This is a genomic window from Curtobacterium sp. PhB142 (assembly GCF_004341255.1).
GTDB lineage: Bacteria > Actinomycetota > Actinomycetes > Actinomycetales > Microbacteriaceae > Curtobacterium.
Genome location: NZ_SLUT01000003.1, coordinates 205491 through 262981 on the forward strand (window position 1 = coordinate 205491; position 57491 = coordinate 262981).

Annotated in this window: 51 protein-coding genes and 5 tRNA genes; 16 read left to right on the forward strand and 40 right to left on the reverse strand. The window is 70.8% G+C overall.

What is annotated here, in order from left to right:
- Window positions 1–562: 562 nt before the first annotated feature.
- Window positions 563–1759, reverse strand: coding sequence for an acetate kinase (locus tag EDF31_RS07190; RefSeq protein ID WP_131845679.1), 1197 nt, complete (start codon window positions 1757–1759; stop codon window positions 563–565).
- A gap of 66 nt (window positions 1760–1825) precedes the next feature.
- The gene (pta, locus tag EDF31_RS07195; RefSeq protein ID WP_123292134.1) at window positions 1826–3934 is read right to left on the reverse strand and encodes a phosphate acetyltransferase; all 2109 of its coding nucleotides are present in this window, start codon (window positions 3932–3934) and stop codon (window positions 1826–1828) included.
- Window positions 3935–4055: 121 nt separating this feature from the next.
- Here pta and EDF31_RS07200 point away from each other — a divergent pair.
- A tRNA-Ser gene (locus tag EDF31_RS07200) sits at window positions 4056–4140 on the forward strand.
- A 284-nt stretch (window positions 4141–4424) separates the two neighbouring features.
- Window positions 4425–5069 (forward strand): hypothetical protein, encoded by a 645-nt coding sequence (locus EDF31_RS07205; RefSeq protein ID WP_131845680.1) that lies wholly within the window; start codon window positions 4425–4427, stop codon window positions 5067–5069.
- Window positions 5070–5088: 19 nt separating this feature from the next.
- On the opposite strand, the gene EDF31_RS07210 is transcribed toward EDF31_RS07205, so the two are convergent.
- Complete coding sequence (locus EDF31_RS07210; protein ID WP_131845681.1) at window positions 5089–7107, reverse strand: helicase HerA-like domain-containing protein; 2019 nt, start codon at window positions 7105–7107, stop codon at window positions 5089–5091.
- A 64-nt stretch (window positions 7108–7171) separates the two neighbouring features.
- The gene (locus EDF31_RS07215) at window positions 7172–8428 is read right to left on the reverse strand and encodes a multidrug effflux MFS transporter (protein ID WP_131845682.1); all 1257 of its coding nucleotides are present in this window, start codon (window positions 8426–8428) and stop codon (window positions 7172–7174) included.
- A gap of 225 nt (window positions 8429–8653) precedes the next feature.
- On the opposite strand from EDF31_RS07215, the gene EDF31_RS07220 reads away from it, so the two are divergent.
- Window positions 8654–9235 (forward strand): TetR/AcrR family transcriptional regulator, encoded by a 582-nt coding sequence (locus EDF31_RS07220; RefSeq protein ID WP_159573139.1) that lies wholly within the window; start codon window positions 8654–8656, stop codon window positions 9233–9235.
- A gap of 56 nt (window positions 9236–9291) precedes the next feature.
- Here the strand turns inward: EDF31_RS07220 and EDF31_RS07225 are convergent, their stop codons facing one another.
- From EDF31_RS07225 to EDF31_RS07245, 5 genes are all read right to left on the reverse strand, one after another.
- Window positions 9292–9864 (reverse strand): substrate-binding domain-containing protein, encoded by a 573-nt coding sequence (locus EDF31_RS07225; RefSeq protein WP_165901358.1) that lies wholly within the window; start codon window positions 9862–9864, stop codon window positions 9292–9294.
- Between the two features lie 31 nt (window positions 9865–9895).
- Window positions 9896–11296, reverse strand: coding sequence for an MFS transporter (locus EDF31_RS07230; protein WP_131845684.1), 1401 nt, complete (start codon window positions 11294–11296; stop codon window positions 9896–9898).
- A 90-nt stretch (window positions 11297–11386) separates the two neighbouring features.
- The gene (locus EDF31_RS07235; protein ID WP_131845685.1) at window positions 11387–12532 is read right to left on the reverse strand and encodes a cystathionine gamma-synthase; all 1146 of its coding nucleotides are present in this window, start codon (window positions 12530–12532) and stop codon (window positions 11387–11389) included.
- Between the two features lie 14 nt (window positions 12533–12546).
- Window positions 12547–13911 (reverse strand): cystathionine beta-synthase, encoded by a 1365-nt coding sequence (locus tag EDF31_RS07240; RefSeq protein ID WP_123938636.1) that lies wholly within the window; start codon window positions 13909–13911, stop codon window positions 12547–12549.
- A 181-nt stretch (window positions 13912–14092) separates the two neighbouring features.
- A complete protein-coding gene (locus tag EDF31_RS07245) occupies window positions 14093–15985 on the reverse strand; it encodes an ABC transporter ATP-binding protein (RefSeq protein ID WP_243649921.1) in 1893 nt (630 codons plus the stop codon).
- A 141-nt stretch (window positions 15986–16126) separates the two neighbouring features.
- Between EDF31_RS07245 and EDF31_RS07250 the strand changes: the two genes are divergently transcribed.
- Window positions 16127–17551, forward strand: a complete 1425-nt coding sequence (locus tag EDF31_RS07250) for an amino acid permease (protein ID WP_131845686.1) — start codon at window positions 16127–16129, stop codon at window positions 17549–17551.
- Window positions 17552–17721: 170 nt separating this feature from the next.
- Here EDF31_RS07250 and EDF31_RS07255 read toward each other — a convergent pair whose 3' ends face one another.
- The 5 genes from EDF31_RS07255 to EDF31_RS07275 form a co-directional block, all read right to left on the reverse strand.
- Window positions 17722–18639, reverse strand: coding sequence for a type IV toxin-antitoxin system AbiEi family antitoxin domain-containing protein (locus EDF31_RS07255; RefSeq protein ID WP_131845687.1), 918 nt, complete (start codon window positions 18637–18639; stop codon window positions 17722–17724).
- 290 nt (window positions 18640–18929) lie between these two features.
- Complete coding sequence (gene rplL, locus EDF31_RS07260; protein ID WP_017888664.1) at window positions 18930–19310, reverse strand: 50S ribosomal protein L7/L12; 381 nt, start codon at window positions 19308–19310, stop codon at window positions 18930–18932.
- Window positions 19311–19361: 51 nt separating this feature from the next.
- Complete coding sequence (rplJ, locus tag EDF31_RS07265; RefSeq protein WP_123292121.1) at window positions 19362–19877, reverse strand: 50S ribosomal protein L10; 516 nt, start codon at window positions 19875–19877, stop codon at window positions 19362–19364.
- A 281-nt stretch (window positions 19878–20158) separates the two neighbouring features.
- Window positions 20159–21670 carry a HAMP domain-containing sensor histidine kinase gene (locus tag EDF31_RS07270; protein ID WP_123292120.1) on the reverse strand — a complete coding sequence of 504 codons (1512 nt, stop codon included), beginning with the start codon at window positions 21668–21670 and terminating at the stop codon, window positions 20159–20161.
- Window positions 21667–22401 (reverse strand): response regulator transcription factor, encoded by a 735-nt coding sequence (locus EDF31_RS07275; protein ID WP_197068690.1) that lies wholly within the window; start codon window positions 22399–22401, stop codon window positions 21667–21669. The genes EDF31_RS07270 and EDF31_RS07275 overlap by 4 nt, the downstream gene beginning before the upstream one ends.
- Before the next feature lie 110 nt (window positions 22402–22511).
- On the opposite strand from EDF31_RS07275, the gene EDF31_RS07280 reads away from it, so the two are divergent.
- The 5 genes from EDF31_RS07280 to EDF31_RS07300 all read left to right on the forward strand — a co-directional run bounded on the left by EDF31_RS07280 (window position 22512) and on the right by EDF31_RS07300 (window position 28109).
- Window positions 22512–23549, forward strand: coding sequence for an acyl-CoA/acyl-ACP dehydrogenase (locus tag EDF31_RS07280; protein ID WP_131845688.1), 1038 nt, complete (start codon window positions 22512–22514; stop codon window positions 23547–23549).
- Window positions 23546–24901: a bifunctional PIG-L family deacetylase/class I SAM-dependent methyltransferase gene (locus tag EDF31_RS07285; RefSeq protein ID WP_243649923.1), complete on the forward strand. Its 1356-nt coding sequence runs from the start codon at window positions 23546–23548 to the stop codon at window positions 24899–24901. Before EDF31_RS07280 ends, EDF31_RS07285 begins: the two co-directional genes overlap by 4 nt.
- On the forward strand, window positions 24898–25608 hold the full coding sequence (locus tag EDF31_RS07290; protein WP_165901359.1) for a glycosyltransferase: 711 nt from the start codon (window positions 24898–24900) through the stop codon (window positions 25606–25608). The genes EDF31_RS07285 and EDF31_RS07290 overlap by 4 nt, the downstream gene beginning before the upstream one ends.
- 129 nt (window positions 25609–25737) lie before the next feature.
- Window positions 25738–27297, forward strand: a complete 1560-nt coding sequence (locus EDF31_RS07295) for an ABC transporter permease (protein ID WP_131845691.1) — start codon at window positions 25738–25740, stop codon at window positions 27295–27297.
- Window positions 27298–27431: 134 nt separating this feature from the next.
- Window positions 27432–28109 carry an ABC transporter ATP-binding protein gene (locus EDF31_RS07300; protein ID WP_131845849.1) on the forward strand — a complete coding sequence of 226 codons (678 nt, stop codon included), beginning with the start codon at window positions 27432–27434 and terminating at the stop codon, window positions 28107–28109.
- Window positions 28110–28169: 60 nt separating this feature from the next.
- On the opposite strand, the gene EDF31_RS07305 is transcribed toward EDF31_RS07300, so the two are convergent.
- The 6 genes from EDF31_RS07305 to EDF31_RS07330 form a co-directional block, all read right to left on the reverse strand.
- Entirely contained in the window at window positions 28170–29111 is a 942-nt protein-coding gene (locus EDF31_RS07305) for a hypothetical protein (protein WP_131845692.1), read from the reverse strand.
- 134 nt (window positions 29112–29245) lie between these two features.
- Window positions 29246–30085 carry a carbohydrate ABC transporter permease gene (locus tag EDF31_RS07310; protein WP_131845693.1) on the reverse strand — a complete coding sequence of 280 codons (840 nt, stop codon included), beginning with the start codon at window positions 30083–30085 and terminating at the stop codon, window positions 29246–29248.
- Window positions 30078–31073: a sugar ABC transporter permease gene (locus EDF31_RS07315; RefSeq protein WP_111084254.1), complete on the reverse strand. Its 996-nt coding sequence runs from the start codon at window positions 31071–31073 to the stop codon at window positions 30078–30080. Before EDF31_RS07315 ends, EDF31_RS07310 begins: the two co-directional genes overlap by 8 nt.
- Window positions 31074–31297: 224 nt before the next feature.
- Window positions 31298–32599, reverse strand: coding sequence for a sugar ABC transporter substrate-binding protein (locus EDF31_RS07320; protein WP_131845694.1), 1302 nt, complete (start codon window positions 32597–32599; stop codon window positions 31298–31300).
- A gap of 94 nt (window positions 32600–32693) precedes the next feature.
- Window positions 32694–33839 carry a Gfo/Idh/MocA family oxidoreductase gene (locus tag EDF31_RS07325; RefSeq protein WP_131845695.1) on the reverse strand — a complete coding sequence of 382 codons (1146 nt, stop codon included), beginning with the start codon at window positions 33837–33839 and terminating at the stop codon, window positions 32694–32696.
- Window positions 33836–34582 (reverse strand): sugar phosphate isomerase/epimerase, encoded by a 747-nt coding sequence (locus EDF31_RS07330; RefSeq protein ID WP_123292112.1) that lies wholly within the window; start codon window positions 34580–34582, stop codon window positions 33836–33838. Before EDF31_RS07330 ends, EDF31_RS07325 begins: the two co-directional genes overlap by 4 nt.
- Window positions 34583–34726: 144 nt before the next feature.
- Here EDF31_RS07330 and EDF31_RS07335 point away from each other — a divergent pair, with 144 nt between their 5' ends.
- Window positions 34727–35938: an ROK family protein gene (locus EDF31_RS07335; protein ID WP_185002799.1), complete on the forward strand. Its 1212-nt coding sequence runs from the start codon at window positions 34727–34729 to the stop codon at window positions 35936–35938.
- A 67-nt stretch (window positions 35939–36005) separates the two neighbouring features.
- Window positions 36006–36689: a YqaJ viral recombinase family protein gene (locus EDF31_RS07340; RefSeq protein ID WP_131845696.1), complete on the forward strand. Its 684-nt coding sequence runs from the start codon at window positions 36006–36008 to the stop codon at window positions 36687–36689.
- A 9-nt stretch (window positions 36690–36698) separates the two neighbouring features.
- Here EDF31_RS07340 and EDF31_RS07345 read toward each other — a convergent pair whose 3' ends face one another.
- From EDF31_RS07345 to EDF31_RS07370, 6 genes are all read right to left on the reverse strand, one after another.
- Window positions 36699–37307 (reverse strand): Pr6Pr family membrane protein, encoded by a 609-nt coding sequence (locus EDF31_RS07345; protein WP_131845697.1) that lies wholly within the window; start codon window positions 37305–37307, stop codon window positions 36699–36701.
- 100 nt (window positions 37308–37407) lie between these two features.
- The gene (gene rplA / locus EDF31_RS07350) at window positions 37408–38097 is read right to left on the reverse strand and encodes a 50S ribosomal protein L1 (RefSeq protein WP_123292110.1); all 690 of its coding nucleotides are present in this window, start codon (window positions 38095–38097) and stop codon (window positions 37408–37410) included.
- Between the two features lie 90 nt (window positions 38098–38187).
- Window positions 38188–38619, reverse strand: coding sequence for a 50S ribosomal protein L11 (gene rplK, locus EDF31_RS07355; protein ID WP_022906459.1), 432 nt, complete (start codon window positions 38617–38619; stop codon window positions 38188–38190).
- A gap of 144 nt (window positions 38620–38763) precedes the next feature.
- On the reverse strand, window positions 38764–39777 hold the full coding sequence (gene nusG / locus EDF31_RS07360) for a transcription termination/antitermination protein NusG (RefSeq protein ID WP_111084261.1): 1014 nt from the start codon (window positions 39775–39777) through the stop codon (window positions 38764–38766).
- Between the two features lie 119 nt (window positions 39778–39896).
- Entirely contained in the window at window positions 39897–40175 is a 279-nt protein-coding gene (gene secE / locus EDF31_RS07365; protein WP_111084262.1) for a preprotein translocase subunit SecE, read from the reverse strand.
- Between the two features lie 20 nt (window positions 40176–40195).
- Window positions 40196–40268, reverse strand: a tRNA-Trp gene (locus EDF31_RS07370).
- 180 nt (window positions 40269–40448) lie between these two features.
- On the opposite strand from EDF31_RS07370, the gene EDF31_RS07375 reads away from it, so the two are divergent.
- The gene (locus EDF31_RS07375) at window positions 40449–41630 is read left to right on the forward strand and encodes a pyridoxal phosphate-dependent aminotransferase (RefSeq protein ID WP_131845850.1); all 1182 of its coding nucleotides are present in this window, start codon (window positions 40449–40451) and stop codon (window positions 41628–41630) included.
- An 85-nt stretch (window positions 41631–41715) separates the two neighbouring features.
- On the opposite strand, the gene EDF31_RS07380 is transcribed toward EDF31_RS07375, so the two are convergent.
- The 3 genes from EDF31_RS07380 to EDF31_RS07390 are packed head-to-tail and all read right to left on the reverse strand — an operon-like array spanning window position 41716 to window position 43618.
- Entirely contained in the window at window positions 41716–42732 is a 1017-nt protein-coding gene (locus EDF31_RS07380) for a UDP-N-acetylmuramate dehydrogenase (RefSeq protein WP_243649924.1), read from the reverse strand.
- A 14-nt stretch (window positions 42733–42746) separates the two neighbouring features.
- The gene (locus EDF31_RS07385; RefSeq protein ID WP_123938619.1) at window positions 42747–43172 is read right to left on the reverse strand and encodes a MaoC/PaaZ C-terminal domain-containing protein; all 426 of its coding nucleotides are present in this window, start codon (window positions 43170–43172) and stop codon (window positions 42747–42749) included.
- Window positions 43169–43618, reverse strand: coding sequence for a MaoC family dehydratase N-terminal domain-containing protein (locus EDF31_RS07390; RefSeq protein WP_111084265.1), 450 nt, complete (start codon window positions 43616–43618; stop codon window positions 43169–43171). Before EDF31_RS07390 ends, EDF31_RS07385 begins: the two co-directional genes overlap by 4 nt.
- A 128-nt stretch (window positions 43619–43746) precedes the next feature.
- Here EDF31_RS07390 and EDF31_RS07395 point away from each other — a divergent pair, with 128 nt between their 5' ends.
- Window positions 43747–44145: a hypothetical protein gene (locus EDF31_RS07395; protein WP_131845699.1), complete on the forward strand. Its 399-nt coding sequence runs from the start codon at window positions 43747–43749 to the stop codon at window positions 44143–44145.
- 170 nt (window positions 44146–44315) lie between these two features.
- Here EDF31_RS07395 and EDF31_RS07400 read toward each other — a convergent pair.
- The 5 genes from EDF31_RS07400 to EDF31_RS07420 form a co-directional block, all read right to left on the reverse strand.
- Window positions 44316–44389, reverse strand: a tRNA-Met gene (locus EDF31_RS07400).
- A gap of 32 nt (window positions 44390–44421) precedes the next feature.
- Window positions 44422–44493, reverse strand: a tRNA-Thr gene (locus tag EDF31_RS07405).
- Window positions 44494–44586: 93 nt separating this feature from the next.
- Window positions 44587–45810, reverse strand: a complete 1224-nt coding sequence (locus EDF31_RS07410; RefSeq protein WP_131845700.1) for a M23 family metallopeptidase — start codon at window positions 45808–45810, stop codon at window positions 44587–44589.
- A gap of 148 nt (window positions 45811–45958) precedes the next feature.
- The gene (locus tag EDF31_RS07415; RefSeq protein WP_131845701.1) at window positions 45959–46780 is read right to left on the reverse strand and encodes an inositol monophosphatase family protein; all 822 of its coding nucleotides are present in this window, start codon (window positions 46778–46780) and stop codon (window positions 45959–45961) included.
- 57 nt (window positions 46781–46837) lie between these two features.
- A tRNA-Tyr gene (locus EDF31_RS07420) sits at window positions 46838–46922 on the reverse strand.
- A 136-nt stretch (window positions 46923–47058) separates the two neighbouring features.
- Here EDF31_RS07420 and EDF31_RS07425 point away from each other — a divergent pair.
- Both EDF31_RS07425 and cls read left to right on the forward strand, forming a co-directional pair.
- Window positions 47059–47547 (forward strand): YajQ family cyclic di-GMP-binding protein, encoded by a 489-nt coding sequence (locus tag EDF31_RS07425; RefSeq protein ID WP_111084269.1) that lies wholly within the window; start codon window positions 47059–47061, stop codon window positions 47545–47547.
- A gap of 5 nt (window positions 47548–47552) precedes the next feature.
- Entirely contained in the window at window positions 47553–49013 is a 1461-nt protein-coding gene (cls, locus tag EDF31_RS07430) for a cardiolipin synthase (protein WP_123338849.1), read from the forward strand.
- Between the two features lie 419 nt (window positions 49014–49432).
- Here cls and EDF31_RS07435 read toward each other — a convergent pair whose 3' ends face one another.
- The 4 genes from EDF31_RS07435 to EDF31_RS07450 form a co-directional block, all read right to left on the reverse strand.
- Window positions 49433–50548, reverse strand: a complete 1116-nt coding sequence (locus tag EDF31_RS07435; RefSeq protein WP_131845702.1) for a heparan-alpha-glucosaminide N-acetyltransferase domain-containing protein — start codon at window positions 50546–50548, stop codon at window positions 49433–49435.
- 5 nt (window positions 50549–50553) lie between these two features.
- Complete coding sequence (locus EDF31_RS07440; RefSeq protein WP_131845703.1) at window positions 50554–51927, reverse strand: FAD-dependent oxidoreductase; 1374 nt, start codon at window positions 51925–51927, stop codon at window positions 50554–50556.
- 86 nt (window positions 51928–52013) lie between these two features.
- On the reverse strand, window positions 52014–53090 hold the full coding sequence (locus EDF31_RS07445; protein WP_131845704.1) for a polyprenyl synthetase family protein: 1077 nt from the start codon (window positions 53088–53090) through the stop codon (window positions 52014–52016).
- 32 nt (window positions 53091–53122) lie between these two features.
- The gene (locus EDF31_RS07450; protein WP_111084274.1) at window positions 53123–53914 is read right to left on the reverse strand and encodes a demethylmenaquinone methyltransferase; all 792 of its coding nucleotides are present in this window, start codon (window positions 53912–53914) and stop codon (window positions 53123–53125) included.
- Window positions 53915–54022: 108 nt separating this feature from the next.
- Between EDF31_RS07450 and EDF31_RS07455 the strand changes: the two genes are divergently transcribed.
- Window positions 54023–55282, forward strand: a complete 1260-nt coding sequence (locus EDF31_RS07455) for an isochorismate synthase (protein ID WP_131845705.1) — start codon at window positions 54023–54025, stop codon at window positions 55280–55282.
- Window positions 55283–55290: 8 nt separating this feature from the next.
- Here EDF31_RS07455 and menD read toward each other — a convergent pair whose 3' ends face one another.
- Together menD and EDF31_RS07465 are read right to left on the reverse strand one after the other, a co-directional pair.
- Window positions 55291–57096: a 2-succinyl-5-enolpyruvyl-6-hydroxy-3-cyclohexene-1-carboxylic-acid synthase gene (gene menD / locus EDF31_RS07460; protein WP_131845851.1), complete on the reverse strand. Its 1806-nt coding sequence runs from the start codon at window positions 57094–57096 to the stop codon at window positions 55291–55293.
- Window positions 57089–57445, reverse strand: a complete 357-nt coding sequence (locus EDF31_RS07465; RefSeq protein WP_131921755.1) for a PLD nuclease N-terminal domain-containing protein — start codon at window positions 57443–57445, stop codon at window positions 57089–57091. The genes menD and EDF31_RS07465 overlap by 8 nt, the downstream gene beginning before the upstream one ends.
- Between the last annotated feature and the right edge of the window lie 46 nt (window positions 57446–57491).

Below are 57491 nucleotides of genomic sequence, written 5' to 3' on the forward strand. Positions count from 1 at the left end.
ACCCAGGCCGCACCGTGCCGTGACCGCGACACAGCGCCGGACGGGAGGCACGGCGCCAGCCCGCCCCGCGCCTCCCGTCCGCACCGTGCGCACCTCGTCACCCCGTGCGAGCTTGCACGCTCCGTGCCGCGCCACAAGCGCGCACCCAGCCACCAACCCCGCACCAGCCCACCCAGGCCGCACCGTGCCGTGACCGCGACACAGCGCCGGACGGGAGGCACGGCGCCAGCCCGCCCCGCGCCTCCCGTCCGCACCGTGCGCACCTCCTCACCCCGTGCGAGCTTGCACGCTCCGTGCCGCGCCACAAGCGCGCACCCAGCCACCAACCCCGCACCAGCCCACCCAGGCCGCACCGTGCGGTGACCGCGAACCAGCGCCGGACGGGAGGCACGGCGCCAGCCCGCCCCGCGCCTCCCGTCCGCACCTCCTCACCCCGTGCGAGCCTGCACGCTCCGTGCCGCGCTACAAGCGCGCACCCAGCCACCAACCCCGCACCAGCCCAGCCAGGCCGCACCGTGCTGGCGCCAGGCAGCGCAGCGCGCACCGCGCAGCGCGCTCCGCGTCAGAGCGCGACCGCAGCCGACTGCCGGGCGATCTCCAGTTCCTCGTTCGTCGGGATCACGAGCACCGCGACACGTGAGGTGTCCGTGGAGATGACCCGGGCCTCCCGGGATCCCAGCTCGTTGCGGTCCGCGTCGATCTCGATGCCCAGGTGCTCGAGCCCGGCGAGCACGCGCCGGCGTAGCAGCGCGTTGTTCTCGCCGACGCCGGCGGTGAAGACCACCGCGTCGAGCCCGCCGAGCTGCGCCGTGTAGGCGCCGACGTAGCGACGGATGCGGTGGCGGTACACGGCGAGCGCCGCTTCGGCGACCTCGTCACCGTTCAAGGCGGCGTCCTGGACGTCGCGCATGTCGCCGTTGCCGGTCAGGCCGAGCAGCCCGGACTGCTTGTTGAGCATGGTGTCGAGCTCGTCGAAGGACAGCCCGGCCTCGCGGTGCAGGTGCAGCAGGACGGCGGGGTCGAGGTCGCCGGAGCGGGTGCCCATGACGAGACCTTCGAGCGGCGTGAGGCCCATCGACGTCTCGATCGACTTCCCGCCGTCGATCGCTGCGGCCGAGGCACCGTTGCCCAGGTGCAGCACGATGGTCTTCAGCTCGGACAGCGGGCGGTCGAGGAAGACCGCGGCCTGCTCGGAGACGTACTTGTGGCTCGTGCCGTGCATGCCGTAGCGGCGGATGGAGTACTTCGACGCCAGGTCGGCCGGGATCGCGTAGGTGTACGCGTGCGGCGGCATGGTCTGGTGGAACGCGGTGTCGAACACGGCGACGTGCGGCACGTCGGAGAACACCTGCTTCGCGGCCCGGATCCCCTCGAGGTTCGCCGGGTTGTGCAGCGGCGCGAGGCTGTTGAGCGCCTCGATCTGTCGTTCGACGTCGTCCGTCACCACGGTCGCGCGGTCGAAGGTGGTGCCGCCGTGCACGACGCGGTGGCCGACGACGGCCGGCGGGTGCTCGTCGAACGACGGGCCGACCTTGGCGAACGCGTCGATCATCGCCTGGAACCCGGCGGCGTGGTCCGGCACGGACGCGGCGTCGTTCGACGACGACTCCCCGGTCAGCGCGTTGGTGTGCTTCCACGCGCCGGCCGACTCGCCGATGCGCTCCACGAGCCCGGAGGCGAGCGTGCGCTCCCCCTCGAGTTCGATGAGCTGGTACTTGAACGAACTCGATCCGGAGTTCACGACGAGGGCTGCGGTCACGGGTGGTGTCGCTTTCTGCTCATGGCCTGGTCGGCCGGACGGGAGGCGCGGTGTGCGTCGCGCAGGTCAGGCCGCGTCGGACGCGGTGCCGGCCTGGATCGCGGTGATCGCGACGGTGTTCACGATGTCGCTGACGAGAGCGCCGCGGGACAGGTCGTTGATCGGCTTGCGCAGTCCCTGCAGGACCGGCCCGATAGCGACCGCGCCGGCGGAGCGCTGCACGGCCTTGTAGGTGTTGTTGCCCGTGTTGAGGTCCGGGAAGATGAAGACGGTCGCCTTGCCGGCCACCGGTGAGTCCGGCATCTTCGTGCTCGCGACCGTCGGGTCGGCAGCGGCGTCGTACTGGATCGGGCCCTCGACGAGCAGGTCGGGACGGCGTTCGCGGACGAACGCGGTGCCGGCGCGGACCTTGTCGACGTCGGCGCCGGTGCCGCTGTCGCCGGTCGAGTAGCTGAGCATCGCGACGCGCGGGTCGATGCCGAACTGGGTCGCCGTCTCGGCGGACGAGATCGCGATGTCGGCGAGCTGCTCGCTCGTCGGGTCCGGGATCACCGCGCAGTCGCCGTAGACCAGGACGCGGTCGGCGAGCGCCATCAGGAACACGCTCGACACGATCGAGGTGTCGGGACGGGTCTTGATGATCTCGAAGGACGGCCGGATGGTGTGCGCCGTGGTGTGCTTCGCACCGGAGACCATGCCGTCGGCGAGCCCGAGCTGCACCATCATCGTGCCGAAGTACGAGACGTCGGTCACGGTGTCGCGCGCGAGCTCGATCGACATGCCCTTGTGCGCCCGGAGGCGGGTGTACTCCTCGGCGAAGCGTTCGCGGAGCTCGGGGTCGAACGGCGACACGAGCTGGGCGGCGTCGAGGTCGAGTCCGAGCTCGGTCGCGCGGGTGCGGATCGCAGCGGGGTCGCCGAGGATCGTCAGCTCGCAGACCTGGCGGGCGAGCAGCGTCGACGCCGCGCGGAGGATGCGGTCGTCCTCGCCCTCGGGCAGCACGATGTGCTTGCCGTACCCCCGTGCCCGGTCGAGCAGGCCGTGCTCGAACATGAGCGGCGTGACGACGCCGGACGGCGTGAGCTGCAGGCGGTCGCGCAGGGACTCGGCGTCGACGTGCTGCTCGAACAGGGCCAGCGCGAGGTCGGCCTTGCGGGGCGAGTCCGCCGCCAGGCGCCCGCGGGTCTGCGTGATGCGGAGGGCGGTGTCGTACGTGCCCAGGTCGTTCTGCGCGATCGGCAGCGAGCTCGACAGGCCCTCGAGCAGCCGGGAGATCTGCGGTGCGGTCTCGAACCCGCCGTTCAGGATGACGCCGGCCAGGCTCGGGAACGTGTCCGACTGGTTCGCCAGCAGGGTCGCGATGAGGACGTCGCTGCGGTCGCCCGGGACCACGACGATGCCGCCCTCGATCAGGCGGGGCAGGACGTTCTCCATGCTCATGCCGGCGACGACGGTGCCGAGTGCCTCGCGGTCGAGCAGGGCGTCGTCCCCGCGCACCAGGGTCGCGTCGGTCGCCTGCAGCAGCGCGCGGACGGTCGGGGCGACGAGGACGCGGTCCTCCGGGATCGCCCACACGGGCACGTCCGGGTGGTCGTCGTGCACGGCCCGCTCGACACTCGCCACGATCGCGGCGAGGGCCTCCGGGTCGGCGCGGTTCACGACGACGCCGAACAGCTGCGCGTGTGCCGCCCGCAGTTCGCTCGTCGTGACGTCTGCGACCTGCGCCATCCCTTCGGGCGTGCGGGCACCGCGCTCGGCGGCGTCACGACCACCGAGGACGAGGAGTACCGGGGCACCGAGGTTCGCGGCGACCTTCGCGTTGAACGACAGCTCGGTGGGGCTGCCGACGTCGGTGTAGTCGGAACCGAGCACGACCACCGCGTCGCACTGCCGCTCCACCTGGGCGAAGCGGTTCACGATGGTGCCGAGCGCGGCGTCCGGATCCGCGTGGACGTCGTCGTAGGTGACCCCCACGGCGTCGTCGTACGAGATCCCGACCGCGGTGTGCTGCAGCAGCAGTTCGAGCACGTAGTCGGGTTCGGCGACCGAGCGGGCGACGGGGCGGAACACGCCGACGCGGCCGACGGAGCGAGCGAGGGTCTCGAGGACGCCGAGGGCGACGGTGCTCTTGCCCGTGTGCCCTTCTGCTGACGTGATGTAGATGCGGGTCGACACGCGCTCCAGGGTAGTCGCCGGACATGTCACGACAACTGGGAGCACTGCCCTCGACGACACACGGTCGTGAGCACCCCGCAGAACCTGTACCATTGGGTGTCGCCGTCGCGAGACAGCACAAGGAGAATTCGCCTAGTGGCCTATGGCGCACGCTTGGAAAGCGTGTTGGGTGCAAGCCCTCGGGGGTTCGAATCCCCCATTCTCCGCCGAGCAAGCCCCGCACTCCGGTGCGGGGCTTTCTTCGTTCGCGGCATTCCTCATCACTGGTCCCCCACGCGGCGGACCCACCTGTCCCCTGTTCGCCAAGGACTGGCCGTCAAACGCCGATCCGGGGTGGAACGGGCTGTCCGCGGCCCCTGTCGTTCACCTATGCTTGCCGGAGCGGACGACTCCGGGACGAGTCGACCGCGGTGCATCGAGCGGCAGGGGCGTCGCTCGCAGGGCGGCCGATTCGGCGTGCCCGGGAGACCCGAGGGTTCAGGAGACGCGCATGGGGGACATGACGGTGCCAGCGACGCCACACCTGCGCGCCACCGTGTACGACCTCGTCCTCCGCCCCCGCCGGTCCCTCGTCCGTTCGACGGCGCTGAGCATCGTGTTCTCGGCCGTGCCGCTCGCTGTCGCCCTGGTCTGGGTGTCGTTCCCGTTCCGGACGTGGGCGACGGTCGCGACCGTGGTCGTCGCGCTGGCGGTCCTCGTGGGCGTCGTCTTCGTCCGACTGAGCACGGCGTACATCGGCATCGACCCCGACGTCCTGACGATCCGGGGCGTGGTCACCGCGCACCGTCGGATCCCCCGCGACCGCGTGCACAGTCTGGTGCTCGCCACCACCTACGGCAGCTCGGTCGACCGCACCATGCGCGAGCTCGTGGCGTTCGACGCGACGGGTGCGCACCTGTTCCGCATCCGTGCCGACGTGTGGGGCGACGACGGGCTCGCCCAGGTCGTCGACGCCCTGGGCGTCCAGGTGACGGAAGAGGCACGTCCGGTCTCGGCCCGGGTCTTCGCGAAGCGCTACCCCTCGAGCCGCGCCTGGTACGAACAGCGGCCGGCCTACCTGCTCGTCGGCGGCGTGGCAGCACTCGTCGTCCTGGGTCTGCTCGTCGTCGAGTTCACCGGCCTGCTCGGGCGCTGACGCTCGGAGCTGCTGGACGTCACCGACGTCGGCGCAGCGTCGAGAAGATCCCCTGCACGACCTCCTTCGCGATCGTGCCGCCGAGCCGTGACCCGAGCAGGTCCGACAGCGGGTCGTCCGCCTTCCGTGAGGTCGTCGTCCGCGTGCTCCGCCCCGACCGGCCCGAACGCCGCGACGCCGCAGCCCGCTCGGCCTTCTCGAACTCGCGCTGCGTCCGCTCGTACTCCTTCTGCGCAGCAGCCCGCTCGCGTTCCTCCTGCTTGGCCTGCGCCGCGGCCTCCTTGGCCGCGGTCGCCGCAGCACGCGCGGCTTCCTTCTCGGCCTCGGCCGCCGCGAGGGCTGCGTCCTTCTGCGCGTCCGCCGCCGCGGCCTCGGCAGCAGCTGCCTCCATCCGGCGCGCGAGCATCTCGTGCGCCGAGTCCGGATCCACCCGGGTGCCGTACGTCGCGAGCAACGGCGATGCCTGCACCCGCGACTGCATCTCGGCGGCGGGCATCGGGTCCATCGACCCCTGCGGCGCACGCAACCGGGTCCACGCGACCGGCGTCGGCGCACCCTTCTCGTTCATGACGGTGACGATCGCCTCGCCGGTCGCCAGCGAAGTCAGTACCTCACCCAGGTCGTAGTCGCTCGACGGGTAGGTCGACACCGTCGCCCGGAGCGCCTTCGCGTCGTCGGGGGTGTGCGCCCGCAGCTGGTGCTGGATGCGCGACCCGAGCTGCGCCAGGACGTCGTTCGGCACGTCCTTCGGGGTCTGGGTCACGAAGAAGATCCCGACGCCCTTCGACCGGATCAACCGCACGGTCCGCACGATCTGGTCCGTGAAGTCCTTCGACGCCCCGCTGAACAGCAGGTGCGCCTCGTCGAAGAAGAACACCAGCTTCGGCTTGTCCTGGTCGCCGACCTCTGGCAGTTCGTTGAACAGGTCGGCCAAGAGCCACATCAGGAACGTCGAGAAGACCTCGGGCTGGTCCTGCACGCCCGGGACCTCGAGCAGGCTCACGATGCCCCGGCCGTCCGCCGCCGTGCGCAGGAACACCTGCGTGTCGATCTCGGGCTCGCCGAAGAACTGGTCGGCACCCTTGTCGGCGAACGTGATGAGCTCGCGCAGGATCACCCCGGCGGTCTGCTTTGACAGACCACCGAGCTCGGCGAGCTCGCCCTTGCCCTGGTCGCCCACCAGGAACGTCAGCACGCTCCGCAGGTCGGCCAGGTCGACGAGCGGCAACCCGGCCTGCTCCGCGTAGTGGAACACCAGTCCGAGCGAGGACTCCTGGGTGTCGTTCAGGCCGAGCACCTTCGACAGCAGCAACGGCCCGAACCCGGACACCGTCGCGCGGATCAGCACGCCCGTGCCCTGACCACCGAGCGAGAAGAGCTCCGCCTGGCTCGCGACGCCCTGCCACTGCTGGCCGATGCCCGCGGTGCGCGCGAGCAGCTTCTCGTTCCCCTGCCCGACCACCGCGAGCCCGGAGAGGTCGCCCTTGATGTCGGCAGCGAAGACCGGCACGCCGTTCGCCGCGATCTGTTCGGCGAGGACCTGCAGCGTGCGGGTCTTGCCGGTGCCGGTCGCACCGGCGACCAGCCCGTGCCGGTTCAGCATGCCGAGCGGGATGCGGACCTGGACGTCGGGCTGCGCCTCGCCGTTCACCAGGGCACCGAGTTCGAGCGCCTGCCCCTCGACGGTGTAGCCGGTGCGGATCGCGGCGACGGCGTCCGGTCCGAGCGGGGCTGCGCCACTGCCGGGAGGCGCGGTGCCGGCCGCCGGGGCGTCCGCCGGTGCCGGGACGGCCGCGTCGGGAGCCGCCGTCGCGTCGTCCGGGACGGCTGCGGTGGGTCCTGCGGTGGTGGGCTCTGGACCGGGTGGGGTGGCGGAGGCGGACTCCGCGTCGGGGGCGAGCCGGGCCTCCTGTCCGGCGAGTGCGACGGCGAGCTCCTCGGCCCGCTGCACGGCTTCGTCGGCCAGCCGGCGTGCCTCGTCCGCTGCCTGCCTGGCGGCCTCGGCCGCTGCCCGTGCCTGCTCCACCGCGTCGCTCATGGGCACAGCCTATGGACGCGCGGGGGCCGCTGTCCGGCTGATCCGGGCAGCTGTGGAGAACCCGTCAGTGCGTGAGCTCGGGGACCGTCCGGGGCCGCACCACGAACCACAGGATCAGGATGGCCATCACCGAGGTCGAGGCCATCACGATCGCCATCGGGGTCGCGGTGGTGATGCCGAGCCAACCGACGATCGGCGAGATCAGGCCGGCGACGCCGAAGTTCAGGGCGCCGAGCAGCGACGCCGCCGTTCCGGCCTCCTTGCCGTGCGCAGCCAGGCCGATGACCTGGACGAGGGGGAACGAGAACCCGCACGCCGCGATGAAGAACCACAGGGGCACGAGCACGCCCACGAGCCCCGCACCGAGCTGGTCGAGCACGATGATCGCGATCGAGGCCAGGAACAGCGTCGCCGTCGAGCACGCCAGGATCCACTGCGGCCCGACGCGCTGCGCCAACCGCGCGGAGATCTGCACACCGAGCACGACGCCCACCGAGTTCACCGCGAAGAGCAGCCCGTACTGCTGGGCGTCGAGTCCGTAGACGCCCTGGAACAGGAACGGCGACGAGCTGAGGTACGAGAACAACCCGCTGAACACCATCGCCCCGATGAGCGCGACCCCAACGAAGATCCGGTCGGAGAACAGCGCCTTGTACCGCTGACCGATCGTGGAGTGGCCGGCCTCGCGGCGACGGGCCGGGGGCAGGGTCTCGACGATGAGCAGGATCGACGCGATCACCACGGCCAGGCCGTAGCAGGCGAGGAACACGAAGATGCCCCGCCAGCTGGTGAACTGGAGCATCTGCGAGCCGATGAGCGGCGCGAGGATCGGCGCCAGCCCGTTCACCATCGCCAGGCGGGACAGCATCCGGACGAGCGGCTTGCCGCCGAACAGGTCGCGGACGGTGGCCATCGCGACGACACCGCCGGCGGCCGCACCCATGCCCTGGAGCACGCGGAACACCGCGAGGAGCTCGATGTCGGGAGCGGTCGCCGCGCCGATCGAGGCGGCGATGTGCACCGTCGTCGCGATGATGAGCGGCAGCCGGCGGCCGACCTTGTCGCTCCACGGACCGACGAGCAGCTGCCCGAACGCGAACCCGAGCGTCGTCGCCGTGAGCGTCAGCTGCACGGCGCCGTCGGTGACGCCGAACTGCTCCTTGATCGCCGGGAACGCCGGCAGGTACAGGTCGATCGTGAACGGCCCGAGCGCCGTCAGGGCGCCCAGGACGAAGACGTAGACGAGTCGCTGCCCACGGGGGAGGGAGTCTCCGGGGTGCAGGACGACACGGAGCGAACCGGTGGTGGCGGGCGCGGTCACGAGCAGGAGTCCTTCGGCGGTGAGGGGCGGGGAGGTGATCGCGGCGTCGATCGAATCGATTCGTCCGCGGAACCATCCTACGGGCCGCAGGAGCGCTCCCGACGCCGTCGGCTCGGATTGCCCGCGTGTTGCCACCCGCCGTCCGCGTGCCGATCCCGTGCCATGCGGTACCGTCGGACTGCTCGGGGGCCTCCGGGTGAACCGGATCAGAAGGGGGTGGGCGTCATGGTGGATGCCCGGATCCTGCACACGACCGCCGCCCTGCGCGAAGCGATCCTGCGACTGGCGGCCGACCGCCCCGTCTCCGAGATCACCGTCGCGGACGTCACCCGTGCCGCCGGCATCAACCGCGCGACGTTCTACTCGCACGCGGTCTCCCCCGGATCGCTGCTCGCCGACGTGCTGACGCCGGAGCTCGACCGCATCCGGCAGGACGACGCCGACGACCGACGGGCCGCAGCCGCCCGCGGGGCCGACGCGGCCGAGCTCGCGACCATCACACGGCGGGGCATCAACGCGGTCGTCGAGCACGTGACCACCCACCGCGACATCTACGCCAAGGCACTGCCGGACCCGAACGACGCGTCACTGCACCGGCTGCTCGTGGGCCACTTCACCGAGTCGAGTGCCCTGCACATCCGCGAGCTCGACGCCGACCGCCGCCCCGAGCTCCTCGACGACGTTGCCGCCGGCTACGTCGCGCAGGGCTTCGTCGGGGCGATCGAGGCGTGGCTCGCCGGACCCCGACGGTCGCGGAAGGCGCTGGTCGAGACGATCACGCTGTCGTTCCCGGCCTGGTGGAGCTGAGCTGAGCCGCCTGGTGGCACGGCGCTGACCGGGATGCTGACGCGGCTCGCCTCGGCTCACTCGGCGTCGGTCGAGTCGCCGTCGCTCGGTTCGGTCTCCGGCTTCTCGCCGCGCTGCAACGACTGCACGACCTCGACCGCGGTGGCCGCCAGGTCTGCGTCGTCCGCCGCTGCGGGCACCCGGTAGTCGGCCGACACACCGTCGCCGCCGGTACCGCTCGCCGGCAGCGGATCACCCAGGGACACCACCACGACACCGGCGTCGTGCGCGGTCTGGATCACCCCGGTGAGCGCGGACGGCCGAGCCGCGTGCACGAGCAGGGCCTTGGCGCCCTTGCGGACGAGCTGGGCTACCGCGGTCCGCTGGGACGCCGCCGCACCGGACGCGGGTGCGACCCGGACGTCGGGACGGAACCCGGCATCGGACAGGCCGGTGCGCAGGTCCTCGCCCAGGGCCGCGTCGTCGTCGACCAGCACGACGCCGATGACAGCCTGCTTGTCGAACCCGCCGTCGGAGCTGGTCAGGTCCGTGCTCTGCACCGGCGTGGGCGCAGCGGAGGTCGTGCCCTGGCAGCCGGCCAACGCGAGGGCGGCCGTCAGGACGACGGCTGCAGCGACGATGCGCACCACGGGTGTCTCCTCTTCGGTCCGGTCTGCCACGCTACCCGGCTGCGCGGTCCGGCGACGCCGACGACACCGGCGCGGGGACGGGTCCGAGCCGCCGGACCGCGGCGATCGCCAGTGCGGCGAAGCAGATCATCGCCGCGAAGACCAGCGGGAAGGACACCGTGCCCTCGGCGCCGCCGGTCGCGGTGAACAGCAGCCCGGTGACCGCCAGGCCGATGACGCTGCCCGCTGCGTCGGCGATGGTGAGCGCCGAGCTCGCGAAGCCGTCGTCGCCCTCGCCCGAGAACCGCAGGGTGAGCATCGACGTCCGCGGGTAGATCGCCCCCATGCCCGCGCCGCCGACGAACCAACCGGCGACGAGCACCCACCACGGCAGGTCGAGCGTCGCCACCGCGAAGGCCGCCAGCAGGCTCACCAGGACGAGCGCGAGGCCGACACCGAAGGTCCGACGTGCGGTCAGGCGCTGCTCCCCCAGCCGACCGTGCGCCCAACTCGACGCCGCCCAGCTGAGCGCGGCGACGGTCAGCGCGAGCCCCGCTGCCGATGCGGACAGTCCGTGCTTCGCCTGCAGCAGGAACGGCACGTACGCCTCGCTGCCGAAGAACGACGCCGCCACGAGCCCGCGCAGCAGCACCACCGAGGGCAGGCCCGCGGCGGCGCGGAAGGTGCCGGTCGGCAGCAGCGGGCGCAGCGCGAACCACGTCCCGACCAGGCCGACCACGACCGCGGCCACCATCCCCCACGGGGTCAGGTCCGGCGCGACGTTCAGCAGCAGGATCGACACGGCCGCGGCGACCGACCACCCGATCCGGATCCGCTGCCACGGCGGTCGCAGCTCGACCGCCGGTGCCTGCAGCCGTCCGAGCGTCGGCACGAGCACGGTGAACGCGCCCACGGCGATCACGAGCGCCCCCGCGAAGACCCAGTGCCAGTTCCACGTGTCGGTGACGATGCCGGCGATCGCCGGGCCGATGAGCGCCGGGACCACCCACGCGGCCGCGAACCCGGCGAACACCGGTCCGTGCAGCTCGGCGGGGAAGATGCGGGCGACGAGCACGTACAGCACGACGTCGATCGCGCCGGCACCGAAGCCCTCGACCAGTCGACCGACGAGGAAGACCTCCATCGTCGGCGCGAGCATGACCACGGCGGTCCCGACGGCGAACAGCAGCGCGGAGACCCAGGCGACGATCCGGCCGCCGGCGCGGTCGGTCCAGTTGCCGGCGAGCACCATGCCGGGCACCCCGGCCGCGAGCGGTGCCGCGAAGGCCAGGGCGTACAGGGCCTCGCCGTCCAGGTCGCGACTGATCACCGGCATGATCGTCGTCATCGCCAGGTTCTGGAACGCCGCGACGCCCACGATGGCGACCATGCCGATCGTCGCGAGGGCGTACCGCCCGCTCAGCAGGCCCGTCCTCGTCGCCGTGGTGCTCACCCGCTCATCGTAGGGGCGAGGGGCGACACCGCCGACGTCGCGGGGCGCGGACCACGCGCGATGCGCGTCAGCGCGTGCTGCAGGTCCGCGTCAGCGCGTCAGCGCCTGCTGCAGGTCCGCGATCAGGTCGCCCGCATCCTCGATGCCGACGGACAGGCGCACCACGTTCTCGGGCACCGCGAGCTCCGTGCCCTTCACCGAGGCGTGCGTCATCTCGCTCGGGTACCCGATGAGCGACTCCACTCCCCCGAGCGACTCGGCCAGCGCGAACAGCTCCGTGGACTCCGCGAAGCGCCGGGCAGCGTCCGGGCCGCCGGACAGTGCGACGGACAGCATCCCGCCGAACCCGCGCATCTGGCGGGCGGCGATGTCGTGCCCCGGGTGGTCGGCGAGCCCCGGGTAGTAGACGCGCTCGATGCCCGGCGCTGCGACGAGCGCCTCGGCGACGGCCTGCGCGTTCGTGGAGTGCCGCTCCATCCGGACCGCCAGGGTCTTGATGCCGCGGGTGGTCAGGAAGGCGTCGAACGGCGACGAGATCGCACCGGCGCCGAACTGCAGGAACTGCACCTTCGCCGCGAGCTCCTGGTCGGCGAGCACGACGGCCCCACCGACGACGTCGGAGTGGCCACCCAGGTACTTCGTCGTCGAGTACACGACGACGTCGGCACCGAGCGACAGCGGCTGCTGCAGGTACGGCGACGCGAAGGTGTTGTCCACGACGACGAGTGCACCGGCCTCGTGCCCGAGGGTCGCGAGTCCGGCGATGTCGGCGATCTTCATGAGCGGGTTGGTCGGCGTCTCGACCCAGAGCACGGTGTCCTCGGGGGCGCCCTGCAGCGCGGCCCGGACCTGGTCGAGCTCGCTCATGTCGACGACGACGAGCTCGACGCCCCACGGCACGTGCAGTCGGCTGACCAGACGGTGGGTCCCGCCGTACACGTCGTTCCCCATCACGACGCGGGCCCCGGGACGGAGCGCCGCCCGGAGCAGGGCGTCCTCGGCGGCGAGACCTGATGCGAACGAGTACGCGGCCACGCCGCCGTCCAGGTCGGCGAGCAGCGTCTGCAGGGAGTCGCGCGTCGGATTGCCGGCACGGGAGTACTCGTAGCCGTTCCGCATCCCGCCGATGCCGTCCTGCACGTAGGTGGACGTCAGGTGGATCGGCGGGATGACGGCGCCGGTGGGGCCGTCGGGCTCCTGGCCGGCGTGGACGGCGCGGGTGCTGAACTCGGTCATGCTGGCTGCGTTCCTTACTCGGAGAGGTAGGTCAGGAGGTCGTGGCGGGTCAGGACCGTGACCGGCTTGCCGTCCTCGACGACGAGCAGGGCGTCCACCGTCTCGAGGGCTCGACGCGCTGCGGACACGGACTCGCCCACGCCGATCAACGGGAGCGGTTCGCCCACGAAACCGGTCAGGGCGTCCGTCATCTTCGCGGCACCGGTGAAGACCTGTTCGAGCAGGTCCTTCTCGGCGACGGCCCCGATGACCTCGCCGATGACGACCGGCGGTTCCGCGCTGAGCACGGGCATCTGGGACACCCCGTACTTGGTCATGATGTCGACGACCTCGCGCACGGTGTCCGCCGGGTGCGCGTGCACCAGGTCGGGCAGACGGCCGTCCTTGCCGGCGATGAGCGACCCGACGGTGCGCGCTTCGTCGGTCTCGGCGAAGCCGTACGAGCGCATCCACCGGTCGTTGAAGATCTTGCCGAGGTAGCCGCGACCGCCGTCGGGCAGCAGCACCACGACGACGTCGTCCTCGGTCAGGTCGCGGGCGGCCCGCAGCGCTGCGACGACCGCCATCCCGCTGGACCCGCCCACGAGCAGGCCCTCTTCCCGCGCCAGGCGGCGGGTCATAGCGAACGAGTCGGCGTCCGACACCGCGATGATCTCGTCCGGCACCTCGGGGTCGTACGCGGTCGGCCAGAAGTCCTCGCCCACACCCTCGACCAGGTACGGCCGGCCGGTGCCGCCGGAGTAGACCGAACCCTCGGGGTCGGCCCCCACGATGCGGACACGGCCGTCGGACGCCTCCTTCAGGAAGCGCCCGGTGCCCGAGATGGTGCCACCCGTCCCGACGCCCGCGACGAAGTGGGTGATCTGCTGCTCGGTGTCGCGCCAGATCTCCGGACCGGTGGTCTCGTAGTGGCTGCGGGGGCCGTTCGGGTTCGCGTACTGGTTCGGCTTGTAAGCGCCGGGGATCTCGCGGACGAGCCGGTCGGACACCGAGTAGTACGACTCCGGGTGCTCGGGCGGCACCGCGGTCGGCGTGACGACGATCTCGGCGCCGTACGCCGTCAGGACGTTGCGCTTGTCCTCGCCGACCTTGTCCGGCAGCACGAACACGCACCGGTAACCGCGCTGCTGGGCGACGAGGGCCAGCCCGACCCCGGTGTTGCCCGACGTGGGTTCGACGATCGTCCCGCCTGGCCGGAGGTCACCAGAGGCCTCGGCAGCATCGATGATGCGCGTGGCGATGCGGTCCTTCGACGACCCGCCGGGGTTGAGGTACTCGACCTTCACCAGGACGGTCGCGCGCACCCCCTCGGTGACCCGGTTGAGCTTGACGAGCGGGGTGTCACCGACGAGGTCGACCACGGAGTTCGCGTAACGCACGGGCCCGAGTCTAGGACGCCGACACCGCGTTCTGCTGGGTCGTGACGTGCGCCTCGCCCTGGTCGTGCCCCGTGTCGGACGGGAGGCCCGTGGCGGGGCCGCCACGGGCCTCCCGTCCGGTCTGGGGGCGCGTGTCCGATCGGCGCGCCCGCCCGCAGGTCGGTGGCCGTGATCGGCGGGGTCAGCGGCCGACGGCGTCCGCCGGGGTGTTCTGCTGCCGGTGCAGGAGCGCGTAGGTGCCGTCCAGCGCGAGGAGTTCGTCGTGCGTCCCCTGCTCGACGATCCGCCCGTGGTCGAGCACGAAGATGACGTCGGCGTCCCGGATCGTCGACAGCCGGTGCGCGATCGAGATGGTGGTGCGCCCCGCGGCGGCAGTGTCGAGCGCGGTCTGCACCACGCGTTCCGAGATCGAGTCCAGCGCGCTCGTGGCCTCGTCGAGCACCAGCACCGGCGGGTCCTTCAGGAGCACCCTGGCGATCGCGATCCGCTGCTTCTCGCCCCCGGACAGCCGGTACCCGCGCTCCCCCACGACCGTGTCGTAGCCGTCCGGGAACGAGGCGATCGTGTCGTGGATGTTCGCCGCGCGTGCCGCCCGTTCGACCTCGTCGTCGGTGGCGTCCGGCTTGGCGTAGCGCAGGTTGTCGCCGATCGTCGCGTGGAACAGGTACGTCTCCTGGCTGACGATCCCCACGTGGCGCATGAGGTCCTCGTGCACGAGGTCGCGGACGTCCTGTCCGGCGAACCGCACGGAACCCTCGGTCGCCTCGTACAACCGTGGCACCAGGTACGACACGGTGGTCTTGCCCGCGCCCGACGGACCGACGAAGGCGGCGAACTGCCCGGGTCGGAGGTCGAACGAGACCCCGCGGAGCGTCGGCTTGTCGGCCTCGCCGTCCGGGTACGTGAACGTCACGTCGTCGAACGCGACGTGACCGACCATGGTGTCGTCGACGGGCTTCGCGGTGGGCGAGTCCGTGATCGCGGGCTTCAGGTCGAAGTACTCGAAGATGCGGGCGAACAGCGCTCCGGAGGTCTGCAGGTCGAGCACCACCCGGAGCAGTCCGACCGTCGGGAACAGCAAGCGCGACTGCACCGTCGTGAACGCGACGATGGTGCCGGCGGTGATCGGGACGTCGCCGATGATCAGCCAGGCCGCGACGAGGTAGATGATCGCCGGGATGATCGACAGGAAGATCTGCACGATCGCGAAGAACCACTGCCCGGACATCTGCTGGCGGACCTGCAACTGGATCTGGTTGCGGTTCTCGTCCCCGTAGCGGCGCGTCTCACTGCGCTGCTGGTTGAAGCTCTTGGCCAGCAGGATGCCGGAGACGCTCAGTGCCTCTTGCGTGATCGCCGTCATGTCGGACAGCGACTCCTGCGTCTGCCCGGCGATGCGGGCACGGACCTGACCGACCCGACGTTGCGCGATGACGAGCAACGGGAGCAGCACGACCGCGACCAGGGTCATCTGCCAGCTCAGCAGGAGCATCGCGACGATGGCGGCGATGACCGTGACGGTGTTGCCGAGCACCGACGAGATCGTGTTGTTCAGGACGCTCGCGACGCCGCCGACGTCGTTCTGCAGGCGGGACTGGATCACGCCGGTCTTCGTGCGGGTGAAGAACGCGAGCTCCATCCGCTGCAGGTGCCCGAACAGACGCATCCGCATGGCGCCCATCACCTTGTTGCCGACCGTCGCCGTCAGGTAGGTCTGCCAGACGCCCACCCCGGCGCTCGCGATCCAGAGGAGCACCATCGCCGACACGAGCTCGACCAGCACCGGGACGTCGGGGCTGCCGGAGGGTGGGAACAGGCCCCGGTCGAACGCCTGCTGCGTCAACAGCGGCGGGATCACCGAGATCGCCGCGCCGATCAGGACGAGGACGACCGTCAGGATGATCGACCTGCGGTGCGGGACGAACAGCCCGGCGATCCGCTTCACCAGGTGCGGGATCTTCGGCGCTTCGGCGTTGGCGGCCTTCTGCGCACGGAAGTCACCGCTGGAGATCCGGCCGCCGCCGCGCGGACCACCGCCACCGCCGCCCCCGCGCATCCCGCCGCCCATGCTCATGCAGCAACCGTATCCCCGCGGTCGGACATCGGCGCGCGCTCGACGACCGCCGTTCCGCAGTGCAGTCCGACGGCCGTATTTGACCCCGTTCAGGGGGCGTGCGAGCATGTGCCGTCCCCGCCCCCGCACCACCGAGGTCCCATGACGTCCGCGCCGTCCCGTCCCACGTCCCTCCGCCAGCAGCTCGCCCGCCGCAAGCCGATCGCGCAACTGCAGTCCGAGGCGGCCGTCGGCGTCAACGGCGAACCGCTCCGCCGGTCGCTCGGTGTCTGGCACCTGACGATGATCAGCGTCGGCGCGACCCTCGGGACCGGCATCCTCGTGGTGCTCGGCACGGCCGTGCCGCTCGCGGGTCCTGCCGTGTGGATCTCCTTCGTCGTCGCGGGGATCGCGGCCCTGCTCTCGGCACTGTCCTACGCCGAGATGGCCGGAGCCGTCCCGACTTCGGGGTCGAGCTACTCGTACACCTACGCCACCATGGGCGAGGGCATCGCGTGGGTCTGCGGATGGTGCCTCGTCCTCGAGTACGCCGTCTCGGTGGCCGCGGTCGCGGTCGGCGCGAGCGAGTACGTGGACGAGACCCTGCGCGTGTTCGGGTTGCACCTGCCGACAGCACTGTCCGCGCCTCCGGGCGACGGCGGCGTCGTGAACCTGCCGGCGGCCGTCCTGGTCCTGCTCGCCACCGTCGTCCTGATCCCCGGTGCCCGCGAGAGCGCCTGGGTGAACACCGTCATGGTCGTCGTGAAGATCGCACTGCTCGTGTTCTTCGTGGTCGTCGCCTTCACGGCCTTCCAGGCGCAGAACTTCGAGCCGCTCGCGCCGATGGGTGCCGCTGGGGTGACCGCCGCCGCGTCCAGGCTCTTCTTCTCGTACATCGGTTTCGACGCCGCCTCCACCGCCGGCGAAGAGGCGAAGAACCCGCGCCGCGACCTCCCCCGGGCGATCATCGGTTCGATCGCGCTCATCACGGCGCTCTACATCCTGGTCGCCATCGCCGCGATCGGTGCCCGTTCGTGGACGGACTTCTCGTCGTCCGAGGCCTCGCTCGTCCGCATCGTGGTCGACGTCACGGGTCAGCCGCTCGTCGCGCTGGTGTTCTCGATCGGCGCGGTGATCGCGATCGCGAGCGTGGTGCTGACCGTGCTCTACGGCCAGACCCGGATCCTGCTCACCATGGCCCGCGACGGCCTCGTCCCGAAGGTCTTCGGTCGGGTCTCCCGGCGCACCGGCACCCCCATCGCGAACACGTTGATCATCGGCATCGCGGTCACGATCGTCGCCGCCCTGGTCCCGCTGGGCGAGCTCGCCGACGCCACCAGCATCGGCACCCTCGTCGCGTTCGCGCTCGTCAACGTGTCGGTCATCGTGCTCCGTCGCTCGCAGCCCGACCTCGAGCGCTCGTACCGCGTGCCGCTGTTCCCCGTCGTGCCGATCCTCGGTGCACTGAGCTGCGTGCTCCTGGCGGTGTTCCTCGGCGCAACGACGTGGATCGCCTTCGGCATCTGGATGGTCGTCGGCGCCGTGCTCTACCTGGCCTACGGCCGCCGTCACAGCACCTTGCGCTGACCCGCGCCGCCCTCCGGCGCTCGCCGCGCCCCTCCGCCAAAGCGACAGGGTGCGGCCAACTGTTCGCAGACATCTGTCGCTCTGCCAGGAGGCCCGGCTCGTCTCCGCCAAGAAGTGTCGCTCTGGCAGCACGGAGGGTCTGAACTCCGCACTCCCGCGCGCGATCGCCATCAGCGGCACGGCACGCCGTGCTGTCGGAACAGCGACCGGAGCCGTTCCGGTGCCACGACGTGCTCCCAGTAGACGCGGACGAAGCCGTTCACCTCTGATCGGCCCCGGACACGGTCTTCACGCTGCTTCTCGGCCCACACGGCTTCAGCGCCGGTCTGCCCTCTGAGCATCCCGGGGTCCTCGTACTTCTGTCGACCGTCGAACTCCACGACGATGCCCTGGCGTGGCAGCCAGAAGTCCACACGGTCGACACGGCCGTCCGGTGAGCGGAACTCGTGCTGCGGTTCCCAGTCCGGACAGTGCAACTCGGCGGCGCGGACCGCCAAGTACGACTCCCCGACCGACTCGTGGCGCACATCACAGATCGCCAGGGCCTGCTCGAGCCGCACCGCACCCCACGGACCTCCGGCAACGCACAGACGCTCGAGCTCCCCGCGTTCGACACCGCTCCGCAATGCGTGGTCCAGCCCGACGACGGCATCGGCGAGGGTGCCACGCCGAGCGTTCTCGACGGTGGTCTGCGCCAGAGCGGTGAACGGAACACCGTGGAACAGCTTCCCCGATCGTTCGGGCGCACCGGCATGGACGGTCAGGCCCACCCGGTGCTGGCCGTGCTCGAGCCCGGCGTCGACGACCTGGACACGATCGGGCCACGGATCGAGTCGTGGCAGACCGAACACCGCAGCAGCCGAGTCGAGCGCGAACACCGCGTCGGACCGGAGCAACGGGATGACGGCCCGCATCCGGACGAGGTGTCGAGAGCGACCGTCCAGAGCCTCCCACTGCGCACGTTCGACGTAGACGCCATGCCGGACGCGCACGAGCTCGCCAGCCCGCTGCCGTCGCTGGAGATGGCGGGCGCCAGCCCGGTCGAGGTCGTTCGTGCGGAGGATCTCGATGGCGTTGGCGGGATGCATGACAGCACACTGTCGCTCCAGACGACCGGTCTCAGGAGCCTGAGCCGATCTGTGGACAACCGCCGCGCCTCCCGGCGGTCAACAGTGTCCTGCCAAAGCGACAGATCTCAGTAGTCCCCGACTGAACGTGCTGCCATCGCGACAGAATCCCGCGAACAGTTGGCGCCACTCTGTCGCTTTGGCGGAAGCGCCACTCGGGCCGTACACGCACCCGCACGCACCGCACCCCCGGCAACGACGAAGGCCGCCACCCCGAGGGGCAGCGGCCTTCGTGAACCGAACGGTCGAGACTACGCGAGCTCGATCGTGGCGCCAGCGGCCTCGAGGGTCGCCTTCGCCTTGTCGGCGGTCTCCTTGTTCGCACCCTCGAGGATCTTGGCGTCGGCGGTCTCGACGAGCGCCTTCGCCTCACCGAGGCCGAGCGACGTCAGGCCACGGACCTCCTTGATGACCTGGATCTTCTTGTCACCAGCGGACTTGAGGATGACGTCGAACTCGGTCTTCTCCTCAGCGGCCTCGGCCGGGGCAGCGGCGGCCGGAGCGGCAGCAGCGGCCGGGGCAGCAGCGGTGACCTCGAAGACCTCTTCGAACTTCTTCACGAAGTCCGAGAGCTCGATGAGCGTGAGCTCCTTGAAGGCCTCGATGAGCTCGTCCTGCGAAAGCTTCGCCATGATTTTCTCCTACTACTCAGTAATACGTGTGGTTGTGGAACGCGAGCCAGATCAGGCCGCGGACTCCTGCTTCTCGCGAAGGGCGTCCACGGTGCGGACGGCCTGCGAGAGGGGGGCCTGGAACAGGTACGCAGCACCGAACAGCGAGGCCTTGAAGGCGCCGGCGAGCTTGCCGAGCAGAACTTCACGGGACTCGAGGTCGGCGAGCTTGTCCACCTCGGTCGCGGTGAGCGGGTTACCGTCGAAGTAACCGCCCTTCACCACGAGCTCGGGGTTCGCCTTGGCGAATGCACGCAGCGACTTCGCGACGGCGACGGTGTCACCGTGGACGAAGGCGAGAGCGGACGGACCGGCGAGTTCCTCGTCGAACGAGGAGATGCCGGCGTTGTTCGCCGCGATCTTGGTCAGCGTGTTCTTCACCACGGCGTACGTGGCGTGCTCACGGATCGAGTTGCGGAGCTCCTTGAGCTGCGCGACCGTGAGACCGCGGTACTCGGTGAGCAGAACGGCGTTCGAGCTACGGAAGGACTCCGTGAGCTCGGCGACCGCAGCTTCCTTGTTCGCCATGGTTCTCCTTGGGGGTTTCTTGCCGGTAGCCCCAGGTCCACGAACGAAAAAAGCTCCGGCGCAGAGGCTCGGAGCTGCTCTCACCAGATGGTGGGAGTGGTTCGGAACACCTGCGCGGGATGCCTCACGAGTGAGGACCTTCGGTCATGGTGTTCACAACCACGTTGCGAGCAGCACGACATCCGGCGGTCTTTGGCTTCGAGAACAGTAGCAGATGCCGTGGACGAGACCAAACGGCGGACGGGAGGCGCGGTGCGGGCCCGCCCCGCACCTCCCCAGCGTCAGTGGGTCGCGTCCACCGCAGCGGGCGTCCCCGACCAATCAGCGGACACCGCAGCAGCGGCCGACGCGGCCGACTCCGACTCCGCCGCAGCCGACGGATCCACCGGCAGGTGCACCGTGAACACGGTGTCGCCCGGCACGCTCGCCACCTCGACGCTGCCGCCATGCGCCTGCACGACCGCGTCCACGATCGCGAGCCCGAGCCCTGTCGACCCCACGGTGCGCGACCGGGAGCTGTCGGCTCGGGCGAACCGCTCGAACAGCTTCGGCAGGAACTCCGGGTCGATGCCCTGGCCGGTGTCCCGCACGGTCAGGTCCACGCCGGGGCCGGACGGCGACGGCGCGAGGCCCACGGTGATGCGGGTGCCCTCTGGTGTGTGGGTCCTGGCGTTGGTGACGAGGTTCACGATCACCTGGTGCAGGCGCGCGGCGTCCCCCACGACCACGACGGGTGAGGACGGCACGTCGATCTCGATGACGTGCTCCGGCGATGCCGCGTGGGCGTCGTTGACGGCGTCGAGCACGAGGCCGGTCAGGTCAACCTCGTCGAACTGGATCTCGCGCCCCTCGTCGAGGCGGGCGAGGAGCAGCAGGTCCTCGACCATCGACGTCATCCGGATCGACTCGGACTCGATGCGGCTCATCGCGTAGACGACGTCCTTCGGCAGGTCACCGCCCATCCGACGGGTGAGCTCGGCGTACCCGCGCACCGAGGCGAGCGGGGTGCGGAGCTCGTGCGAGGCGTCGGCGACGAACTGCCGGACCTTCTGCTCGGAGCGTTCCCGGGCCTGCATCGCGCTGCCGATGTGCCCGAGCATCCGGTTGAAGGCGCTGCCGACCCGGCCCACCTCGGTGCGGGGGTCGGTGTCGGGCACGCGGACGCCGTCCAGGGCGTCACTGCGGTCGAGGGGCATCCGTGCCACGGTCGAGGCGGTCTCGGCGACGCGCTCGAGCGGGCGGAGCGAACGCCGGACCACGACGGCGGCGACGATCGACGCGGCGAGCAGCGCGGTGCCGACGACGATGACGACCACCCAGAACAGCTTCCAGACGCTGTCGTAGACCGACGCCATCGGCAGTCCGACGACCAGCACGGCGGGACCGACGTCCACTGCCGTGATCCGGTAGCGGCCGATGCCGGAGCCGAGGTCGACCGTGGTCGGATCGGCACCGACGCGCACCGTGCCGAGTGCCGCCACGCTCGACTGTGTGATCCCGCCCGGGCGCCCGTACTCGTCGAGCACGTTCGCGATGACGACCTGCCCGTCGACGAAGTACGCGGTCAGTGTCCCGGCAGCCTGCCCGGACAGCCGCGTGAGGTCGATGCCGGGCTGACCCGACTCGTTCTGCTGCAGGTACCGCTGCGCGCGGTGCGTGGCGCCCGTGATCTGCTTGTCGATCGCGTTGGTCTGGATCGAGGAGAGCGCGATGATGCTCGCCGCCCCGATCACCGCGCTGACGGCGACGACGAGGGCGACGATGCTCAGGACGAGCCGGCGCCGGAGGGTCACGAGGTGGGCTTGATGACGTACCCGACGCCGCGCACCGTGTGGATCATCGGGGTTTCGCCGGCGTCGATCTTCTTCCGCAGGTAGGAGATGTAGATCTCGACGACCGAGGACTTGCCGCCGAAGTCGTACGACCACACGCGGTCCAGGATCTGCGCCTTCGACAGCACACGACGGGGGTTGCGCATCAGGAACCGGAGGAGCTCGAACTCGGTGGCGGTCAGCTCGATCGGCCGGCCGGCACGGTGCACCTCGTACGACTCCTCGTCGAGCACCAGGTCGCCGACGACGATGCGGGAGTCGCCCGCCTCGGAGATCGAGATCTGCGAGCGGCGGATGAGGCCCCGCAGTCGCGCCACCACTTCCTCGAGCGAGAACGGCTTCGTGACGTAGTCGTCGCCGCCGGCGGTGAGCCCGGTCACGCGGTCCTCGACCGAGTCCTTCGCGGTGAGGAACAGCACCGGGGTGTCGTCGTTGTTCTGCCGCAGCCGGCTGAGCACCTGCAGGCCGTCGAGGTCCGGCATCATCACGTCGAGCACCATCGCGTCGGGCTTGAACTCCCGCGCCGTCGTCAGGGCGTCCTGCCCGCCGTTCGCGCTCTTGACGTCCCAGCCCTCGTAGCGGAGCGCCATGGACAACAGGTCGGTGAGGCTGGCTTCGTCGTCGACGACCAGGATGCGCAACGGGGTTCCGTCGGCACGCGTGAGGCGCGGGGCTGCTGCAGGCTGGGAGATGGTCACGTCTTCGAGTATCGAGGAATTCCTATGAGCTGTCTGTGGACCGCCCCTCCGCGCTCTGTGGATCGCTCCGAGTGCACTCGGCCGCTCCTTCGTAGGTTGGGGGGATGCTGCGATCCTCTGCTTGGCCACCGTCCGCCAGGCACGTCGACACCGCGGGGATCGAGGAGGCGGCCGGGAGGCCCGGCTCGAGCCCGGCGGACCGTCTGACGGCCGCCCGCACGCTCGCCGCCACCACCCCGCTCCTGTCCGCGGGGACCGCCGGCGGCTTCCTCGCCACACTCGCCGCCGTCGCCGTGGGCGACGTCGCGACCGCCCGCACCGTCGAGCCGCACCTCGACGCGCTCGGCATCCTGCAGCAGGCCGACGTGCCGGTCCCCGCTGATTCGACCTGGGGCGTCTTCGCCGCTGAGGGCCCGGGGCTCCGCCTCGAGGCCGCGGTGCAGGACGACGGCACGGCGCTCCTGACCGGCACGAAGCCGTGGTGCTCCCTCGCGTCGACGCTGTCGCACGCGCTGGTGACCGCGCACGCCGGGGACGACCGTGTCCTCGTCGCCGTGGACCTGCGGCAGGACGGCGTCACCGCGCACGACGAGGCCTGGGTCGCCCGGGGCATGCCCGACGTGCCGAGCGGCCCGGTGGACTTCGACGGCGTCGCGGCTCGGCTCGTCGGCGCTCCCGGTTGGTACCTGCGGCGACCGGGCTTCGCGTGGGGCGGCATCGGCGTCGCCGCGTGCTGGTGGGGCGGTGCGGTGGGCCTCGGCCGGGTCCTGCGCGCGCTGGCCGCGACCCACCCGGAGTCCGAACTGCTGCAGGCCGCCCTCGGTGCGACCGTGCTCGACCTCGCGGACGCCGAGGACGCCCTCGCCGACGCCGCCGCACGGATCGACCGGTCCGAGGAGCCCGACGCTGCAGAGGTCGACTGGCCGCTGCTCGCCCAGACGGTGCGCTCCCGGGTGCGCCGAGCGGTGGACGCCGTGCGCGAGCGGGTCGTCGCCACCGTCGGCCCGGCTCCCCTGACCTCGGACCCCGCGGTCGCGGCGCGGGTCGCCGACCTCGAGCTCTACGTGCTGCAGGACCACGGCGCCCGTGACCTCGCCCGGATCGGCCGCGTCGTGACGGAGCGCGGCGGTGTCGCGTGGTGAGCTTCGACCACCGCGAGCCGGGCACCGACCCCGCGGTGTGGACGCCGTTCCTCGACACACGGTCGGCCACACCCCTCGACCTGGACGGCATCGGCTCCGTGGTGGTCCTCGCGCCGCACCCCGACGACGAGACCCTCGGTGCAGGCGGGCTCATCGCGACCGCAGCCGATGCGGGGCTCCCCACCCACGTCGTGCTCCTCACCCGCGGCGAGCGCTCGCACCCGGACTCCCCCACCACGACGGCGTCGGAGCTGGCCATCGTGCGCGACGACGAGTTCACCCGGGCCCTCGCCATGCTGCACCCCGGGGCGACGGCGTCGTCGGTCGGGATCCCCGACGGCGGGACGCGGGAGCACCGGGACGAGGTCACCGACGCCCTGCGGCGAGCGCTCGACGACGCGGTGCGGCCGACGCTCGTGGTGGCGCCGTGGCGCGGGGACGGTCACCGGGACCACCGCATCGCTGGTGAGGTCGCCGAAGCGGTCACCGCCGAGGCCGACGAGGTGTCGCTGCTGACGTACCCGATCTGGGCGTGGCACTGGGACGACCCGTCTGCGTCCGCACAGCCGTGGGACCGAGCTACGGTCCTGCCGTTGGCCGACGCTGTCCGGGAGCGGAAGCGCGCCGCCCTCGACGCTTACGCCTCGCAGGTCCGCCCGCTGTCCGGTGCCGCCGGGGACGAGGCGATCATCGACGACCGGCACGCCGCGCACCACCTGCGGTCGGCCGAGTGGTTCTTCGCGCCCGAGCCGACGGCGTCGCGCTCGCGGGAGTCGTTCGACGCGCACTACGAGCGGAAGCCGGAGGGCTGGGACTTCGAGCGCTCCTGGTACGAACGCCGCAAGCGGGCGGTGACGCTCGCCGCGCTCCCCCGCGAGCGGTACCGGTCGGCGCTCGAGCTCGGCTGCGCCACGGGCGTCCTCACCGCAGCGCTCGCCGAACGGGCCGACGCCGTGCTCGGCACCGACATCTCGGCCGCACCGTTGGCCCGGGCTGCCGTCCGTGCGCCGGGGGCCCGGTTCGTGCAGGCCTCGCTGCCCGCCGAGTGGCCGACGGGTCAGTGGGACCTCGTCGTCATGTCCGAGGTGGGCTACTACCTGTCCCCCGCCGACCTCGACGAGACGATCGACCGGGTGCTGGCGTCGCTCGACGACGACGGCGTGCTGGTCGCCTGCCACTGGCGCCACCCCGACGACGAGGCGGTGTCGAGCGGTGACGCGGTGGACGCCCGGCTCGCGGAACGGTGGCCACGACCGGCGCTCGTCCGCCACGTCGAACCGGACTTCGTGCTGAGCGTGCTGCCCGGCCCCGGCGTCGTGTCGGTCGCACGGGCCGAGGGACTCGTCCGGTGACCGCGCCCTCCGGCGTCACGCGGATCGACGTCGTGCTGCCCGCCCACGACGAGGAGGACCGCATCGCCGCCTGCCTCGACGCCCTGCTCGCCGCCCGCGCCCGACTCGCCGGGGAACACCCCGACGTGGCGGTCTCGGTGACGGTCGTGCTCGACGGCTGCACCGACGACACGGCGACGGTCGTCGAGCGCTTCCCCGTCGACGTCGTCGCGACCGCCCACGTCGGCGTCGGTCGGGCGCGGACCATCGGGGCCACGCACGCGCTCCGGCAGCACCCCGCCGACCCGGCGTCCCGCTGGCTCGCCCACACCGACGCGGACTCGCGGGTGCCGGAGGGCTGGCTGGTCCAGCAGGCCGAGGCCCTCCGCTCCGGGGCGCACGTGCTCGTCGGCGCCGTCGTCCCCGACCCGGACGACCTGGACCCGGTCGTGCTCGCCCGGTGGACGCAGGCGCACCCGCCCGGTGCCGCGCTCGGGCACGTGCACGGCGCGAACCTCGGCGTGCTGGCATCGGCGTACCTGGCGCTCGGCGGGTTCGACCCCGTCCCCGAGCACGAGGACGTCCGGCTCGTCGATCGGGCGCACGCGATGGGGTTCCGCGTCGACGCGACGGTCGACCTGCCGGTGGTGACGAGCGGTCGGTTCGCCGGCCGGACGCCCGGCGGCTACGCGGAGCACCTGCGTCGGGCGTACGGCGACGCGAGCTGAGGGCCCCTTAGACAGCTCATAGGCTGCCGATGGGGCGGCCACTGACCGGCTGCCTACGTTCTCCTCCGTCGGCCCCGCCGTGCGCTCTGCGCGGCCGGTGACCCCAGCCGGCCACCACCGAGGAGAACCATGTTCCTGACGTACCTCAGGCGCGAACTCACGAACCGCAAAAAGCAGACCGTCATCATCGCGATCGGCATGGCGTTGGCCATCGCCCTCGTGGTCATCGTGTCCTCGATCGCGGGCGGCGTGAAGGCGGCCCAGTCCAGCGTCCTGCAGTCCGTGTACGGCGTCGGCACCGACATCACCGTCACGAAGACGACGACCCCGAGCGCGTCGGGCTCCGGTCGACCGAGCTTCGACTTCGGCAGCCAGAGCGGTGACGACAGCGACAGCAGCGGTTCGACCGACCTGTCGCAGTCACGGCTCGCCGTCGCCCGCGGCACGAGCACGCTCAGCGCCGCGAACCTCACGACCGTGACGGGCACCGACGGCGTCAAGGCGGCGACCGGTGTCCTGACCCTCGAGAACAGCACGTTCTCGGGGCAGGTCCAGCAGTCGACCGACGGCAGCAGCACGGACAGCAGCAGCTCCGACAGCAGCAGCACGGACAGCTCCACCCAGCAGGGGCCGCCGAGTGGCGACTCCGGCCAGGGCGGCGGCTTCGGGGGCGGTTCGTTCAACGTCGACTCGTTCACCGTGACCGGCATCCCGGTCTCCGGCGACGCCGTCGGCCCCCTGACCAGCACCGAGCTCACCAAGGGCCGCACGTTCACCGCGAAGGACGCCGGCAAGGACGTCGTCGTGCTGGACGCGTCCTACGCGAAGAGCGAGTCGAAGGCGGTCGGCGACACCGTCGACATCGGCGGCACCGACTTCGAGGTCATCGGCATCGTCACCTCGACAGGCTCGTCGTCGACGACCGGCTCGAACACCTACATCCCCCTCGACACCGCGCAGGCGCTGGCGGACCTGGACGGCAAGGTCACCTCGATCTACGTGTCCGCCGAGTCCTCGTCGGACGTCAGCGCGATCAAGACCGCCCTGCAGCAGAAGCTCACCACCGCCACGGTCTCCACCGAGTCCGACCTGGCGTCGAGCGTCTCCGGTTCGCTGAGCACCGCGTCGAGCCTCGTCTCGAACCTCGGCACCTGGCTGTCGATCGTCGTGCTGGCGGCGGCGTTCCTCATCGCGATCCTCTTCACGATCTCCGGCGTCACGAGGCGCACCCGCGAGTTCGGGACCCTCAAGGCCATCGGCTGGTCGAACGGCCGCATCACCCGGCAGGTCGCCGGCGAGTCCCTCGTGCAGGGCCTCATCGGCGGTGTCCTCGGCGCAGCAGCCGGCCTGATCGGCATCCTCGTGGTGAACATCATCAGCCCGACCATCTCGGCGAGCGCCTCGAGCACGACCGGTGGCGGCGGCGCAGGTGGCGGCGGTGGCATGCCCGGTGGCGCGGCGACCGCGGCCGCGGGCAGCGGTACGACGGGCGGCGCCCCGGCCGGCGGCTTCGGCGGCGGCGCGAGTACCGCGTCGACGACCGACGTGGTCCTGCACGCCCCGGTGACCGTCGAGGTCATCCTGCTGGCGATCGGCCTCGCGATCCTCGGTGGCCTCATCGCCGGCGCACTCGGCGGCTGGCGCGCGAGCAAGCTCCGCCCGGCCGAGGCACTGCGGAGCGTGGCCTGATGCCCGGCCCCGCCACCGGCGCGGTGCCGACCGCCGGACCCGCACCGACCCCGAGCACGCGACCAGAAGGAGCGACCGTGACCAGCACCGACACCGCACCCGGCCAGGCGGAGGCGAGCCGCGCCTCCAGTCCGATGTACCGGCTGACCAACGTCAGCAAGACGTACACGCAGAAGAACCGCACCGTCACCGCCCTGACGAACGTGGACCTGACGATCCCGCAGGGACAGCTCGTGGCGATCCAGGGGCCGACCGGCGGCGGAAAGTCGACACTGCTGCAGATGCTCGGGGCACTCGACCGGCCGACGGCCGGCTCGATCCACCTCGGCGGCGACCGCGACGTGGCGAAGCTCGGCGACCGTGCGCTGACCGACCTGCGGGCGACCGAGATCGGCTTCGTGTTCCAGAGCTTCAACCTCATCCCGACGCTGACGGCGCTCGAGAACGTCGAGACGGCGTTCGCGGGGTCGCTCGCGAACCGGGCACGCTCGGAGATCCGCGAGCGGGCCACGGCCGCGCTCCGCGAGGTCGGGCTCGGCGAACGGATGGAGCACCTGCCGGCCGAGCTCTCCGGCGGGCAGCAGCAGCGCGTGGCGATCGCCCGTGCCCTGGTGAAGAACCCGAGCGTGCTGCTGGCGGACGAGCCGACCGGCGCGCTCGACGAGGGCACCCGCGACGAGATCATGGGGCTCATCGAGAAGCAGTGGAAGGAACGCGGGCTGACGGTCGTCATCGTCACGCACGACTCGTGGGTGGCGAAGCGGGCCGAGCGTCGCCTGCACCTCAAGCAGGGGCAGGTGCGCGAGGTCTGAGGTGACCCGAGTCTCGCGGTGGGCGACAGTCCTCGTGGCCACGAGCCCGAGGACTGTCGCTCAGACCGAGTCTCGACCCACGGGGTAGTCGCAGTAGGCGAACCAGCGGGAGTCCGGGGACCACGGCGGGACGTTGACCGTGCCCTGGCCGCCGTCGAGCACGACGAGGGTCTCCGGCACCGGCATGATCCGGGCGCCGCGGACGAGCGCCCCGGGCAGCCGCCGCAGTTCCACGCGGTGGTCGGCCGGGTGGCCCTGCACCCCCGGCTCGTAGGACAGGTAGAGCAGGTGCTCCCCGTCCGGCGAGACGTGCGGGAACCAGTTCACCCGGTCGTCGTTCGTGATCCGGACCGGGTCGGTCGCCCCCGGCCAGAGCGCGACGAGCTGCGCGGTGCCCGGCGTGAACCGCTCCGAGTTCCACACGAGCATCTCGCCCGCGAACGAGACGCCGTCGTCGGGGTGCTCGTCGCGGGTCAGGAACGTCGGTTCGCCGGTGGCGTGGTCGACGAGTGCGACGTCGGTGGTCCAGACGCCCGCCTCGGTGCGCTCCCCGACGATCGCCGCGAGGGTCTCCCCGTCCGGGGCGATGCCGTGCAGGTAGAACTTCCGGACGACCGGCAGCGCGGTGGTGACGTCGGTGAGGGTCGCGGCCGCTCCCCCGGCCGGCACGGGCACCCGGTAGAGGTCCCCGTCGCGGCCGCTCACCACGACCGAGTTGCCCGAGGGGTCGAGCACGTGGTCGTTGTTGATCTCGGGGACGCCGGGCATCGGCACCGGGACGAGCGCGGTCTCGTCGAGCACCTGCCCGCCGTCGGCGAGCGGCAGCAGCCACAGGTCGCCGTTCCCGTTCAGCACGAGGGTGCCGTCATCGAGCACGTTCGGCGCCTCGACGAGCACCGTCCTCGACTCGAACACCAGCCGCGATCTCCGCGACTCGAGGTCGTACACGTGCACCCGACTGGTCTGTCCTGGCCGCAGCTGCCGCCCGCGCGCTCCACTCATGCGCCCCATCCTGCCCGGGCGGCACGGACCGGAACGCGAAAGCGACAGATTCCCGGCGATGTTCGCCGGGAATCTGTCGCTTTCGCGGAGCTGCAGCTGGAGCTGGAGCTGGAGCCGGAGCTGGAGCCAGCTGCCTACTTCACCGCACCGGCGGTCAAGCCGGCCACGAACTGGCGCTGCACGATGAGGAACGCGATCACCACGGGGATGGACACGACCAGGGACGCGGCCATGATCTGGTTCCAGTACACGTTCGTCTGCGTCGAGTACTGCTGCAGACCGACCGCCAGCGTCTGCCCGTCGCCGTTGGTCATGACCGAGGCGAAGAGCACCTCGCCCCAGGCCGTCATGAACGAGTAGATGCCGACCGCGACCAGCCCCGGGCGGGCCGAGGGCAGGATGACCCGGAACAGGGCACCCATCGGGCCGGAACCGTCGACCATCGCGGCCTCGTCGAGCTCACGCGGGATGGTCTCGAAGTAGCCGGCGAGCATCCAGATCGAGAACGGGAGCGTGAACGTCAGGTACGTGATGATCAGGCCGGTCCAGCTGCCGACGAGCTGGATGCCGAGCGAGTTCCCGAGGTTCGTGAAGATGAGGAACAGCGGGAGCAGGAACAGCACGCCGGGGAACATCTGGGTGGAGAGCACCGCGGTGGTGAAGGTGCTCTTGCCCTTGAAGTTCCAGCGCGAGACACCGTAGGCGGCGAACGTCGCGATGATCAGCGAGAACACCGTCGCGATGGTGCAGACCACGAGCGAGTTGACGAAGTACTTGCCGAGCGGCACCGTCGACCACATGTCGATGAACGGCTGGATGGTGATGTTGGTCGGGATCCACGTGAAGTCGTTCTGCACGTCACCGAGCGGCTTGATGGCCGTGGTGATCATCACGTAGAGGGGCACGACCGTGAACAGGGTCAGGATGACCAGGGTCACGACCTTGAAGGACTTGGCGCCGAATGTCTCACGCACGGACGGACCTCCGGTTGGTCACGGCGAGGTAGATGCCGGTGACGATGAGCAGGAAGATGAGGAGCAGGACGCTCATCGCGGCACCGGAGCCGAAGTTCCAGGTGATGAAGGACGCGTTGTAGATGTGGAAGCTCAGCAGGTCCGCGGCCGGGGGCTGCGCGGTCGAGCCGAACAGCACGAACGGCGTGTTGAAGTCGTTGAAGGTCCAGAGGAACATCACGAGCACGAGCGTCACGTTGACCGGGCGGACCATCGGCAGCGTGATCGAGCGCCACTGCCGGAACGGCTTCGCGCCGTCGACCGAGGCGGCCTCGTACACGTCGTTCGGCACGGACTGCAGGCCGGCCATCAGCATCAGGAACGCGAAGGGCCAGGTCTTCCAGATCGCCACGACGACGACGGAGACGAAGGCGTTCGAGCCGATCAGCCAGAACGGGCCGGTGCCGTTGAACAGGTGCAACTGGTCGACCAGGACGTGGTTCACCGCGCCGGAGTCACGCTGGAACATGAACTTCCAGGTGATGATGCCGGCGTACATCGGCAGCGCGTACGGCACCAGGAACAGGGTGCGGAACAGCCCGCGGCCCCGGAACGGCTTCTGCAGTGCGACCGCGGCGGCCATGCCGAAGGTCCAGGAGAGGCCGACGACGAGCACCGTGAAGCCGCAGGTGATCAGGAAGGAGTGCAGGACGCCCTTGCCGATCGCCTGGTCGAAGTCGACGACGACCGAGTAGTTGTGCAGTCCCGCGAAGGGAGCGGCGCCCCAGTTGGCGATGAAGTACTTGGTGAGCTGGATGAACGAGATCCAGATGCCGGTGAGCATCGGGACGATGTGGATGAGCAGCTCGAACAGGATGGCCGGCGCGACGAGCGCGTAGGGCAGCCAGTTGGTCTTGCGCTTGCGACCTGGCGGACGGCCCGACAGCGTCGAGCCCTTCGTGTGCGTCAGGTCGATGCGCTCCGCATCGGGCAGGACCGTCGTGGACATGGGCGGGGGCCTTTCGGCAGGAGGGGGTTCGGGTGCTTCGCACCCCGGTCCGTGGCAGCGGACGGGAGGCACGGCGTGCGTGAGACGGGACGCTCACTGCCGGCGGATGGCCGGCTCTGGGACTGTGGGGCCGGTGACGACCTGCCCCGGCGGGTCCGGCTCTGGACGCGAGGGGCGGAGGCCCGGGGCGTCCTTGCGGACGCGCCCCGGGCCTCCTGGGTGGATCAGCCGTTCGCCTGGGACACCTGGTCCTGGGCGGTCTGCAGCGCGGTCTTGATGTCGCTGTCGGACACGGAGCCGCCGGTGGCGATCTTGGCGAACATGTCGTTCATCGCCTTGCCGACGGTGGACTCGAACTGGTCCTCGGCGGGGACCAGCGGGAGGGGCTTGGCCTTGTTGTTGTAGATGTCGAGGAACGTCTTCGTCTGCTCGTCGGTGACCGAGTCGGCCGCGGCGGCGAGCACCGGGAGGGCCGAGTACGGCTTGTCGAGCGTGGTCTGCGTGTCCGCGCTCGTCATGTACTTGACGAACTTGAGCGCGCCGTCCTTGTTCTTCGTGTTCTTGAAGATCGACAGGTTGATGCCGGCCGGGAACGACGCGATGTCCTTGCCGTCAGCGGTGGTCGGGAACGGCACGACGCCGAACTCGTCCGTCTTCATGCCCTGCGAGGTGATGGTCGCGTTCGCGTTGTTCTGCGTCAGCATCATCGCGGCCTTGCCGTTCGCGAAGTCCGACACGGCCTGCGTGCCGTTGTCGTACTGCGCGTTCGAGGTGTTGACGACCTTGTCGGACTGCATCAGGTCGAGGTAGCGCTTGATGCCGTCGACGTTGCCCTTCTCGGTGAACGTGGGCTTGCCGTCCTTGTCGAACCACTCGCCGCCGTTCTGCGCCGAGGTGATGAACGCGAAGTGCGCGTTCTCGGTGTACGAACCACCGGCGATGGTGAAGCCGTACTTGCCACCGGTGGTGAGCTTCTTGGCGTCCGCCGTCAGGTCCTCCCACGTGGTGGGTGCCTCGACGCCAGCTGCCTTGAACATCGCCTTGTTGTAGTACAGGCCGTACGCGAGGCCGTAGAGCGGGACGCTCGTGACGGTCTTGCCGGGGGCGCCGCCGGTGGAGAGCGCGACCTTGCCGAACTTGTCGGCACCGCCGATCGCCTTCATCTCGGAGTCGCCGTACTCCTGGAACGCACCGGTCGCCTGGAGCGAGGTGGCCCAGGTGTTGCCGATGTTGACGACGTCCGGGCCCTGGCCCGAGGTGACGGCGGTCTGGATCTTCGTCTGCAGGTCGTTCCAGCCGATGACCTGGAGGTCGACCTTGATCCCGGTCTCCTTCGTGAACTTCTTGAGGACGGGGGTCAGCACCTCCTTGTCGTTCTGGAGCGACGTGCCCTGGTTGGACGCCCAGTAGGTGAGCGTCTTGGAGTCGCCGGAGGAACCGGACGACCCGGAGGAGCAGGCTGCGAGGCCGGTCACGGTGAGTGCGGCGGCCGCGGTGATGGCCAGTGCGCGGATGGCAGTGCGCATGACTCTCTACTTTCTCGTCGTTGAGATGGTGCAGGGATGGTGCAGGGGTGGAACGTCGGGTGCTGCTGTGGTGTGCGGGGCGGACCCGGGCCGGTCAGGCCAGGGTCTGCTCCGCGGGGTCCCAACCCTCTGGGAGGGTCTGGGAGGGCGACACGGTGCTCTCGACGAGCACCGCCTCGCCACGTTCTGCCGCCTCGGCGATGGAGACCATCACGTCGAGGACGTGGAAGGCGAGTGCACCGGGGACCCGGTTCTCGTCGCCTGCGCGGAGCGAGCGGGCGAGGTCGACCACGCCGGTGCCGCGCGAGTAGGTGGAGCCGACCGCGGGGATCGTCTCGGGCTCCTCGGCGCCGAGCGCGTACAGCTCGGTGTCGCCGTCGAAGTTGTTCGGGTCCGGGAACACGACGGTGCCGGTCTCGCCCGCGATCTCGACGACGCCCGTGCGACCGCGGTCCGACTCGAACGAGAAGACGCTCTGCGCGCTCCCGCCGTCCTCGAACTCGATCAGTGCGGAGTGGTTCGTCGGGACGTCGACGGGGAACTCGGTGCCCGCCTTCGGGCCGGAGCCGATCGTGCGCGTGGCGCGGGACTTCGACGCCGTCGCCGTGACCTTCTTCACCGGACCGAACGTCTGCACCAGGGTGGTGATGTAGTACGGGCCGATGTCGAACAGCGGGCCCGCACCGTACGCGAAGAGGAACTCGGGGCTCGGGTGCCAGGACTCCGGGCCGGGGCTCTGGAAGAGCGTCAGGCCGTTGAGCGGCTTGCCGATGCGGCCGTCGCGGATGGTGCGGAGCGCGGTCTGCAGGCCGGCACCGAGGAAGGTGTCGGGTGCGACGCTGACGGTCTTGCCCGCGGCGCGTGCGGCGTCACGGAGTTCGATCGCGCTCTCGCGGTCGAGGGCGTAGGGCTTCTCGCCCCACACGTGCTTGCCGGCGGCGAGGACCTGCAGGGCGACCTCGACGTGGGCGGCCGGGATCGTGAGGTTGACGACGATCTCGATGTCGTCGTCGGCCAGGAGCTCCTCGACCGTGCCCGACCCGGCGACGCCCCACTTCTCGGCCTGGGCGGCTGCGCGCGGCAGGTCGATGTCGGCGATGAAGCGGACCTCGACGTCGGGGAAGACGGTGAGGTTCGACAGGTACTGGTCGGAGATGACCCCGGCGCCGATGACGCCGACGCCGACGCGGCCGGTCCGGGTGCTGCTGTCGAGGGCGGTGGACGCCGTGGTGTCGGTCATGCGCGGGCCCCCTCGAGGAACGTGTAGGAGTCGGCGACCGCCTGGAAGACGTCGCCCTCGTGGCCGTCGAGCTCGACGACGTGGAGTGCGTCGGGTGCGGCGGCGAGGATCTCGCGGATCGGCATGATGCCGTTGCCGACGGCGACCTGCTTGTCGTCGTCGTGGGAGCCGTCGCCGTCCTTGACGTGCAGGAACTCGATCTTGTCGCCGTACTTGCCGATGATCGCCACCGGGTCGTCACCGCCGACCGTGACCCAGTAGGTGTCGAGCTCGAGCACGACGTCGTCGGACAGCGCGTCGGCGAAGACCTCGTAGGCGCTGACGCCGTCGATGCGGTTCGAGAACTCGAACGCGTGGTTGTGGTAGCCGAGCACCAGGCCGTGGTCGGCCGCGCGGGGGGCGAGGGCGCTCAGTTCGCGGGCGATGGCCTCGACGTCCTCGCGGGTGGTCCAGCGGGCCTCGTCGATGTGCGGGTCGATGAGGGTGCCGAGTCCGACGGTGACGCTCGCGTGGAAGATCCGCTCGAGGTCCTGCTCGCCGGCGTCCAGCAGTCGTGCGTGTCCGCTCGGGGCGGCGAGGCCGGCGTCGCGGAGCGCGGCGGCGAGTTCGTCGGCGTTGTCGACGAAGCCGAAGGCCTCGACGTTCGTGTAGCCGATGTCGGCGATGCGCTGGAGCGTGCCGGGCAGGTCGGCCGAGAGGGCGTCGCGGACGGTGTAGAGCTGAACCGAGATCGGTTGGGTCACCAGGGGTTCTCCTCGTCGAGATGGTGCGGTCGTCACTGACCGAGCGTCACACTATGACCACTTCTGTCGGCGGTCAAGCAGAAGTTCGTGGAAGGTCGACGAACTTCGTTGCGTGGCGCGTTCGATGTGTGCTTCACTCCCCCCATGGTCGACTTGACTCGGACGGCAGCGTCGCCTCCGGTCGGGACGAGCGAGCTCTTCCAGATCCTCCGCGACGGCGTGCCGCGGACCCGGGCCGAGCTCGCCGCACTGACAGGACTCGCACGCTCCACCATCGGCGTGCGCCTGGACTCCCTCATCGAGGTCGGTCTCGTCGGCCCCGTCGACACCGCCGTCTCCACCGGAGGACGGCCGCCGGCCCAGGTGGCGCTGAAGCCCCGCGCCCGACTCGTGATCGCCGCCGACCTCGGCGCCTCGCACGGCCGTGTCGCCGTCACGGACCTGGTCGCCGCCCCGCTCGCCACCCGCGAAGCGCGCATCGACATCGCCGCCGGCCCGGTGGAGACCCTGTCGTGGCTGGTCGCCACCATCGACGAGCTGCTCGACGAGGTCGGCCGTGCCCGACAGGACGTCATCGCCATCGGCATCGGCGTGCCAGGTCCGGTCGAGTTCTCGACCGGACGCCCGGCGAACCCGCCGATCATGCCCGGGTGGGACGGCTTCGACGTGCCGTCGTGGCTCCGCCAGCACATCGCGGCGCACGTCCTGCTCGACAACGACGTCAACATCGCGGCCCTCGGCGAACGGGAGCACGGCTGGCCCGACGTCGACCACCTGTTGTTCGTCAAGGTCGCCACCGGCATCGGGTCCGGCATCGTGTCGGACGGCGAACTGCAACGCGGCGCCCAGGGCACCGCCGGTGACATCGGCCACGTGCGGGTGTCCCGCGCCGGCGACGTCCCCTGCCACTGCGGCAACACCGGGTGCCTCGAGGCGGTCGCGTCCGGTCCGGCGATCGCCCGTGCCCTGCGTGCGAAGGGGCACGACGCTCACACCGGCGCCGACGTGCTGGACCTGGTGAACCGCTCCGACCTCGACGCCATCTACGCCGTCCGACAGGCGGGCCGCGACATCGGCGAGGTGCTCGCCACGTGCGTCTCGCTCATGAACCCGTCGGTGATCGTCCTGGGCGGCTCGATCACGCAGGCTGGTGAGCACCTGCTCGCCGGCGTCCGCGAGGTCGTCTACTCGCGGTCCATGCCGCTCGCCACCGAGCACCTCGTCATCGCCCAGTCGCGTGCGGGGTCGCTCGCCGCGCTGCAGGGCGCAGCGGCGCTCGCGATCGGCTACGCGCTCTCCCCCGCCGGGGTCGACGAGCTGGTCGCCTACGCCGAGGGGCGTGAGCTGGTCTCCTGACGTGTGCGCTGCGCCTCGTGAGCGCGTCGGATTCGGTCTTGCCGGTGGTCGGGGGGAGAATCGACGGGTGACGATCGTGCAGCCCACCCTGTGGGGCGACCTGGACCCCGGTCTGGAGGCGCCATCTGCCTCCGCCACGCCGGCTGCGGTCCCCGGGCGCGATGCGTTCACCGCCCTGCGCGGCCACACCGAGCGGATCGTCGCGCACTCCTCGGACCGCTTTGCCTGGCTCCGCGCCCGCGCCGCGGGCATCACCGCGACCGACGTCGCTCGGCTCGCCTCGCTGCACGCGGTCGAGGCCGTCGTCACCGAGAAGCGCTACGGCTCACGGTTCTCCGGCAACGCGTTCACTGAGCACGGCAAGGACCGCGAGCCCCACATCGCCGCCTGGGTCGCGGCCACACACGGCATCCAGCCCTCGGCGCACCTGTTCCACGCCGCTGCGAACCGGGCGCACCTCGCGACCCCCGACGGCGTCGGTGTCCAGGGCTCGCGGGTGGTGCTCGCCGAGATCAAGACCACCGCGAAGGGCTGGCGGAGCATCCCCCGGCACTACCTGCGGCAGATCTGGTGGCAGCAGTACGTGCTCGGTGCCGACCGCACCCTGTTCGTCTGGGAGCGCCACGACGGCTTCGTCCCCGTCGCCGACGAGCCCGAGTGCCGCTGGGTCGACCGTGACGACGACCAGATCCGCGGACTCGTGCAGCTCGCCGACCTGGTGCTCGACAAGCTGCGCGACTTCCGTTCGTAGCCCGTCAGCTCAGACCTTGACGAGTCGGAGCCGGCTCATCCCCACGACGAGGACGCCGAGCAACCCGATCGAGACGCCCACGCCGACGCAGTAGATCGCCACGACGTCGTACCCCTGCGCCGGGTCGAGGAACGGGTACGGGACCCAGCCGTCGGTCGCGCCCCGGATCAGGATGACGATCGTCCACACGGCCGGGTAGACCAGGAACCACCAGACGTGGCGGAGGAGCAGCTTCGACCGGTCGGAGAACAGCAGCCAGTCGAGGACCGCGTACGCGGGGATGACCTTGTGCAGCACGTCGTTCGACCACTGGACGCTCGCCGACACGTCGACGTTCGTCAGCAGGGTGTTGTAGACGATGCCGGTCGTGGCGATGTAGACCGTGCCGGCGCCCCGGAGCAGGCTCACCCGCAGATCCCCACGCTTGCGGCGGGCCGAGGCGACGAGGGTCACCGCCAGGGCCACGGCGATGATGACGTTCGACTGGATCGTGAAGTAGCCGAAGAAGTTCCACGGGTTGTAGACGTCCGTCTTCGAGCTGACGAGCCACTGGGCGACGATCGCGACGACGACGGCGATGACGGCGATCAACCGGACCGAGTTCACGAGGGTGCGCACGTGACCACGCTACCGGGACGCGCGCCCCTGCACGCGAGAAGGACCCGCACCGTTGCCGGTGCGGGCCCTTCTGCGAGTCAGTGACCCGGAGTCAGTGGACTCAGATGCTGTTGACGTCCAGCGGGATGCCGGGACCGAAGGTCGTCGAGACGGCGCCCTTCATGACGTAACGGCCCTTCGAGGAGCTCGGCTTGAGGCGGTTGATCTCCTCGAGCGCGGTCGAGATGTTCTCGTCGAGCTGCTCCGGCGTGAACGAGGCCTTGCCGACGACGAAGTGCACGTTGGCGTGCTTGTCGACGCGGAACTCGATCTTGCCGCCCTTGATGTCGTTGACGGCCTGCGCCACGTTCGGCGTCACGGTGCCGGTCTTCGGGTTCGGCATGAGGCCACGCGGGCCGAGCACCTTGCCGAGACGACCGACCTTGCCCATGAGCTCGGGCGTCGCGACGGCGGAGTCGAAGGACGTGTAGCCCTCGGCGACCTTCGCGATGAGCTCGTCGCCACCGACCTCGTCGGCGCCGGCTGCGATGGCGGCCTCGGCCGCTGCACCCGTCGCGAACACGATGACGCGGGCGGTCTTGCCCGTGCCGTGCGGCAGGATGACCGTGCCGCGGACCATCTGGTCCGCCTTGCGCGGGTCGACGCCGAGCTTCAGTGCGACCTCGACCGTGGAGTCGGTCTTCGCAGAGCCGGTCTCCTTGGCCAGGGCGACTGCCTCGGTCGGGGTGTAGAACTTGTCGGCCTCGATCTTCGCGGCCGCGGCTTCGTAGGCCTTGGACTTCTTCGCCATGGTGGTCTCCTTGCGAGATACGTGGTTGACGAGCCGGCGCGGCTCTCCCACGGAAAGGTGTCTGGGTGTGGGCCGGAGCCCGATCGGTGCTTAGGCCTCGACCGTGATGCCCATCGAGCGTGCGGTGCCGGCGATGATCTTCGCGGCCTGCTCGATGTCGTTGGCGTTCAGGTCGGCCTGCTTGGTCTCGGCGATCTGACGGACCTGGTCCATCGAGATCTTCGCGACCTTGACCGTGTGCGGGGTCGCGGACCCCTTCTGCACACCAGCAGCCTTCTTGATGAGCTCAGCGGCCGGCGGGGTCTTGAGGACGAACGTGAACGAACGGTCCTCGTAGACGGTGATCTCGACCGGCACGACGTTGCCACGCTGCGACTCGGTCGCCGCGTTGTACGCCTTGCAGAACTCCATGATGTTGACGCCGTGCTGACCGAGTGCCGGACCGATCGGCGGGGCCGGGTTGGCGGCTCCCGCGTTGATCTGCAGCTTGATCAGGCCCGTGACCTTCTTCTTCGGTGCCATGACTTGTCTTCCTCCTGGAATCGAACGCACGGGGATCCGTGCACTCTCCCGCTGGTCCGGCCGTTCCGGACCGCGGTGAAGGCCCACACGCACGAGGCGTGCGGGCCCAAACTCGATGAGTCTACCCGAACGGGGAGACCTGGACTAGAGCTTCGTGACCTGGTCGAAGCTGAGCTCGACCGGGGTCTCGCGCTCGAACAGCGAGACGAGGACGGTGAGCTTGCCGCTCTCCGGCTTGATCTCGGAGATCGAACCCGGCAGGCCCGCGAACGAGCCTTCCTTGATGGTGATCGTCTCGCCGACCTCGAAGTCGACCTCGGCAGCGGGCTGCGCCTGCAGGGAGCCGCCGGACTTCGAGCCACCCTTGGTCGGGGCGGCCTCGGCGACCTGCACGAGGGACTTGAGCATGCCGAACGCCTCGTCGAAACGGAGCGGCGTCGGGTTGTGGGCGTTGCCGACGAAGCCGGTGACACCGGGGGTGTGCCGGACGACGGACCACGAGTCCTCGTTGAGGTCCATACGGACGAGCACGTACGAGGGGATCCGGACGCGGGTGACCAGCTTGCGCTGCCCGTTCTTGATCTCGACGACGTCCTCCATCGGGACCTCGACCTGGTAGATCGACTCCTCCATCGACATCGACACCATGCGGTTCTCGATGTTCGACTTCACGCGGCGCTCGAAGCCCGCGTAGGAGTGGATGACGTACCACTTGCCCGGCTTCATCCGCAGCTCGACCTTGAAGGCCTCGTACGGGTCGACCTCGGCCTCTTCGGCGTCGTCGTCCTCGGCGTCGATCGCTTCGTCGGCGGCGAGGGTCTCGTTCGCCTCTTCGGCGGTCTCGGACTCGAGTTCGATCTCTTCCTCGTCCTCGACCGCCTCGACGGCGGCCTCGGCCTCGTCAGCGGAGTCGATCTCGAGGGCGTCCTCGACGACGGCGTCGGCCTCGGGGTCCTTGGACTCCTGCAGTGCCGTCAGCTCCTCGTCGATGCCGAGGGACTCGTCGTCCTCGGACTCGACGGAGATCGCGCGCTCCTCGGCGGACTCGGCGGAGCGCTCCTCGCCGGTCTCGACGTCGCCTTCCTGGTTCTCCTCGACCTCAGAGGACTGCTCGGCAGCCGTCGCGAGGTCGATGTCGTCGCGGGAGTAGTCAGACACAGTCGATTCTTTCCGTTCGGTGGTGCGGGTCGGGATGGCGGACGGTCCTGGTCACGATCGGCACCGTCTCGGGCGACCGTACTCCAGTGGACTGCCGCACTCGGCAGTCGACGTCCGGGTCAGGCCGTGGGCCCGTTGCCGAAGACGTACCCGACGCCGAGACCGAACACGAAGTCGAGGATCGACACCAGGATCATCATCACGACGACGAAGACGAGCACGACCAGCGTGTAGCTGAAGAGCTCCTTGCGGGTCGGCGTCACGACCTTGCGCAGTTCGCCGATCACCTGACGGATGAAGAGCACGATGGCAGCGATCGGACCCCGGCGCTCGGCCCGGTCCTGCTTCGCCTTGGCGACGACGTCGTCCGCCGTCGTCTCCATGTCTTTGCTCGCCAACTTCTACCCTTCCAGAGTTGCAGGGCGGACAGGACTCGAACCTGCAACCTGCGGTTTTGGAGACCGCTGCTCTACCAATTGAGCCACCGCCCTTCAGAGCACGTCCGTCACCGATCGTGTTCCGGTGGTCGAGTGTACGGGAGTCCGTCACACGGTGTCCACTTGGCCCCCTCCACGGCGTGCCGCGCCGATAGGCTGGCACCCGTGAGCACCGCAGCCCCCGGCCCCGAGTCCACCGCAACCCCCGCCGCCGCGCCGACCGATCGGCCGCGCATCGCGTCCCGCATCGCGGCGATCGCCGAGTCCGCGACGCTCAAGGTCGATGCGAAGGCCAAGGCCCTGAAGGCCGCGGGCCGACCCGTCATCTCCTTCGCCGCCGGCGAGCCCGACTTCGCCACGCCCGACCACGTGGTCGTCGCCGCGGTCGAGGCCGCACAGGACCCGAAGAACCACCGGTACACGCCGGCGACCGGTCTGCCGGAGCTGAAGCAGGCCATCGCCGAGAAGACCGCACGCGAGTCCGGCATCACCGTCGACCCGTCGCGGGTGATCGTCACCAACGGCGGCAAGCAGGCCGTCTACCAGGCGTTCCAGACGATCGTCGACGCCGGCGACGAGGTCCTGCTCCCCGCCCCGTACTGGACCACCTACCCCGAGGCCATCCGTCTGGCCGGTGGCGAGCCGGTCGAGGTCTTCGCCGGCAGCGACCAGGGCTACCTCGTCACCGTCGAGCAGCTCGAGGCCGCGCGCACCCCGAAGACGAAGGCGCTGCTGTTCTGCTCGCCGTCGAACCCGACCGGCGCCGTCTACACCGCCGAGCAGACCACGGCCATCGGCGAGTGGGCACTCGAGCACGGCATCTGGGTGATCAGCGACGAGATCTACCAGGACCTCGTGTACGACGGACTCCGCTTCACCGGCATCCTCGACGCCGTGCCGGCCCTCGCCGACACCACGATCCTGGTCAACGGCGTCGCGAAGACCTATGCGATGACCGGCTGGCGCGTCGGCTGGTTCATCGGTCCCGCCGACGCGGTCAAGGCCGCGTCGAACCTGCAGTCGCACCTGTCGTCGAACGTGTCGAACGTGTCCCAGCGCGCCGCGATCGCCGCCCTCACCGGGCCGCAGGAGCCGGTGACAGCCATGCGCGAGGCCTTCGACCGCCGTCGCCAGGCCATCGTCGCCGGGCTCAACGCGATCCCGGGCTTCGTCACGCCGACCCCGCAGGGCGCCTTCTACGTCTACCCCGACGTCACCGCACTGCTCGGTCGCGAGTGGTCGGGCTCGACCCCGACGACGACCCTCGAGCTGGCCGACCTGATCCTCGAGCACGCCGAGGTCGCGGTCGTCCCGGGCGAGGCCTTCGGTCCGTCCGGCTACCTGCGCCTGTCGTACGCGCTCGGCGACGACGACATCGCCGAGGGTGTGGCCCGCTTGGCGAAGTTCTTCGCGTAGTCCCCCCGATCACAGAACGGGTCGCCTCGTCGAGGTGGCCCGTTCGCCGTTCCGGGAGGCCCGTGGCCGGGTCGTGCCGGTTCGTTCAGTCGAGCAGGTCGCCGACCACCACGGGCTCCGGCACGAGCGACACCCCGAAGCGGTTCAGGACCGTGACCTGCACGTACCGCGCGAGCTCGGCCACCTGGGCCGCCGTCGCGCCGCCACGGTTGGTCAGGGCCAGGGTGTGCTTCGACGAGATCGCCGCGCGCGACCCCGGCACGGCGTAGCCACGGTGCACCCCCGCGTGCTCGATGAGCCAGGCGGCGCTGAGCTTGACGTCGTCGCCGGCCGGCCACCGTGGCGCGTCGGCGGGGAGGGTCTCGGCGAAGGCCGCGGACACGATCGGGTTCGTGAAGAACGACCCGGCGCTCCAGGTGTCCCGGTCGTCGGCGTCGAGCACCATGCCCTTCGAGGCGCGGAGGCGCAGGACCTCGTCGCGGACCGTCGCGGGTTCCACGAGGGCACCGAGGTCGACCCCGAGCGAACCGGCGAGCTGGGCGTACCGCACCGGCACGCCGTGCTCCCCCGCCGTGCCGAGCCGGAACTCGACCGTCAGCACGACACCGCGGCGTCCGTGCTTGAGGGTCGACGTGCGGTAGCCGAGCGCCAGCTCGGCCGCGGGCACCCACGTGCGCTCCCCCGTGGCCGCATCGAGGAACTCGACCCGGGTGAGCACGTCGGAGAGCTCGACCCCGTAGGCGCCGATGTTCTGCACGGGGGCGGCGCCGACGGTGCCCGGGATGCCGCTGAGGGCCTCCAGGCCGGTCCAGCCGTTCGCGACGGTCGTGGCGACGAACGCGTCCCAGGGTTCGCCGGCGGCGACGCGGACGGTGACGCCGTCGGCGTCCGTGTCGGCGTCCACGCCCGTGGTGCGGACCAGGACGACGGTGCCGTCGAATCCGGAGTCGGCGACCAGCACGTTGCTGCCGCCGCCGAGGACCAGCCACTCGTGGTCGTCCCATGCGGTGCGCGTGTGGGCGACGAGCTCGTCGGTCGTCGTGGCCGTGAGCAGCCGCGCGGCCGCCCCACCGACGCCGAGCGTCGTGAGGTCGGCGAGCACCGGCTCGTGCACGGTCAGCGGAACGCCACCGTGACCTGCGCCTTGCCGAGCACGGTCTGCCCGCCGGCGGTCACGGTGAGGTCGATGCGCTTCGGTCGGCCGTCGTCGTCGACGGTGCCGACCTTGGCGACGATGCCGATGGTCGCGCCCTGCTCCGGGTCCACGACGACGGGGCGGGTGAAGCGGACGCCGTAGCCCGCGACCCAGCCGCTGTCGCCGAGCCACTCGGAGACCGGCTGCACGGCGATGCCCATCGTGAGCATGCCGTGCGCGAGGACGCCCGGCAGGCCGACCGAGGCGGCGACGTCGTCGCGGTAGTGGATCGGGTTGAAGTCACCGGAAGCGCCGGCGTAGCGGACGAGCGAGTCGCGGGTGACGTGCACCTCACGCTCGGCGACCACCGTGCCGACCTCGATCGCGGTGGCGGGTGCGGCGGTCATGCGTCGTCTCCTCGGACCACGAGGGTCGACGTCGCTGTGACGACGTGCTCCCCCGCGGCGTCGTTCATGGTGCTCTGGGCCGTGACCATCGCGTTGCCGCCGAGCGTCTTGACGCTCGTGACGGTCAGGGTCGCGGTGAGTTCGTCGCCGGCCACGATGGGCCGGTCGTAGGTGAAGGACTGCTCGCCGTGGACGACACGGGAGAAGTCGATGCCGGCGTCCGGCTCGGCGAGGAGCTGCGCGAGCGTGGCTTCCTGCACGACGACCGCGAAGGTCGGCGGGGCGACGACGTCGGCGTACCCGGCGGCGCGGGCCGCGTCGGGTTCGTGGTGGACGGGGTTGGTCGCGAACACCGCGCGCGAGAACTCGCGCACCTTCTCGCGACCGACCAGGTAGGGCTGGGCCGGCGGGAACGTCCTGCCGACGAGCTCGGGGTTCACTGACACGTCGGCAGTCTACCGACGCCCGTCCGGGGGCCTGTCGATGCTGAGGATGCATCGGCTAGGCTTGCCGGGCCGGTTCGGGGGAATCGGCGGTCCGGCGCGACACCGGATCAGGGGACGGGGGAGCAACCATGGACACCAGGACCGAGTTCGCCGTGCACACGGGCGACCGGTGCACCGCGATGGAGGTCGCCGGCGCGGCACTCCGCACGGCGGGACACCACGTCGAGTCGACCGGTGGGACCCTCACCGCGACGACCGGCAACCGGCTGCTGACGATCCTGCTCGGCGCGCTCGTGCACCCGTCCCGCGAGTTCCGCCGCTACGAGCTGTCGACGACCGTCACCGGGGCGTCCACCACGATCACGCTGCGGCACCGCGGACACGGCACGGCCGTCTCCGGCGGCAGCATCGGCGCGAGCCGGCGACGAGCTGCCTGGCACGAGGTGAACGCGGCGATCGAGCGCGCGCTGCGCGCGGCCGGCGTGCTGCAGACGCGGACCGACACCGGGTCGCACTCCGCGCTGTAGGGCCGACCCCAGGGCGGACGGGAGGCCCGGTGTGCGTCCGCCACGTGCCTCCTGGCACGCACCTGGTCCAGCGCACAGCCGAAGTGCGTCCGCACCGCCGTGCACGCAACCCGGGAACGACGCAGCCCGGGAACGACGAAAGCCCGGCGAACAGATCGCCGGGCTTGCTGTAGCGAGGGCGGGACTTGAACCCGCGACCCCACGATTATGAGTCGTGTGCTCTAACCAACTGAGCTACCCCGCCAGAGATCCGGAGCGACACGCGCACCGGGTCGGAGCCCCGAGTCAGGATTGAACTGACGACCCCCTCCTTACCATGGAGGTGCTCTACCACTGAGCTATCGGGGCGATGTGCCGCGAACGGCACCACACGAGGATAGCAGACCTCCGACGCTGCTCCGGAACCGGGCGAGACGCCCGGGCGTGCCGCGTCGGCGACCGCTAGTTCGCGTTGGTCTGGAGCCACGCCAGCGGGTCCACGGGGACCCCGTCGACGTGCACTTCGAGGTGCAGGTGCGGGCCCGTGGAGTTGCCCGTGCTGCCCACGAGACCGAGCTCGTCGCCGACCTCGATCTGCTGACCGGTGACCACCTTGAAGGAGTTGTCCTCCATGTGGCCGTACACGCTGACGAACTGCTTGCCGTCGACGTCGTGCTCCACCCAGACGTCGTTGCCGAAGCCACCGTCGTTCGCCTGGACCTTGATGACGGTGCCGGCGGCGATGACCCGGATCGGGGTGCCCTCGCCGGGAGCGAAGTCGACGCCCATGTGGTTCGTCGAGCAGAACGAGCAGCCCGCGACCTGACGACCGCCGAAGCCGGAGGTGATCGGGACGCCGGTGAGGAACGGCCACTGGATCGTGCCGGTCGGGTCGTTGGTGAAGCTCGAGGCGTCGACGTTCTTGTACTGCGTGGCGTCCGACACCGTGTACTGGTCGCGGCTCGTCGATCCGTCGGCTGCGGAGCTGACGCTCATCGACTGGGTCGCACCGCTCGCCGTCGACCGGGCCGCGGTCGAGCCGGTCTCCGGCACGTAGAGCGCCTGGGCGGGCAGCGACGTCGAGACGACGAGACCGGCGACGAAGAGGAGCGCACCGACGGCCGTCACGCGCGAGGCCGCACGGCGGAACGAGGCGCCCTGCTTCCGGGCAGCAGCAGCCGGGGCGGGCGCGGCAGCGGTGCGGCTGGCCGCGATGTGCCGGGTGGCGCGGTCGACCTGCACGGCCGGTGCGGCACGGCCGGTCCGCCGACGGGACGCCGGGACCTGGCCGATGACACGGCGGGGCTGGGGCGCGACGGACTCCGCTGCAGCCGTCGCGGTGCGCGGCGCCGTGGCGCGGACGTCCGGCGACGTGGGAGCCGGCGGCGTCGTGATGCGGGAGGCCGGACGGACCGCCGACTCGGGCAGCGCGGGCGACACCGGTGCGAGGTCGATCGGCGACACGGGAGCGGCGGCCGACGACGGCGTGGTCAGCCCGACGACCTCGTCGAACGACGGGCCCGCGGCACGGTCGGGTGCGACGTCCTGCGCGTGGTCCTGCGTGACGGGAGCGCCCTTCGCAGCCGCTCGCTCCGCCTCGATCCGTGCTCGTCGGGTCAGGTGGACGACCGGGGTGGCGGCGTCGACGGGACCGGTGGGGACGGACGTCAGTGGGGAGTGGGGCATGCGTGCGGTGGCGATCCTGATCGGGGAAGGGGCGCGCTCGTTGGTAACGAGCAGATAACGGGACCTGAGCACGGTAGCAAACGTCGTCGCACGTCGCCAGTCGTGGTCGTGTCCACCGGGCACCCCCAGACCGAGGGACCGACGGACCTCAGACGCCGAGCGCCTCGGCTTCCAGCCCGCGCAGCAGCGCCTCGAGGTCGTCGGCCACCGCGGGGCTCGCGAACAGGAAGGAACGGGTGCCGCCGGCCTCCCAGATGCGGACCGACGCTCCGGCCTCGCGCGCGACGACGGAGCCGCCGGCCATGTCCCACGGGTTGATCCCGCGCTCGTAGTAGGCGTCGACGACCCCGGTCCCGACCGCGCAGCAGTCGAGCGACGCCGCTCCCCCGCGCCGGATGTCCCGCACCTCGCCGATCAGCCCGGCGAGCACGGACACCTGCTCACGGCGCCGGTCGGCCGTGTACCCGAAGCCCGTCGCCACGAGCGTCTCGGCGAGCGAGGCCGGAGCGCTGACGGACAGGGGGACGCCGTCGCGGGTGGCGCCCTGTCCGGCGGCGGCACGGAACACCACCCCGGTCGCGGGGGCCACCACGACGCCGGCGATCGGCTCCCACGTCGTCGGGTCGGCGGAGCCCCGCACGACGCCGATGCTCACGCCGTACTCGGCGCTGCCGTACAGGTAGTTCACCGTGCCGTCGATCGGGTCGACGACCCAGGTGATGCCCGACTCCCCCGACGCCGAGCCGGACTCCTCGCCGTGGAACGCGTCGTCCGGCCGGGCCTCGGCGATCCGGGCGCGGATGAGCGCCTCGACCTCACGGTCCGCCGCCGTGACCACGTCGACGATGCTCGACTTCCGGTCGGCGACCTCGACCCCCTCGGCCCGTCGTCGAGCAGCGAGCGTGGCCGCTTCGCGCGCGATCGTCTCGGCGAGGTCGGCGAACTGGGACGGTGCGAGGTCGGATGCCATGCACCGATCCTGCCAGGGACGACGAAAGCCCCGTCCGGATCGGACGGGGCTTCGCGATGGTGGCAAGTGAGGGATTCGAACCCCCGAAGGCTACGCCGGCTGATTTACAGTCAGATCCCTTTGGCCGCTTGGGTAACTTGCCATGCGCACCCAGCCGGTGTGATCACCAACCGAAGGCGCGCACAAAAGCATAGCGGATCCGGAACGGTGGTCGTGACCACCGCGAGCCGACCGCCGGAGCCGAACCGGCCCTCCCGTCCGCCGTTAGGCTGTCCGGCATGGCAGACAGTTCCTTCGACGTGGTCAGCAAGGTCGACAAGATGGAGGCGGAGAACGCCCTCAACCAGGCGGCCAAGGAGATCGAGCAGCGGTACGACTTCAAGGGCGCGGACGCGTCGGTCGCCTTCAGCGGCGAGGACGTCCTCATCAAGGCGAACTCGGAAGAGCGCGCGAAGGCCGTCCTCGACGTCCTGCAGAGCAAGGCGATCAAGCGCAACATCAGCCTGAAGAGCCTCGACGCCGGCGACCCCTACCCCTCGGGCAAGGAGTACCGCATCGAGGTGAAGTTCAAGAACGGCATCGAGCAGGACGTCGCGAAGAAGATCGGCGCGTTCCTGCGCGCCAACGCCCCGAAGACCGTGAAGAGCCAGATCCAGGGCGACGAACTGCGGGTCTCCTCGAAGAGCCGCGACGACCTCCAGAACACGATCCAGCTCCTCAAGGGTGAAGAGTTCGACGTCCCGTTGCAGTACATCAACTTCCGCTGACGTCCGTGGAGCACTGGCTCACCGTCGCGATCACGGTCCTGGCCGTCCTGCTGGACCTGGCGATCCGCGTCTTCTCGATCATCTACGTCCCGATCAACCGGAAGCCGCAGACGGCGACCGCCTGGTTGCTCGCGATCTTCCTCATCCCCTACATCGGCTTCATCGTCTTCCTCGTCATCGGGTCGACGAAACTGCCGCGTGCCCGGCGTGAGAAGCAGACCGAGATCAACGCGTACATCCTCGAACAGACCGAGGGCATCGAACGCGTGCGCCGTGACCACCCGTGGCCGCTGTGGCTCGAGAGCATCACCACGCTGAACCGCGAACTCGGCGCGATGCCGCTGGTCGGCGGCAACTCGGCGGAGCTCTACCCCGACTCCGAGGAGTCGATCGCGGAGATGACCCGGGCGATCGACCAGTCGCGCCGGTTCGTCCACGTCGAGTTCTACATCGCGACACTCGACGACACCACGCGACCGTTCTTCGACGCGCTCGCCCGCGCACAGGCCCGCGGCGTCACCGTCCGGTTCCTGCTCGACCACTGGGCCAGCCGCGGTTACCCCGGGTACAAGGACACGCTGGCGTTCATGGACCGCGCCGGCATCGAGTGGCACCTCATGCTCCCGCTGCTGCCGCTGCAGGGGAAGTTCCAGCGACCCGACCTCCGCAACCACCGGAAGATCATGGTCATCGACGGCTCGGTCGCGTTCACCGGGTCGCAGAACCTGATCGACCCCTCGTACGACATCAAGTCGCACATCGAGAAGGGCATGGTCTACAAGGACCTGTTCGCCCGGTTCGAGGGACCGGTCGTCGCGGGGTTGAACGCACTGTTCGTCACCGACTGGTACAGCGAGACCGACGAACTGCTGCTCCGTGAGAGCGACCCCGTCCAGCGGGCCGACCGCGGCGACGCCCTCGACTGCCAGGTCGTGCCGTCCGGGCCCGGGTTCGACGGCGAGAACAACCTGCGCCTGTTCAACGCACTGCTCTACTCGGCGCAGAAGAAGGTGTCGATCACCTCGCCGTACTTCGTGCCGGACGACTCGATGCTCTACGCCATCACGACGACCGCCCAGCGCGGCGTCGAGGTCGAGCTCTTCGTCGGCGAGATGGGCGACCACGCCATGACGTGGCACGCGCAGCGCTCGTACTACGAGGGACTCCTCCGCGCCGGCGTGCGGATCTGGCTCTACCGGGCACCGACGATCCTGCACGCCAAGCACTTCACCATCGACGACGAGGTGTCGGTGATCGGGTCGAGCAACATGGACATGCGCTCGTTCAGCCTGAACCTCGAGGTCTCCGTGATGGTCCGGGGCCACCGCTTCGTCGACGCCCTGCGCGAGGTGCAGGACGCCTACAAGGAGCACAGCTTCGAGCTCACGCTCGACGAGTGGGTCGACCGTCCGCGCCGGTCCAAGGTGCTCGACAACGTCGCGCGGCTCACGGCAGCGCTGCAGTAGCGGACGACCGGGAGGCGCGGCTCGCCTCCGCCGCGCACGGTGCGTCGTCCTCCACCCGGTGCGACGTTGACAGCACGGTGCGTCGCGACAGCGTGTCACCCAGCGGGCAAGCCCGCGGTGAACGAACAACGCTGCACCGTGTGGCAGCGCTCCGACCAGGTCAGGGCGCCGTGCAACCACCCACGCACGGTGCGGCAGCGCTCCGACCAGGTCAGGACGCCGTGCAACCTCCCACGCACGGTGCGGACGGGAGGCGCGGCTCGTCTCTGCCGCGCACGGTGCGTCGTCCTCCACCCGGTGCGACGTTGGCAGCACGGTGCGTCGCGACAGCGTGTCACCCAGCGGGCAAGCCCGCGGTGAACGAACAACGCTGCACCGTGCGGCAGCGCTCCGGGACCGGATCGGCCCGGCAGGGGCGCTCAGCGCATCGGGACGAGGGACGCCAGGGCCGCGACGGCCCGCTCGAGCGGGCCCCGGCCGAGGAACCGGCGCCAGACCATCGCGAACACGACCGAGCCCAGCGCGAACCAGCCCCACGCCTCGGCCGACTCCGGGTACTCGGGCAGCATCGCGATCACCACGAGGTGTCCCGAGTAGATCGTCAGGGGCATCGACCCGACGGCGGCGAGCGGGAACGCGATCCGCTCGGCGACCCGCCCGCGCCCGTCGAACACCAGGGTGCAGAGCGCGATGACCGCCACCGCCACCCCCGCGGTGCCGATCACGTCGACCGTCGTCGACGAGTGGTCGCGCGGTGACAGGAAGAGCTGGGCGATGGCCTCGGCCGGCGTGCTGCCCTCGGCGGCGTACGGGACGCCCGGGAATGCGAACGCGGCCCCGGCCGGCAGCGGCGCCAGCACCGTGCCGACGACGTACGCGGTGGCGGCGACCAGTGCGCCGGACGCGAGGAGCACGACCTGCGTGCCCCGCATCTCCAGCCCGGCCCGGGCGACCGCGAGACCGACCAGGACGTACGCCAGGAAGGTGACCACGGGGTAAACCAGGCCGAGCTGCTGTCCGACCATGCCCGAATCGGCGTAGGCCGGTGCGGTCGCGACGGCGACGATCGGCGACAGCACGGCGCAGGCGCCCGCGATGGCGAGGAGCCACGCCGGGCGGACCCGGAGCACCGGGATCACCAGCAGGAACAGCACCCCGTACGTCGGCAGGATGACGTAGACCGGGGTGTCCAACGCGATGAGCACGAACCCGATTGCGACGACGGCCGCGGCGCGGACCGCCAGGCGCGCCCGGACCCGCCCGATCGTCGGGGGTCCTGGCGGAGTCGTGCGACCGCTCGTCAGGCCGATCGACACCCCCGCGAGGACGGCGAACAGCGTGGACGGGCGCCCGTGCGCCACGGCGGACCACGTCGAGGGATCGGACCAGTCGAGCTGGTCCGCGATGCCGCCGATGTGCGCGGCCATCATGCCGAGCAGCGCGACGGCCCGCGCGACGTCGACGCCCTGCAGTCGCACGCCGGACGCGGACGCGCCCCGCACCGCGGTGGGCGGGACGGGGCGCGTGTCGGTCATCGGTGTCAGTTCGTGGGCACGTCGACGCGACCGAGGGACACGTCGATCATCTCGTCGCGGGGCACGACCTTGATGCGCTCACGGCCCTCGGCAGCACCGAGCGCGAGCTCGTGGGTGTCCAGGCGGTGCCAGCCCTCGAGATCGGTGTACTCGACACCGCGCTCGCGGAGCAGCGCCGGGATCGCACCCTCGGAGGGGTCCTCCGGCGTCCACCAGCTCGCCTGGTCGTTGACGATGTGCTGCACGGTCTCCATGGCGTCGGACTTCGTGTGCCCGATGAGCCCGACCGGACCGCGCTTGATCCACCCGGTGGCGTAGACGCCCGGGATCTGCTGGTTGTCGTCGTCGAGGACCTGGCCCTCGTGGTTCGGGATGACGCCGTGGCGCTCGTCGAACGGCAGACCGGGCAGCGGGGAACCGAAGTAGCCGACGGCGCGGTAGGCCGCCTGGATCGGGATCTCACGGATCTCGCCCGTGCCCTCCACACCGCCCTCGCCGTTCGGCCGGGTGCGCTCGTACCGGATCGCGGTGAGGTTGCCCTGCTCGTCGCCGACGAACTCGGTCGGCTTCGCGTAGAAGTGCAGGTGCAGCCGCCGGCTCGCCTGACCGGTATCGCGGGTGCGCCACTGCTCGAGCACCCGGTTGATGACCATCACCTGCTTGTTCGTGGCGATCGCGGTCTTCGACGCCTCGTCGTGGTCGAAGTCCTCGTCGTAGACGACCATGTCGACGTCACGGACCTCGCCGAGCTCGCGGAGCTCGAGCGGCGTGAACTTCACCTGGGCGGGACCACGGCGGCCGAAGACGTGGACGTCCGTGACGGGCGACCCCTTGAGGCCCTCGTACACGTTCGCCGGGATCTCGGTCGGCAGCAGGTCGTCGGCGTGCTTCGCGAGGATGCGGGAGACGTCGAGCGCGACGTTGCCGACCCCGATCACCGCGACGCTCTCCGCGGTCAGCGGCCAGGTGCGCGGGACGTCGGGGTGGCCGTCGAACCAGCTGACGAAGTCGGCGGCACCGTAGGAACCCCGGAGGTCGACGCCGGGGACGTCCAGGTCGGCGTCCTTGATCGCGCCCGTCGAGAAGACGACCGCGTTGTAGTGCTTCTTCAGGTCCTCGAGGGTGATGTCCTCGCCGAAGCGGACGTTGCCGAACAGCCGGACGACACCGCGGTCGAGCACGTCGCGCAGAGCGTTGACGATGCCCTTGATCCGCGGGTGGTCGGGGGCGACGCCGTAGCGGACGAGTCCGTACGGCGCGGGGAGCTGCTCGAACAGGTCGATCGACACGTCGTGTCCGTGGGCCTCGCGCAGCAGGATGTCCGCGGCGTAGATGCCGGCGGGTCCGGCGCCGACGATGGCGATTCGGAGGGTGGGCACTGATCGTCTCCAGTTCGTTCGGGTGGGGTGCTCCCGGTGGTGCGTCCCGCGCGGCGACCGTGGGGTCGACCGGTCGCGGGTGGTGTTCAGCGGCTGCGGTCGACGACGGAGTCGGCGAAGCGGGTGAGCGCCCGCTTGACGGTGCCGTCGGGCAACGGGGCGAGGACGTCCACGGCTTCGCGGGCCCAGCGGACCGCGACCGTGCGCGTCGACGCAGTCGCCTCGTGGTCACGCAGTGCGGCGACGGCCGACTGGTACGGCACGGAGCCGACTGCGTCGTCCGGGGCGCCGTTCACGTCGCGCTCGATGCGCAGGACGAGGTCCTGCGCCGCCGGGTCGGTCGCCGCGTGCCGACGCAGGTGCAGCATCGGCAGCGTGTCGACGCCGGCACGGAGGTCGTTGCCGGCGATCTTGCCGGTCTTGTCCGTCGCGGGTGCCAGGTCGATGACGTCGTCGACGAGCTGGAAGGCGACGCCCACCTTCTCGCCGAAGGTCCCGACGGCGTCGAGGTAGGCACGGTCGGCGCCGGAGAACATGACACCGGCGCGGGCGGCGGTCGCGATGAGCGAGCCGGTCTTGTCGCTGAGCACCTGGATGTAGTGCTCGACCGGGTCGTCGTCGGGCTGCGGGCCGGTGGTCTCGTGCAGCTGCCCCATGCAGAGACGCTGGAATGTCTCGGCTTGCATCCGGATGCCCTCGGTACCCAGGTCGGCGGTGATGAGGCTGGCGCGGGCGAAGAGCAGGTCGCCGGTCAGGATCGCGACGTTGTTGCCGTACGTGATCTGCGCTGCGGGGACCCCGCGGCGGACGGGCGCTTCGTCCATGACGTCGTCGTGGTAGAGCGACGCCAGGTGGGTCGTCTCGATGCTGACGGCGGCCTTGACCACGGCGTCGGTCACCCCGTCGCCGAGCTGCGCGATGAGCAGCGTCAGCGTCGGACGGATCCGCTTGCCGCCCGCGGACAGCAGGTAGCGGCTCGTGGTGTCGGCGAGGGTGTCCGTGGAACGCATGGCGTCCTCGAGCCCCTGCTCGACGAGCTCGAGACCGTCGTCGACGGCGGCGATGAAGCGGCGGTCGGCGGGCGTGGCGAACAACCGCTCGCCGATGCCCAGCGAGGCGCGGAGGCTCGGCGCGCGACGTGCGACCGGGACGCTCGGATTCAAGTGCTGCTCCGTCTTCGGGGGATGGTGACCGGTCAGTCGTCGGCCGGGTCGACGCGCGGCTGCTCGCCGGTGGTCTGGTGGTCGCGGCGTGCCTTCGCACGACGGGCCGCGGACTCGCGCACCGTGTCGGCGACGGGCTTGCGGCCACGGTGCAGTGCGACGATACCGGCCGTGAGGTTGCGGTAGGCGACCACGGAGAACCCGACGCCGCGCAGCCACTGGGTGAGGACCTGCTGGTCCGGCCACGCGTCGATCGACTCGGCGAGGTAGCGGTAGGCGGCGGGGTTGCTGCTCGAGAGCTTCGCGATGCCCGGGAGCACGCGCTTCAGGTAGGTGCCGTAGCCGAGGCGCAGCAGCGCACGCGGCGGGGTCGAGAACTCGCAGATGACCACTCGGCCGCCGGGCTTGAGGACCCGCAGCATCTCGGCGAGCGCCTGCTTCGGGTCGTTCACGTTGCGCAGCCCGAACGAGATCGTGACGGCGTCGAACGTGTCGTCGTCGAAGGGCAGGTGCTCTGCATCGCCCTCGACGAAGGTGATCTCGGGGTGCCGCTCGCGACCGACCGCGATCATGCCGGCGGAGAGGTCGAGCGCGCTGACCTCTGCCCCCTTCTTCGCGAAGGCCGCGGCACTCGTCCCGGTGCCCGCGGCGATGTCGAGGACCTTCTCGCCGGGCTGGGGGTCGACCGCCCGCACCGTGGCGACACGCCACAGCGGTGCGTTGCCCGCCGACAGGATGTCGTTCGTGAGGTCGTACTTGGCCGCGACGTCGTCGAACATCGCCGCCACCTCGTCCGGCCGCTTGTTCAGGTCCGCTCTGCTCACCCGACCAATCCTAGAGGTCCCGACCGTACGTTCACCGGACTCGCAGCGACGGCCCACGCGTCGAGCGCGCGGCCAGGTGGTCCACCGACCGCGCGTAGCATCGGAGCCGTGACCCGAACCACCACGGCGGCGCCCCCGCTGACGGTCTCCACCCGGATCCTCGACGACCCGGGCACCGTCCTCCGCCACACCCTGCGCGACCGTCCACTGGCCTTCGTCCGGAACGGTGACGGCATAGTCGGCATCGGGGAGGCGCTGCGGTTCACGTTCACCGGCGCCGACCGGATGCGCGACGCCGCCGCGGTGTGGCGCACCGTCGTGGAGTCGGCCGTCGTCGACGACCCGGTGCAGTTGCGCGGCTCGGGCCTGGTCGCGTTCGGCTCCTTCGCCTTCGCCGACGACTCCGCCGACGAGAGCGTCCTGATCGTCCCGCGCGTGGTCATCGGCCGTCGGCGCGGCAAGGCCTGGCTCACGGCGATCGACACGACCGTCGGCGCCGAGCCACTCACGTTCACGCGGACCTCGGTGCCGGTCCCCCACGTCGGACCACACGTCTCCGTCGCGCTGCACCCCGGCCGGATCGACGAGGACGCCTACGCCGCGAACGTCGCCGAGGCCGTGCGGCGCATCGCTGCCGGGAGCGCGCAGAAGGTCGTCCTCGCCCGCGATCTCGTCGGCAGGATGCCAGCGGACGCCGACCACCGCGCCCTGCTGCTCGACCTCGCCGCCGCCTACCCGCAGTGCGTCACGTTCGCGGTCGACGGCCTGGTCGGTGCGACCCCCGAGACGCTCGCCCGCACCGACGGCACCCGGTTGACGGCGCGGGTGCTGGCCGGCAGCGCCGCACGCGGTGCCGACGAGGTGTCGGACCGTGCCGCTGCCGAGGCCCTCGCCGCCAGCGCGAAGGACGTCGAGGAGCACGCGTTCGCGATCGACAGCCTGCTCGCCTCGCTCCGCCCGCTCGTGACCGAGTTGCGCGCCGACCCCGAGCCGTTCCGGCTGCAGCTGCCGAACCTGTGGCACCTGGCGACCGACGTGCAGGCGACGCTGCCGCCGGACACCACCTCGCTCGATGTCGCCGACGCCCTGCACCCGACCGCCGCCGTCGCGGGTACCCCGACCGACGTGGCCGTCCGACTCGTCGCCGAGCTCGAGGGCGTCGACCGCGGCCGCTACGCCGGCCCGGTGGGCTGGATGAGCGCCACCGGCGACGGCGAGTGGATGCTGGCGCTCCGCAGCGCCCGCATCGACGACGACGGCACCGTCCGGGCCTGGGCGGGCGCGGGCGTCGTCGCGGGGTCGGAACCGGCGCGCGAGGTCGCCGAGACCGCCCTGAAGTTCCGACCGGTCACCGACGCGCTGGCCTGAGCGCCGCGTCAGTCGGCCAGCGGGACCTCGATCACGACCCGCTCGGCCGGGTCGGTGAGCACCCGCTCGAGGTCGCCCCACGTCTCCGCGCGGCGGTACTCCCAACCGAGCCCGGTCACGACCCGTTCGACGTCGACGTGCTGCGGGGTCGACATCATCCGGCGCATGTCCTCTGGTGGAGTGGTGCGTGCCACCTCGAGCCCGCGGAAGATCGCGCCGCCGTGGTCGTTGCCGACGACGACCTGGACCCGGTGCGTGCGCTCCTCTGTCCCGGTGACGAACGCCCCGAGGTCGTGCAGCAGGGTCAGGTCGCCGAGCAGCACGCGCGTGGTGCCCACCGACGCCGACGACTGTTCCAGGGCCGCGGCGATCCCGAGCGCCGTCGACACGGTGCCGTCGATGCCGGCGAGCCCGCGGTTCGCGTGCACCCGGATCTTCTTGCCGAGCACGCGCCCGTCGGCGACGCGGATGATCTGCGAGGCGCCGAACACGAGCCGGTCGTGCGGCCACGTCACGCCCCACACGGCGTCGGCGAGCATCGCGCGGTCGACGGGTCGTCGACGGAGGGCGACCTCGTCGCGCAGGAACTTGTTGCGTTCGGCGCGGTCCGGGGACCGCTTGGCACCGAGGTCGGGTCCGGCGTCACCGTCGCCCAACAGCTGACGGCTCGCGCCGACCCAGCGCCCGACCCACGCACGGTGCTCCGGCCGGGTCCGGCCCGTCACGCGGACGTCGGACACGAAGGTGGTCAACGATTCGCTGGGCCCACGCCGCCGGTTCCCGGGCGACGCGCCAGCGGCGTCCGGGCCGTGCCGGTGGGGAGAGGCGCGGGCCGGGTCGAAGGGATCGGCCGCGTGTCCGCGGACCACGAACGTCTCGACCCCCTGCCGCTGCAGGAGCGCCGGGACCTCGCGACTGAGGGTGGGGTGGCCGAGCACGACGGCACGACGGACCACGCCGCCGAAGTCCTGGTCGCGCAGGAGTTCGCGGTAGGTGACGACGAGGTTCCGGCCGAACCGTGCGCCGCTGGAGACCTCGGCGAGCAGGGGCGCGCCGAGCTCCCACGCGATGCGCTCGGCGTCCTCGCCGGCGTCGTGCCCGGCGATGACGACCGTGCCCGGTTCGTCGTCCGGCGACAGCTCGGCCACCGGGAGTCCGCCGTGCGCACGACGGGTGGCGAACGCGGTGTCGACCTCGTCGTCGGGGACGCCCTGCACGCGGTCGGCGTCGAGGCCGGCGGACAGGGGTTCACGGAACGCGACGTTGAGCTGCGCCGGCCCCGGCTGTCCGGTGTGTCCGGCGGCTGCGGCGACGGCCTGGCGGGCGAGGTCGCGGAGCGCTGCACGCACCGAGGCGTCGGCTCCGTGCGCAGCGGGCGCCTCGACGTCGCGGACGAAGGCGACCGCGTCGCCGAACAGCCCCGGCTGGACGGTGGTCTGGTTGCTTCCGATGCCGCGGAGCTCGTCCGGCCGGTCGGCGCTCAGCACGATCATCGGCACACCGGAGTGGTGCGCTTCGAGGACGGCAGGGTGCAGGTTGGCGACGGCGGTGCCCGAGGTCGTCACGACGGCGGCCGGTCGACCGGACTCCACCGCGAGACCGAGGGCGAAGAACCCGGCGGTGCGCTCGTCGAGCCGGACGTGGACGGTCAGGCCGCCGGCACGCTCGAGGGCGACGGCCGCGAGCGCCAGGGCCTGGGATCGCGAGCCCGGACTGACGACGACGTCGGTGACGCCGGCGCGCACGAGTTCCTGCAGCAGCGTCAGGGCAGCATCCGTCGCCGGACTGCCCGATCCGGCGGGACCGTCAACGATCGGTGCGGCCGTCGTCGTCTCGGTCGTGGAACTGGTCTTCGAGGTCTCGGAGGGTCGCGTCGTCCTGGTCCTTGTCCGTGAGGGTGTCCCCCGGAACGGGCGTGGTGCCGAGGAAGTCCGGGTCGTCTTCGGGTCCACGGTACCGGGCGGTCGTGCCCGGCGACGCCGGTGAGCGGCCGAGCAGGAACCAGAGCACCCCACCGAGGACGGGGAGGACGATCACGAGGAGGATCCAGACACCGCGCCTGAGGGATCGGACACGTTCGCGGGGCATCGTCGCGCAGTCGATGGCCGCGTACACCGTGAAGGCGACAGCGGCGACGACGACGATCAACCACAAGCGGACCATGCCCAGGAGTCTAGGTCGCGAGCCTGTGACGACCCTGCCGGTCGGC

Excerpts from the sequence above, each read along its gene's own strand:
- EDF31_RS07205 (WP_131845680.1), top strand. The coding sequence starts at position 4,425 with ATGGGGGACATGACGGTGCCAGCGACGCCACACCTGCGCGCCACCGTG.
- EDF31_RS07210 (WP_131845681.1), bottom strand. The coding sequence starts at position 7,107 with ATGAGCGACGCGGTGGAGCAGGCACGGGCAGCGGCCGAGGCCGCCAGG.
- EDF31_RS07220 (WP_159573139.1), top strand. The coding sequence starts at position 8,654 with ATGGTGGATGCCCGGATCCTGCACACGACCGCCGCCCTGCGCGAAGCG.
- EDF31_RS07235 (WP_131845685.1), bottom strand. The coding sequence starts at position 12,532 with ATGACCGAGTTCAGCACCCGCGCCGTCCACGCCGGCCAGGAGCCCGAC.
- EDF31_RS07245 (WP_243649921.1), bottom strand. The coding sequence starts at position 15,985 with ATGAGCATGGGCGGCGGGATGCGCGGGGGCGGCGGTGGCGGTGGTCCG.
- EDF31_RS07250 (WP_131845686.1), top strand. The coding sequence starts at position 16,127 with ATGACGTCCGCGCCGTCCCGTCCCACGTCCCTCCGCCAGCAGCTCGCC.
- EDF31_RS07255 (WP_131845687.1), bottom strand. The coding sequence starts at position 18,639 with ATGCATCCCGCCAACGCCATCGAGATCCTCCGCACGAACGACCTCGAC.
- rplL (WP_017888664.1), bottom strand. The coding sequence starts at position 19,310 with ATGGCGAAGCTTTCGCAGGACGAGCTCATCGAGGCCTTCAAGGAGCTC.
- rplJ (WP_123292121.1), bottom strand. The coding sequence starts at position 19,877 with ATGGCGAACAAGGAAGCTGCGGTCGCCGAGCTCACGGAGTCCTTCCGT.
- EDF31_RS07280 (WP_131845688.1), top strand. The coding sequence starts at position 22,512 with ATGCTGCGATCCTCTGCTTGGCCACCGTCCGCCAGGCACGTCGACACC.
- EDF31_RS07295 (WP_131845691.1), top strand. The coding sequence starts at position 25,738 with ATGTTCCTGACGTACCTCAGGCGCGAACTCACGAACCGCAAAAAGCAG.
- EDF31_RS07300 (WP_131845849.1), top strand. The coding sequence starts at position 27,432 with ATGTACCGGCTGACCAACGTCAGCAAGACGTACACGCAGAAGAACCGC.
- EDF31_RS07305 (WP_131845692.1), bottom strand. The coding sequence starts at position 29,111 with ATGAGTGGAGCGCGCGGGCGGCAGCTGCGGCCAGGACAGACCAGTCGG.
- EDF31_RS07315 (WP_111084254.1), bottom strand. The coding sequence starts at position 31,073 with ATGTCCACGACGGTCCTGCCCGATGCGGAGCGCATCGACCTGACGCAC.
- EDF31_RS07320 (WP_131845694.1), bottom strand. The coding sequence starts at position 32,599 with ATGCGCACTGCCATCCGCGCACTGGCCATCACCGCGGCCGCCGCACTC.
- EDF31_RS07325 (WP_131845695.1), bottom strand. The coding sequence starts at position 33,839 with ATGACCGACACCACGGCGTCCACCGCCCTCGACAGCAGCACCCGGACC.
- EDF31_RS07335 (WP_185002799.1), top strand. The coding sequence starts at position 34,727 with ATGGTCGACTTGACTCGGACGGCAGCGTCGCCTCCGGTCGGGACGAGC.
- rplA (WP_123292110.1), bottom strand. The coding sequence starts at position 38,097 with ATGGCGAAGAAGTCCAAGGCCTACGAAGCCGCGGCCGCGAAGATCGAG.
- rplK (WP_022906459.1), bottom strand. The coding sequence starts at position 38,619 with ATGGCACCGAAGAAGAAGGTCACGGGCCTGATCAAGCTGCAGATCAAC.
- EDF31_RS07385 (WP_123938619.1), bottom strand. The coding sequence starts at position 43,172 with ATGACCGCCGCACCCGCCACCGCGATCGAGGTCGGCACGGTGGTCGCC.
- EDF31_RS07395 (WP_131845699.1), top strand. The coding sequence starts at position 43,747 with ATGGACACCAGGACCGAGTTCGCCGTGCACACGGGCGACCGGTGCACC.
- EDF31_RS07410 (WP_131845700.1), bottom strand. The coding sequence starts at position 45,810 with ATGCCCCACTCCCCACTGACGTCCGTCCCCACCGGTCCCGTCGACGCC.
- EDF31_RS07415 (WP_131845701.1), bottom strand. The coding sequence starts at position 46,780 with ATGGCATCCGACCTCGCACCGTCCCAGTTCGCCGACCTCGCCGAGACG.
- EDF31_RS07425 (WP_111084269.1), top strand. The coding sequence starts at position 47,059 with ATGGCAGACAGTTCCTTCGACGTGGTCAGCAAGGTCGACAAGATGGAG.
- EDF31_RS07435 (WP_131845702.1), bottom strand. The coding sequence starts at position 50,548 with ATGACCGACACGCGCCCCGTCCCGCCCACCGCGGTGCGGGGCGCGTCC.
- EDF31_RS07465 (WP_131921755.1), bottom strand. The coding sequence starts at position 57,445 with ATGGTCCGCTTGTGGTTGATCGTCGTCGTCGCCGCTGTCGCCTTCACG.